The sequence below is a fragment of the Calothrix sp. FACHB-168 genome (assembly GCF_963889195.1).
Lineage (GTDB): Bacteria > Cyanobacteriota > Cyanobacteriia > Cyanobacteriales > Nostocaceae > Aulosira > Aulosira anomala_A.
On the sequence record NZ_CAWPNJ010000045.1, the window covers coordinates 1 to 57,671 of the forward strand.

At 39.9% G+C, this 57,671-nt stretch carries 45 protein-coding genes (1 of these 45 running past the window's edge); 27 read left to right on the forward strand and 18 right to left on the reverse strand.

The genetic code is table 11. The features are described from left to right. Positions 1-494: 494 nt before the first annotated feature. The 4 genes from AACW45_RS25595 to AACW45_RS25610 form a co-directional block, all read right to left on the reverse strand. Positions 495-2,402 carry an SdiA-regulated domain-containing protein gene (locus AACW45_RS25595; protein ID WP_190635629.1) on the reverse strand — a complete coding sequence of 636 codons (1,908 nt, stop codon included), beginning with the start codon at positions 2,400-2,402 and terminating at the stop codon, positions 495-497. A gap of 1,299 nt (positions 2,403-3,701) precedes the next feature. After that, on the reverse strand, positions 3,702-5,582 hold the full coding sequence (locus AACW45_RS25600; protein WP_190635632.1) for a PKD domain-containing protein: 1,881 nt from the start codon (positions 5,580-5,582) through the stop codon (positions 3,702-3,704). A gap of 1,365 nt (positions 5,583-6,947) precedes the next feature. Next, on the reverse strand, positions 6,948-7,724 hold the full coding sequence (locus tag AACW45_RS25605) for an AAA family ATPase (protein ID WP_190635635.1): 777 nt from the start codon (positions 7,722-7,724) through the stop codon (positions 6,948-6,950). Next, complete coding sequence (locus AACW45_RS25610; protein WP_190635637.1) at positions 7,709-9,226, reverse strand: hypothetical protein; 1,518 nt, start codon at positions 9,224-9,226, stop codon at positions 7,709-7,711. The genes AACW45_RS25605 and AACW45_RS25610 overlap by 16 nt, the downstream gene beginning before the upstream one ends. A gap of 1,341 nt (positions 9,227-10,567) precedes the next feature. On the opposite strand from AACW45_RS25610, the gene AACW45_RS25615 reads away from it, so the two are divergent. The 7 genes from AACW45_RS25615 to AACW45_RS25645 all read left to right on the forward strand — a co-directional run bounded on the left by AACW45_RS25615 (position 10,568) and on the right by AACW45_RS25645 (position 21,392). Next, positions 10,568-11,740 carry a glycosyltransferase family 4 protein gene (locus AACW45_RS25615; RefSeq protein ID WP_190635639.1) on the forward strand — a complete coding sequence of 391 codons (1,173 nt, stop codon included), beginning with the start codon at positions 10,568-10,570 and terminating at the stop codon, positions 11,738-11,740. Between the two features lie 30 nt (positions 11,741-11,770). After that, a complete protein-coding gene (locus tag AACW45_RS25620) occupies positions 11,771-12,997 on the forward strand; it encodes a glycosyltransferase (protein WP_190635641.1) in 1,227 nt (408 codons plus the stop codon). 190 nt (positions 12,998-13,187) lie between these two features. After that, the gene (locus tag AACW45_RS25625) at positions 13,188-13,853 is read left to right on the forward strand and encodes a sugar transferase (protein WP_277880438.1); all 666 of its coding nucleotides are present in this window, start codon (positions 13,188-13,190) and stop codon (positions 13,851-13,853) included. Between the two features lie 491 nt (positions 13,854-14,344). After that, the gene (locus tag AACW45_RS25630; protein ID WP_190692816.1) at positions 14,345-16,546 is read left to right on the forward strand and encodes a GumC family protein; all 2,202 of its coding nucleotides are present in this window, start codon (positions 14,345-14,347) and stop codon (positions 16,544-16,546) included. Between the two features lie 97 nt (positions 16,547-16,643). Next, positions 16,644-18,188, forward strand: a complete 1,545-nt coding sequence (locus AACW45_RS25635; RefSeq protein WP_190635647.1) for an O-antigen ligase family protein — start codon at positions 16,644-16,646, stop codon at positions 18,186-18,188. A gap of 90 nt (positions 18,189-18,278) precedes the next feature. Continuing rightward, positions 18,279-19,688, forward strand: coding sequence for an oligosaccharide flippase family protein (locus tag AACW45_RS25640; RefSeq protein WP_190635649.1), 1,410 nt, complete (start codon positions 18,279-18,281; stop codon positions 19,686-19,688). Between the two features lie 255 nt (positions 19,689-19,943). Next, positions 19,944-21,392 (forward strand): FAD-dependent oxidoreductase, encoded by a 1,449-nt coding sequence (locus AACW45_RS25645; protein ID WP_190635651.1) that lies wholly within the window; start codon positions 19,944-19,946, stop codon positions 21,390-21,392. 153 nt (positions 21,393-21,545) lie between these two features. Here AACW45_RS25645 and AACW45_RS25650 read toward each other — a convergent pair whose 3' ends face one another. The 3 genes from AACW45_RS25650 to mutL all read right to left on the reverse strand — a co-directional run bounded on the left by AACW45_RS25650 (position 21,546) and on the right by mutL (position 23,931). Further along, on the reverse strand, positions 21,546-21,896 hold the full coding sequence (locus AACW45_RS25650) for a DUF5615 family PIN-like protein (RefSeq protein ID WP_190635653.1): 351 nt from the start codon (positions 21,894-21,896) through the stop codon (positions 21,546-21,548). Positions 21,897-21,899: 3 nt separating this feature from the next. After that, positions 21,900-22,130 (reverse strand): DUF433 domain-containing protein, encoded by a 231-nt coding sequence (locus AACW45_RS25655; RefSeq protein ID WP_190635655.1) that lies wholly within the window; start codon positions 22,128-22,130, stop codon positions 21,900-21,902. A 118-nt stretch (positions 22,131-22,248) separates the two neighbouring features. Further along, positions 22,249-23,931, reverse strand: a complete 1,683-nt coding sequence (gene mutL, locus AACW45_RS25660; protein WP_190635656.1) for a DNA mismatch repair endonuclease MutL — start codon at positions 23,929-23,931, stop codon at positions 22,249-22,251. 157 nt (positions 23,932-24,088) lie between these two features. Between mutL and AACW45_RS25665 the strand changes: the two genes are divergently transcribed. Next, positions 24,089-24,424: a rhodanese-like domain-containing protein gene (locus tag AACW45_RS25665; RefSeq protein ID WP_190635658.1), complete on the forward strand. Its 336-nt coding sequence runs from the start codon at positions 24,089-24,091 to the stop codon at positions 24,422-24,424. Between the two features lie 343 nt (positions 24,425-24,767). On the opposite strand, the gene AACW45_RS25670 is transcribed toward AACW45_RS25665, so the two are convergent. Continuing rightward, a complete protein-coding gene (locus tag AACW45_RS25670; RefSeq protein WP_190635660.1) occupies positions 24,768-25,811 on the reverse strand; it encodes an adenosine deaminase in 1,044 nt (347 codons plus the stop codon). A gap of 171 nt (positions 25,812-25,982) precedes the next feature. Then, a complete protein-coding gene (locus AACW45_RS25675; RefSeq protein ID WP_190635663.1) occupies positions 25,983-28,517 on the reverse strand; it encodes a PAS domain S-box protein in 2,535 nt (844 codons plus the stop codon). Between the two features lie 684 nt (positions 28,518-29,201). On the opposite strand from AACW45_RS25675, the gene AACW45_RS25680 reads away from it, so the two are divergent. The 6 genes from AACW45_RS25680 (at position 29,202) to AACW45_RS25705 (ending at position 34,902) form a co-directional block, all read left to right on the forward strand. Then, complete coding sequence (locus AACW45_RS25680; RefSeq protein WP_190635665.1) at positions 29,202-30,545, forward strand: adenylosuccinate synthase; 1,344 nt, start codon at positions 29,202-29,204, stop codon at positions 30,543-30,545. Between the two features lie 240 nt (positions 30,546-30,785). Then, positions 30,786-31,082 (forward strand): 50S ribosomal protein L25, encoded by a 297-nt coding sequence (gene rplY, locus AACW45_RS25685; RefSeq protein WP_096642914.1) that lies wholly within the window; start codon positions 30,786-30,788, stop codon positions 31,080-31,082. Positions 31,083-31,617: 535 nt separating this feature from the next. Next, complete coding sequence (locus tag AACW45_RS25690; protein WP_190635667.1) at positions 31,618-33,159, forward strand: bifunctional aminoglycoside phosphotransferase/ATP-binding protein; 1,542 nt, start codon at positions 31,618-31,620, stop codon at positions 33,157-33,159. Between the two features lie 103 nt (positions 33,160-33,262). Next, on the forward strand, positions 33,263-33,679 hold the full coding sequence (locus tag AACW45_RS25695; RefSeq protein WP_373462084.1) for a hypothetical protein: 417 nt from the start codon (positions 33,263-33,265) through the stop codon (positions 33,677-33,679). 98 nt (positions 33,680-33,777) lie between these two features. Beyond that, on the forward strand, positions 33,778-34,569 hold the full coding sequence (locus AACW45_RS25700) for a YdcF family protein (protein WP_190635671.1): 792 nt from the start codon (positions 33,778-33,780) through the stop codon (positions 34,567-34,569). Positions 34,570-34,680: 111 nt separating this feature from the next. Beyond that, positions 34,681-34,902, forward strand: a complete 222-nt coding sequence (locus AACW45_RS25705; protein WP_096642910.1) for a hypothetical protein — start codon at positions 34,681-34,683, stop codon at positions 34,900-34,902. Between the two features lie 5 nt (positions 34,903-34,907). On the opposite strand, the gene AACW45_RS25710 is transcribed toward AACW45_RS25705, so the two are convergent. Continuing rightward, complete coding sequence (locus tag AACW45_RS25710) at positions 34,908-35,129, reverse strand: ferredoxin-thioredoxin reductase variable chain (protein ID WP_190635731.1); 222 nt, start codon at positions 35,127-35,129, stop codon at positions 34,908-34,910. A 646-nt stretch (positions 35,130-35,775) separates the two neighbouring features. Next, positions 35,776-37,692, reverse strand: a complete 1,917-nt coding sequence (locus AACW45_RS25715) for a 4-Cys prefix domain-containing protein (protein WP_190635673.1) — start codon at positions 37,690-37,692, stop codon at positions 35,776-35,778. A 223-nt stretch (positions 37,693-37,915) separates the two neighbouring features. Between AACW45_RS25715 and AACW45_RS25720 the strand changes: the two genes are divergently transcribed. Further along, complete coding sequence (locus AACW45_RS25720; RefSeq protein ID WP_190635674.1) at positions 37,916-38,350, forward strand: NfeD family protein; 435 nt, start codon at positions 37,916-37,918, stop codon at positions 38,348-38,350. 109 nt (positions 38,351-38,459) lie between these two features. Then, complete coding sequence (locus AACW45_RS25725; protein WP_190635676.1) at positions 38,460-39,437, forward strand: SPFH domain-containing protein; 978 nt, start codon at positions 38,460-38,462, stop codon at positions 39,435-39,437. Positions 39,438-39,518: 81 nt separating this feature from the next. Here the strand turns inward: AACW45_RS25725 and AACW45_RS25730 are convergent, their stop codons facing one another. Next, the gene (locus AACW45_RS25730; protein ID WP_190635678.1) at positions 39,519-41,330 is read right to left on the reverse strand and encodes a DUF5777 family beta-barrel protein; all 1,812 of its coding nucleotides are present in this window, start codon (positions 41,328-41,330) and stop codon (positions 39,519-39,521) included. Between the two features lie 232 nt (positions 41,331-41,562). Beyond that, a complete protein-coding gene (locus tag AACW45_RS25735; RefSeq protein ID WP_190635681.1) occupies positions 41,563-41,967 on the reverse strand; it encodes a Fur family transcriptional regulator in 405 nt (134 codons plus the stop codon). A gap of 144 nt (positions 41,968-42,111) precedes the next feature. Here AACW45_RS25735 and purS point away from each other — a divergent pair, with 144 nt between their 5' ends. The 7 genes from purS to AACW45_RS25770 all read left to right on the forward strand — a co-directional run bounded on the left by purS (position 42,112) and on the right by AACW45_RS25770 (position 48,023). Further along, complete coding sequence (gene purS / locus AACW45_RS25740; protein ID WP_096642903.1) at positions 42,112-42,390, forward strand: phosphoribosylformylglycinamidine synthase subunit PurS; 279 nt, start codon at positions 42,112-42,114, stop codon at positions 42,388-42,390. 139 nt (positions 42,391-42,529) lie between these two features. Further along, a complete protein-coding gene (gene purQ / locus AACW45_RS25745) occupies positions 42,530-43,225 on the forward strand; it encodes a phosphoribosylformylglycinamidine synthase subunit PurQ (RefSeq protein WP_190635682.1) in 696 nt (231 codons plus the stop codon). Positions 43,226-43,689: 464 nt separating this feature from the next. After that, positions 43,690-43,941, forward strand: coding sequence for a TIGR02450 family Trp-rich protein (locus AACW45_RS25750; protein ID WP_096642901.1), 252 nt, complete (start codon positions 43,690-43,692; stop codon positions 43,939-43,941). 56 nt (positions 43,942-43,997) lie between these two features. After that, entirely contained in the window at positions 43,998-44,123 is a 126-nt protein-coding gene (locus AACW45_RS25755; RefSeq protein WP_277880439.1) for a hypothetical protein, read from the forward strand. Positions 44,124-44,828: 705 nt separating this feature from the next. Continuing rightward, a complete protein-coding gene (gene bchL / locus AACW45_RS25760; protein WP_096642900.1) occupies positions 44,829-45,695 on the forward strand; it encodes a ferredoxin:protochlorophyllide reductase (ATP-dependent) iron-sulfur ATP-binding protein in 867 nt (288 codons plus the stop codon). Between the two features lie 31 nt (positions 45,696-45,726). Continuing rightward, positions 45,727-46,467 carry a DUF5331 domain-containing protein gene (locus AACW45_RS25765; RefSeq protein ID WP_190635683.1) on the forward strand — a complete coding sequence of 247 codons (741 nt, stop codon included), beginning with the start codon at positions 45,727-45,729 and terminating at the stop codon, positions 46,465-46,467. Between the two features lie 152 nt (positions 46,468-46,619). After that, entirely contained in the window at positions 46,620-48,023 is a 1,404-nt protein-coding gene (locus AACW45_RS25770; RefSeq protein ID WP_190635685.1) for a ferredoxin:protochlorophyllide reductase (ATP-dependent) subunit N, read from the forward strand. A 237-nt stretch (positions 48,024-48,260) separates the two neighbouring features. Here AACW45_RS25770 and AACW45_RS25775 read toward each other — a convergent pair whose 3' ends face one another. Continuing rightward, positions 48,261-48,503, reverse strand: coding sequence for a hypothetical protein (locus AACW45_RS25775; RefSeq protein ID WP_096642897.1), 243 nt, complete (start codon positions 48,501-48,503; stop codon positions 48,261-48,263). Positions 48,504-49,084: 581 nt separating this feature from the next. Here AACW45_RS25775 and AACW45_RS25780 point away from each other — a divergent pair. Beyond that, positions 49,085-50,074: a cyanophycin synthetase gene (locus AACW45_RS25780; protein ID WP_190635687.1), complete on the forward strand. Its 990-nt coding sequence runs from the start codon at positions 49,085-49,087 to the stop codon at positions 50,072-50,074. A gap of 500 nt (positions 50,075-50,574) precedes the next feature. Here AACW45_RS25780 and ylqF read toward each other — a convergent pair whose 3' ends face one another. Together ylqF and AACW45_RS25790 are read right to left on the reverse strand one after the other, a co-directional pair. Further along, positions 50,575-51,456, reverse strand: a complete 882-nt coding sequence (ylqF, locus tag AACW45_RS25785) for a ribosome biogenesis GTPase YlqF (protein ID WP_190635689.1) — start codon at positions 51,454-51,456, stop codon at positions 50,575-50,577. 56 nt (positions 51,457-51,512) lie between these two features. Further along, positions 51,513-51,917 (reverse strand): VOC family protein, encoded by a 405-nt coding sequence (locus tag AACW45_RS25790; RefSeq protein ID WP_190635691.1) that lies wholly within the window; start codon positions 51,915-51,917, stop codon positions 51,513-51,515. Between the two features lie 475 nt (positions 51,918-52,392). Here AACW45_RS25790 and lepB point away from each other — a divergent pair, with 475 nt between their 5' ends. Then, positions 52,393-52,965, forward strand: a complete 573-nt coding sequence (gene lepB, locus AACW45_RS25795) for a signal peptidase I (RefSeq protein WP_190635693.1) — start codon at positions 52,393-52,395, stop codon at positions 52,963-52,965. Positions 52,966-54,222: 1,257 nt separating this feature from the next. Here lepB and AACW45_RS25800 read toward each other — a convergent pair. After that, positions 54,223-54,933 carry a Uma2 family endonuclease gene (locus tag AACW45_RS25800; protein ID WP_190635694.1) on the reverse strand — a complete coding sequence of 237 codons (711 nt, stop codon included), beginning with the start codon at positions 54,931-54,933 and terminating at the stop codon, positions 54,223-54,225. A 536-nt stretch (positions 54,934-55,469) separates the two neighbouring features. Here AACW45_RS25800 and AACW45_RS25805 point away from each other — a divergent pair. Further along, positions 55,470-55,955, forward strand: coding sequence for a hypothetical protein (locus tag AACW45_RS25805; protein ID WP_190635696.1), 486 nt, complete (start codon positions 55,470-55,472; stop codon positions 55,953-55,955). A 212-nt stretch (positions 55,956-56,167) separates the two neighbouring features. Here AACW45_RS25805 and AACW45_RS25810 read toward each other — a convergent pair whose 3' ends face one another. Continuing rightward, a complete protein-coding gene (locus AACW45_RS25810; RefSeq protein ID WP_190635735.1) occupies positions 56,168-56,419 on the reverse strand; it encodes a hypothetical protein in 252 nt (83 codons plus the stop codon). A gap of 459 nt (positions 56,420-56,878) precedes the next feature. Here AACW45_RS25810 and ppsA point away from each other — a divergent pair, with 459 nt between their 5' ends. Continuing rightward, a protein-coding gene (gene ppsA / locus AACW45_RS25815) for a phosphoenolpyruvate synthase (RefSeq protein ID WP_190635699.1) crosses the window boundary here: on the forward strand, positions 56,879-57,671 show its 5' end (the start). The gene runs 1,664 nt beyond the window's last position; only the first 793 of its 2,457 coding nucleotides appear in the window; it begins with the start codon at positions 56,879-56,881; the stop codon falls past the right edge of the window.

A 57,671-nucleotide genomic window follows, 5' to 3' on the forward strand; every position in this document is an offset into this window, starting at 1 on the left:
AGTAGTGCGAGCATCTTGCTCGCGTTTGTCAGCGAGCAAGATGCTCGCACTACAATGGTATGCTCATTTCCGCCGACCTGTACTAGGGTATTGCGTCAAAATTGGGATGCGCGCAAATAATATCTAACGCAAACTTAATATAACGGGATGTTTTAAATAGTGAATAAAGCTAAAATTGCGATTTTTACCGTTTATTTAAAAATAATAAATTTCCAGTGAATAAATATTTATTGAAACCTGATTTTTCTCACAATCATTAATTCAATATATATTTGTAGTATTCGGTTACTTAATGCTTGATTAATTTATGATAGCAAAAATTTGGCTGGTAAATTACTAGATTTTAGCCTCGATTGTAGTCTCGATATTGTTTTCTTACTTATCTAACAGCTAAAGCACAAAACTCAACTAATTAGATAGAGAATTCTACATGTTTCATTCTTTTAAAGATTGGTAGATGCAAATAGGATATTTTTTTTGCTGAACTACTAAATTTAAGTTTGAGCAATACTAATACCCTCAACATTAACCCCTGCAGGTAGTCCATGAACTAATCCATCCCAGAATGATGTGAAAGTACCAACCGTATTAGCACCAAGAGATGTGGGGGTAAATTGAATGATGCTATTACCAGTGCCGCTAATAGTAGCACCATTCAGGCCAGGAACGCTATAAGCTCCTTCAATAGTCAAGAAAAGATTGTTATTAGTGTCGAACCAAACACCATTCACATCTTCTGTAGAGTCAGTTAAACCTACATCAGAGCCATCAAAAACCATTTCCCAAGTACCAGTGGTATTCTCTCCTAAACTAGTAGCCTTGAATCTGATTAGGTCTTCATCGGCTACTGTACCGGAAATTCCGGCGAGCTGGGCAGAACCTCTCAGACTAACGATCAAATTACCATTGTTATCAAGTGCGATCGCGTCTAATTCGTGAGAGTTTTCAGTTAATCCTACATCCGATCCGTCAAAATACATTTCAAATCTACCACTGGTAAAGTCACCTGTGGTAGTAGGCGTAAACTTAATGACATCCGAATCATCTACGGCTAACTCACCAGGTAAGACAGTGGGGTTATTGACAGTAAATAGAATCGAGCCATCTTGATTGATGTGAAAATCGCGTAAGTTGATGTTTGTATTGCCAGCACCTAAAACATCGGAGCCATCAAAATACATATACCACTTATTGTTAGAGGTATCGTATGCCAAGATGTCCTGCCGATTAAAAGCTACACCGCCAACAGTACCGTTACCAGCAAGCTTGACAAAGAGGGTGGATTGGGGATTTAAAACCTGGATATTTGTACGACTACTTCCAGTTAATAGCCCATCATTTGCACTTAACTCTAGAGTGTAAGCTCCTGGAGCCGTAAAGCTGACAGCAGTATCTGTGTTAGAGGCATTAGTAAAATTAACACTGCCAGATCCACTAATTAAATTCCACTGAGTGGTGACAGTGCTTCCTAATGGTAAACCATCGTCAAAAACAGAACCCTTGAGGTTTGTTCCGTACAAAACTACTTGACTTTGTCCTGCATCTACTGCTGGTGCTTGGTTAGGAACATCTCTACCTAACGCAAATTCGTATAATCTTCCGTCATTTTCGTTGGGGTCGGTATCATTATCAACGCCGCGATCGACAATATAAAGACTTAGCTTTGTCCGATCTGTACTGCTCGGCGCAATAGTAATACCTGCTGGCTTATCTGGTAAAGCCTCAGCAATATCATATTTTTTAACTAATTCACCTTTAGTTGTGAGTTCAAATAATGCAGGGGTAGCTGGCGAACTTTTGGATAGATATCCCACCATGAACAAGTTACCACTACTAGGATCGATCGCAATCCCTTCTGGATCGTGAAGTCCAATAATTTCGGTATCGAAAGTATTAAGTAAAGTCCCATTGGTAGTGACTTCATAAACTTGGGAACCAGCTCCATCAACAACAAACAAAGTATTTGTCTTCGCTGAATATGCTATGTCTTCTGGATCGTGGTCGTCACTATTGTCTGTTGCAGTACCCCAGGATGCAGTACTAAAAGAGGTAACTATATCATCCGCAGTGTTGTAGTTTCCATCTGCGCCAGGATTTACTTGATAAACCAGACGCTTATTATCATCTGTAATGTAGAGGAAGCGATTCGCTGGATTGTAGGCGATCCCTGTTGTCTCGTTGGAATAGTTGATAGCTGAGAGAGTCTTCTCAAGAGTACCTGTCAGGCTTGTTTGAAAGATGTTCCTACCAGTGAAGAGGGTAGGCATTTCATCTACTTCACCATCCACTATTAAAAATGAATTCAAATGGCTGATGTAAACAATACCTGAGGGATCGGGACTAGGTGGCCCAAATTCAGAGGTGTTAACAATCCGGATGAGCGAAAGCTTAGTATCTGTCATTATTCTTTAGTAGTTGAATCGTTGAAACTAAGTGTTTTTGCGGCTATGCTTTACGCAAAAAGTGTTAGTGTCCAGGAAAAATTAAGTACACTAACTGAATTGTAGAACCTGAGAAATCCTGATTCAGGAATTTCATAGATAATTCATCGTAATTTCATAAACCAATGTCATGAAAAATAATGAATATATAAAATTGATAACAAGTTAGTAATTTTACGGATCTCTCTGTTCAAACTTGTCTGCTAAAGTTGACAATTATCTTTAAATTAATATTTAAATTCGTTATCAAAATGCTGATGCCATATATTGACAAATTGCCGGATAATTTGGCTCTATAGTCTATTTTTTAGAAATGACTCAATTGCTTGTACAGACTACACATGAGCGTCATTACTTGAAGAAATTCTCTGCTTGTAGTTCATTTACCTGAAATAGACTATTTTGGAAAAAATTAATTGTTATTAGGGGATTTATTCTATTTTATTTAGCCTAGTTAGTTTACGATAAATATCTTTATTTTCAATCAACCTATAGTTAGAGATATGCCTTCATTTTTAATGATGTGTATAGAAGATTTATGCAACACTTTTTCGTAAATTTATAGAGATATGAAATATTTATTCAATCTAATTATGCAATCTAAAAATTCATAATGCAGTGATAAAAAAAATTATAAATTCTTCACATATAGGACTTACGCAACTGGCACAGAATTTCATCTTGTAGGGTGGGCAATGCCCAGCATATCCAGGTTTCGGTGGACATTGCCCATCCTACACTACTGACAATTTTTCACAAATCATTTAGGAGTGGTATATATATAGATGTTCAGAGGAGCTTGAGAGACTTTTGATTAGACAAACAAGCGATCGCGCTGGTGAATGTAGGAATTCAATTGTATCAATAAAGACCATTGGTCAGTCAAGGGTAATATTTTCTCGCTTAGAGTGAAATTAACGCTTTTTGCTAAGAATTTCTGATACAACCCTTGAATAACCAAAAGTATCTCGGCATCAAATAAACTACTACCGCAGTCAACAGTCAATCAATTTTGGATTTTGGATTTACGATTTTGGATTGACTGCACCGATTCCGGGATGCAGCTTGGGGATTTTAAATTGACGATTTTGGATTTGTTCCACCCACAAGGAGAGAAGTCAGAGCGCCGGCTTCCGGCGATCTGAACTTCGGAGGCGGGGCATGAACCGAAATAATCTAAAATCTAAAATCTAAAATCTAAAATTGGCGCGGTCAACAGTCAACAGTCAACAGACTTATATTCTCGGCTTGTGTGTGATTTTAAGCTACTTGAGTAAAACCATCTACGACAACACCAGCCAGCCCGATATCAGATCCATCCAAATATGAAACATAGTTCCCGGCTGTAGTCGCACCGAGACTAGTAGGCGTGAAAGTCACAATATCCGCACCATCACCTGTAACACCAGGTACTTGGAATGTGCCCTTAGTAGTTAAATACAGCTTGTTATTGCTGTCAATCCAAACACCATTTATATCTTCGCTACTTTCTGTCAACCCAACATCAGAACCTTGGAAAAATAAATTCCATGTCCCTGCTGTATTTACTCCTAAGCTAGTGGCATTAAAGGCCAGCAGGTCTTTATCATTACCTGTGATATTACCTGAAGTACCTGGAACATCATATTTACCCGTGGTACTGATAACTAACTTGCCATCTTTTGTAAAGGCAATACCATCAATTGCTTCATCACTCTTAGTTAAGCCAACATCCGAGCCATCAAAGTATAAGGAGAAGCTACCGGCTGTGTTATTTCCTGTAGAAGTGGGAGTGAACTTGACAATATCTTGTTTCTCAACTCTACCTACACCATTAAGGGTGAGAGAACTGTTCAAACTAAACAAAATCGAGCCATCTTGATTGATGTGGAAATCGCGGATATTGCGACTGGATAAACCCACATCAGAGCCATCAAAATACATCGACCAAGTGCGATTAGACCGGTCATAGGCCAAAATGTCTTCATCACTGTAAGCCACTCCGCCGACTGTACCGCTACCACCCAAGCTGAAAAATGAGGTTGTTTGTGGATTTAATACTAATACAGATACGCGATCGCTATTGGTTAATTTACTATCGCTGGCTTGTAGCTGTAGTACATAAGAGCCAGGAGCCGAGAAGGTAGCAGTGGTATCTTCTTTACCTGCATTAGCAAAAGACACATTACCAGGGCCGCTAACTTTACTCCAAGTAGTAGTTAAGGAACCAGGTGGATTAGGTAAGCCATCATCAATGACAGTACCATCCAAACTAGCCTGCTTAAAAATTACTAAATCCTCACCTGCATTTACAGATGGTGCTTGATTGGTAGGACTAGCACCACCACCACCACCGGATGTCCCTAGAGCAAATTCGTAGATACGACCGTCATTTTGTCGAGAATTTCCATCGTTATCAATACCGCGATCGACAATATAGAGACTTTGCTGAGTGCGATCGTTACTAGTAGGTGCGATCGTGATACCCGCAGGCTTAATGGCTTTGGCTGCTGAAATATCGTAAGTCCGAACTAGTTCACCCTTAGTTGTCAGTTCAAACACCCGGTTAGCTGGGAACCCGACCATAAACAAATGACCAGTACCAGGATCGATAAAAATACCTTCTGGATCTTTGAGTCCCAATCTCTCAGTATCAAATTGACTAACTAAAGCGCCTTTCGTCGTTACTTCATAGACTTGCGCTTTCACCCCATCAACAATAAATAAATTACCTGTTATGGGTGAATAGGTAACATCTTCCGGATCGCCGCTACCAAAGGCAGTAGTATTAAATGAGGTGACTACATCATCTTTTGTGTTGTATAGTCCATCTCCTCCAGGATTGACCTGGAAAATTTTCCGCTTATCATCATCAGAGATATAAAGAAACCGATTGGCTGGGTTATAGGCTACCCCTGTTGATTCATCAGAAAAGTCTTCGGTGGTGAAAGTATTCTGTAAGGAACCTGTAAGACTTACTTGAAACAGGTTTTTGCCCTTATATAATCTATCGTTCTCCTCGATTTCACCATCACCAACTAACAGTGCATCCAAATGCTGAATATAAGCAAGCCCTGAAGGGTCTGGACTAGCCGGTGAAAATTTAGAAGTTTCGGTTACTTTTACCAGTTTTAAAACCGATGGACTAGTTTGAGTTGCCATATATCTTATTTCCTAATTTTGGCGATTTCGATCTATTTTTTTAAGCTCAGTGGGATTTATGGTTATATATTGAGCAAAAATTCTTACTTGCCGATATAACCAGTACAAATAGTAGACCGATTGTATGGAAAACTACATTAACTAAGAAGAAAATTTATGGATACTTCATCATAAATTTATAAAATTAGTTACTTAATATGCATATACAAAAAGCCTAATTAGTACAGAAATTTCTGATAATTCCTGCACTTAATGAGTTAGGTAGCCAAGGAGAAAAAATTCTGCTTGACTCAGATTGATGAAAAAAAAGATGGGTAATTTGCTGACAAAATGCTTGTAATCTAGATTGTTGGCTGACTCATACTTGAGACAACCAAATCTACAAATTTGTCAATTTGTGTAAATATAAAATTCCTATTTAATTTTTGCCACAACTGTAGTTAAGGGAATATTATTTCTAGGCTTACCTAGTTACTAGGAGTGACAGCAATCTGTGACCAGCGTAGATTTTATTGCCCAAATTATGAAATTATGCCCAAAATTAAATCTGAATTTCTATTTAATGTTATTTACTTTTAAGAAAGTAATATATATCAAAATGTTTCCCCTCAGTAAATAATTTAAAAATAGTAATCTTAATTTGTAATTATTAATAATGTACTTATAGCTTTTAAATAGTGTAGGACTTACGCAAAATCATGAAAAAACGAACCGCGAAGCACGCAAAGAACACGAAGTAAAGAGGGTTTGGGAGAGTTATTGCGTAAGTCCTATAGTGTTTGCGGTACATCAATATATTATAGAGGGCATGGCAGTACCCATTGGTGTCAACTTAGCGTGAAACCAATTTACCGCAAGGAACTGAAGTTCCTTGCTAAGAGACAAAGTCATCTCAAGATGACTAAATATCCTCAAAGTCTTGAGTCTACTGAAGTAGGGGCGGGTTCACAGATATGCTCCAATAATTCACGAATATCTCGCTTAACCCGCCCCTAATTAGGCTATTAGGAGTCGAGTAAAAATAAGTTGAACAATTTAATATTTGTAGTGCGGGCAGCGTTCGACTGAGCGCTCACGCCGAAGTCTTGCCCGCGCGAGCGAGATGTTTGTCCTACGGACACGCTACGCGCTAAGCGAAGCTATGCCGAAGGCTTTACGCACTACTTATTTTTACTGGATGCCTTGGGACATCCAATTTTTTAAATACCCAATCAATTTATAGTGTGAGTGTCTCGCTCGCTGGTGTTCAAAAGCGAGCAAGATGCTCGCACTACTTATTTTTACTTGATGCCTTAGCCTTGAAATTAATTCCAAGGCGGGCGACAAAGCTAAGAAAGAGGCTATTTTTGCTTAAGTTATGAGAAATCACAACCTCGCAGGTTCAGGATGCTTGATTAAGCTGTTATCGATCCAAGACACAATCTGTTGTGTTTTTTCATCTACTGACAGCGTACTATCAATTTCCAGAACGGGAATATCAAATGTTTGAGCGCAGTTGATAATGTCCTGAAGATAAGGAGCATATTGAGAAAGCAATAGCTGTGCTGCTTCTTGGGACATGAGATCAAATCGGCTTTCTTCGGTGGGACGATTTTTAATTCTGTGAATTGCGGTTTCGATATTGATTTGGAAATCAACGATCGCAATTGATCTTTGGGAGAAAATTAGTGCTAATTCCTCTTTGATATCTGCTAAAGCCGGAGTCGTACCTGTAATTCCAATTGACCAAATTTCTTGTAACAATCCCTGATCGAGTAGGAGCAATTGCTCATTGTTAGTTTGCGCGATCGCATCAATGCGTTTCAAATTTGCATAAGTTTTGATCGCTTTAGAAAAACTTAGCCAGTTAGTTGGTTTTACTTGCGTCGCTAGTGACAGAGATTTGCGCAAAATCTGCCATTGATTTCGGCTTTGAGGAATGAGTTTCCACAACCTTTGCCAAATTGGTTGTCGCTTCCAATTGCGCAGAATTTCGTCTCCAGCAGCTACAGATACACCTTGCTGTTTTAATTGGGCAACTACTTGATGAAACACAGTAGTTTTACCTGCACCGGGTAAGCCGATAAACTCTAAGACTATTGGAGTCTTAACTGCGCTCTGTGGTAGATGAGTTGTACTGAAATTACTTAAAGATGTTGCCATACGGACTGTTTTGCCTGTAATAAAACTTGCTCAAGTGGTTGGGTAGCATCGATGTTGACTACTGTGGTTTGCGGTGGAAACTTCAAAGACTTCACCGCATCCACTTTTTGTTTAACAATATCCGTAGGCGTATCTGATTTACGCGCTAAAGCAATCTCTGGGGTAACGTTCAACTTAATTACTAAATCTGGGAGTAAAGTATTCACCATTTGTTCGTAATTTTGTAACTCCCATTCTTGCAGAAAGCCGGGGTATGAGGATGACTTACCATTACCATTTGTGAGTAGGGGGCCATCATTAAAGCCGAGAATTTGGGTTTGGGGATAGCGATCGGAAACGACAATCATTCCCCGTTGTCTAGCTACGGAACAATGCTGAAGTTTTTGGTGTTTTTCATAAACCAGAGTAATCGCCCATAATGCTTTAGCAATTCTTTTTAAGGGAGATTTCGGCTGGGAAGTTCCCACCAAGTCAGAAGAACTTTGTTTTTGATGGGATTGATTTGGCGATCGCTTAGGACGTAAAATTTTAGCGGCTCTACTGGCTAACACCAATGGTAGCCGATACCAAGAAGCAGGGCCATCGCCACTTCCTAGATAAACTGGCTGGACATCAAGTTTATGAGAAAAACATTTTCTGATTTCTTTGGTAACAGTAGATTTACCAGAGCCATCTGCACCTAAAACCGCAATCATTAAACCACCAGTGGTAGGTGTTCTGTGGGCTGCTACTGGAGCCTGGAAAAACTTTCTCAAGCTCTTGAAGAACAGGTACTGAATTTCTAGTTTCCAGCGCAAAACCTTAGATACCAATGGGTGATAGCGGCGATTTTGTTTTAAGGCGACTTGAATCGCATTCCCGGATTTTAATAATTGCTTGAGGTTGGATTCGCTATCAATGACATCTAAAACTAACTTAGTTGCCTTGCTACCCAAAAGCTGCTCGCTCAGTTCTTGCACCTTTTGGCGATCGAGTCTTTCTTTGAGCCAGCGAAATTCCCGGATAAAATCGCCTTTAAAATAGTCTTTACCCAAAAGGTTATTTAGGCGATCGCGAGTTCTCACTTTCAGCGCTGCTCGCACCACCAATAAAATTGTTTCAATATTCGGCTCGGCAATATAAATCTGATATTCTTCGCTAAAAATTCTTGTGGATAATAATAATTCTTCCCAAGGCAGACGGTAACCTTTAAGATATTTCTCTCCCAACTCTAAACGATAGTGAAGATGCAGGTGTACCAAGATTCCTGTCTCTTCATCCAGCGCCAAATAATCATCAATATCTCTATATCTCCGGCAAGGAATTGCCTCAAAATACTTGAAACCAACTTCATTTAATACTCTCTGTAAATTGTCTTTCTCGTTTTCATCTACTAAAACATCTAAATCTGTTTTACCTTCTACAGCTGCATCAACATGCTCGTTACTTTTCCAATGACAGTAGCGAATATTGTTTTGATCTAAGTAGTAGTTAAGCTTTTGAACAACCTGGAGTGCTGCCATTATTTCATCTGCTCCTTATTAAATTACCCTGAATTTACTCTGTTTTCTATATGTGTTATTGCTTACCCGTGCAAGTCACCGTAAATAGACTGCAATGAGGACTCTGTTAGCAGTTTTACTTGAATTCCCGACTATTCTCAACTCAAAATTAAGAATCTTTGAAAAGTTTTTACAGAAAAATTATGTATAACCATTGTTCTTACTTGTTTGCGCACCCAAAAACAAAAAATTAAATGAGCGATCGCTATATCTGTATATGTGCTGATTGCGGTAAGTTACTGGCTAACTACGCAAAATTACTATGTCGTTAATTTTTTCGGTTTCTTTTCGACCGCTTTCACACTCTAGATAGATGAAATCGATTTACTCCTATCCTTTGAGATCCAGTGAAAGCCCCGAATCGAAATTCCAAAATACTTTGAAATTAAACAACTTTTTTGATGCGTTTTTGTTTGCTCAGTAAATTCTCCTACACTGCACTAATAGCATATCAATATAATTTTGGCAATTATTCTTCAGCTACTTTGACTGCCCATATCCTTAATTACCCTAGTTGGTGAAAATCAGCAGCAAGTTGTCAAATCATGACAAAAACCGATCTAGAGATTTTATGCATAACAACCCGATAAAGGAGAATTTCTGGTAATTTAGAATCTTCATCTGTCCAAAATTTGATGTTGACCGCGTTCTTAATGAAGTAGAGATAAAGGCCGCTCTGGAATTAAGCGTAATTCTTTACGGAAAATTAATATAAACTATTGCCACATTAGGGTTTATACTGTCCATTTTTCTCTATTACTAGTCTTCACGGAAATTTTGAAAAATACAGTGTTCATTTAACATTTACTTCAAATAATTATCCGTAGATCCGATATACTGAGGTTAAGCAAGATTTAACCTAACAGCCAGCATTCGTTAACCTTCATTTAACTTAATGCTAAAACATCTGGTGAGATTTATGTTGGTTCCCGTACTTTTTGTATTCAGCATTACTCTTACCATTGGCAACAACACAGTCTTGTAACCCCTATTAATAAAGTGTCGGCAATTTCAGGAGGCGAGGTGGGTTTATCTGAGTGCATTTACCAAGTTTGTCAATCCAGGATTAAATCATCAATTGAGGATATTGCTGCTTCTTGTGCTCCGAAGATGATTCCTCTGCAACTTAAATAAGTAAGTGGCATGATTCAGGCAAGTTCAGACGCCCAGCATCCTCATCTGCAAAAAAGATCCAAAAGCGCGATCGCTAACTGGTAAAAATGCTAACAAATCGCTGTATTTGCCAGATGACCCGCTTCATCATTCTTGCTTAACAATCCATCATTCAATTCAGTAAAAACCATGAAAATAGCTGTCATAGGTGCAAAAGGTCTTCCTCCCAAACAAGGTGGTATTGAACATTACTGCGCAGAAGTATATCCACGCATAGTTGCCAAGGGTCATTCTGTTGATTTGTTTGCTCGTTCCTCAACTACAGATTCATCTCCCTTCTCAGAATACGACTATGAAGGCGTGCGCGTAATTTCTTTACCTTGTCCAAGCGGTAAAGGGTTAGATGCTTTCTTTAGTTCCATGTTGGGAGCCATGATGTCTGTTGGCAACCGCTATGACATCGTACATTTTCATGCGTTAGGCCCATCTTTATTTACCTGGATACCAAAGCTTTCCTTCTCTACTAAAGTTGTCGTTACCTGTCAGGGATTAGATTGGCAACGCAATAAATGGGGCAAATTATCTAGCAACTTAATTCTGCAAGGAGAGAAAGCTGCTGTTCGCTTTGCTGATGGACTGATTGTTGTTTCCGAAGAATTGCGTTCTTACTTCCGCCAAACCTACGGTAAGCAATCTGTATATATTCCCAACGCCGCAGCAACTTACGGCGCATCCGATCCCACCTTTGCTTATGGCAAATCTTTAGGCTTAACCGCAGGGCGCTACGCTTTATTCTTGGGCAGACTAGTTCCAGAAAAATGTCCCGACTTACTAATTGAAGCTTTCAAAAAACTCAAGCCAGCTGGCTGGAAACTGGTATTAGCTGGGGGAGTCAGCGATACCAAAGAATTTACCGCCCAAATGTTGCAGCAAGTAGCAGATGACCCCGATATCATCTTTGCTGGTGAATTAAGAGGCGCGCGTCTGTGGGAAATCGTCCGTGGAGCCGGATTGTTTACCTTACCATCCGATTTAGAAGGTCTACCTTTAGCGATGCTAGAAGCTATGTCACAAGGTATCCCAGTCCTTGCTAGCGATATTCCTCCACATCAACAATTGGTTAGTAACAATAGAGGGGTAATGTTCCGCGCTGGTAACATTGACTCTTTAGTACAACAAATGGATTGGGCAATTCAGCATCCCCAAGAAATGAAACAGATGGCTGAGAATGCTCAACGAAACGTGCAAGTTAACTATAGCTGGGAAAAAATTACAGCTGACAATCTGAGCCTTTACGAGAACTTATTAAGTTCTCCCGGTCAACGCGCAGGTGGCAAATTCGTGACGACGAAGCTTTCTTAAGATCACCCACTATAGTCAAGGAATTGAATCATGCATCAGCCAACTCTCACGATTTTCTATCAATTTAATCCCTGGAACCCAACCATTGGCGGTATTCAGACTTGCATTCGCTACATTCTCAAGTATGCACCTAAGGATATCAATATTCGCCTCGTAGGTACTGGTAATGGCGATCCAAAAATGCCTATAGGTGAATGGCATGAAGCCGAATTATTTGGCAGAAAATTTCTGTTCATGCCTTTGATTGAACTGAAGAATGACAACTTTCGCGGTATAGTGCCCACAACTGTTAAATATACAATGGCACTTTTGGGGCGTGATTTTTCTTCTGACTTTTTGCAATTCCATCGGATAGAAGCATCATTAGCTAGCTCTAGCTGGTCTGGTAAGCGGATCTTCTACATTCACAATGACATCGACCAGGAAATGAAGGGCACCAACCAAGGTGGTGGTATTCTCTGGCGGCATATTCCTTGGGCTTATTTTGCACTGGAACGCAGATTAGTCAGAAAGTTTGATCGCATTTTTTCCTGCAACACCAAAGCTGCCAAGCAATATAAAGAACGCTATCCCTATGTTGCAGATAAAGTATCTTACTTGGTGAATACAGTAGATAGCGATATCTTCTATTCTGTCTCTGCCGAAGAACAAGAACTAGGCAGAATCAAGCTAACACAAGACTTAGGACTGTCAACAGATACTCGTTTCATCTTGTTTGCTGGTCGTCTGCATCCACAAAAGCAGCCCTTACTCTTAGTCCGCACATTCGCAGAACTAAATGAGCCAAATACTCACTTATTGATTGTCGGACAAGGCGAATTAGAAGAAGAAGTACGTGCGGAAATTGCTCGGTTAGGTTTAACCGATCGCGTAACCATATTCCCACCACTAGCACAAACAGAGCTAGCGAACTTATATCGAGTTTCTCAGATGTTTGTGTTAACCAGTGCCTATGAAGGTTTATGTCGCGCCAGCATTGAAGCATTGGCTTGCGGCACCCCTGTAGTCACCACTCGCGCTGGAGAAACACCCAACTTTTTGAGTGCTGATAGCGGCATTGTCGTGGACGAACAAACCCCAGAAGCGATCGCCTCTGCCTGGAAACAAGTATTAATCAATCCCAGCAATTATCCTTCAGAAGCATGTGTGCGCGTTGTCAAACCCTATGACGCCCGTCACGTTGTTAATGGTATTTATACAGAGTTGCTGGAAAACTGGAAAGATGGACAGGGTGAGTTGTTAAACGCTTACGCATAAATCTAGAGCTAATCTCAGCCTTTTTGACATCATGGTAGCTTATTCAGTTTCAATAGTTCATTTAGGCTGATATCTGCAAAAAACGCCACATCAGGGTGCAAACTTATAAGTCAGGAGTTGACAAAGTTTTTTTACCTGTAGGAGAACTTCAGCCATTGCGCTCATATCTAACAAACCCTTAGTTACTGTCTTGCCGGAAAAATCAATGCAGATTAACTTTACAGATCTTCCTCATTTTCAACAACGGGTACATCCTTCAGCTAACTCTTCATTCAAGCGATTAATTGATATTGTTGGTGCTTTCATTGGGTTAGCAATTACAGCTGTTATTGCCATCCCAATTGCGATCGCCATTAAACTTGATAATCCCGGCCCGGTTTTTTACAGTCAAACTCGCTGTGGCTTAAACGGCAAAACCTTCCGTATTTGGAAGTTTCGCACTATGAAAGTGAATGCCGACCAAATGAAGCATTTAGTCCAAAATCAGGCTAAAGGTAACATTTTTAAGAATGACCAAGATCCGCGCATTACCCGTGTTGGTTCCTTTCTCAGACGTACCAGCTTGGACGAGTTACCGCAATTCTGGAATGTTTTGCAAGGTGATATGAGTCTGGTTGGTACCCGCCCACCCACAATAGATGAAGTAGAAAATTACGAGCCGCATCACTTCCGGCGGTTGTTGGTAAAACCGGGAATCACAGGTGAATGGCAAGTCAATGGACGTTCTAAGATAGAAGACTTTGAAGATATAGTCAAGCTAGATCTAGCTTATCAGTCTAAATGGTCTGTAGTTTACGACCTCCAATTAATTCTCAAGACGCTGCAAGTAGTATTAAATCGTGATGGAGCTTACTAATAACTGTAGTTCACCGTTTTTGAGAAACTAAACTAGATGATTCACCGTCATATAAGTATTGCTCAGACTGCAGAGCTAAAATTCTCAACAATCAACATTCTCTAAATCCACAATATGTCTTTACAGGATTTTGTTTAAAAAATCAACCCAAATGTTATACACTTTTCTTAAGTAAGATAATTACTTAACCTCAAATAGTCTTCAATAGCAATTTTGGCAAACTGTCAGGTTAGCCGATTACAACCCTCTCGTTGCAAGGCTGATTGGTTATCAGGGTGAAATCTAACAATAAATACAATTTGCAGACCTTGCCAAAGATGAGTCATAACTAGTCTAAATGTATCTCATCGGAAGATTGTCAAGAAGATTAATAGAAATAATTACCAAAACGCCATCGGACATCCAGTCTAGTATAAATAATTGGTAGTTAATAGTCATATATCTGTAATATTGAAAAGAGATAATCTAGTTAAGTTGGTGAATATAAAAAATTGGCAGGTAAATTAATGGGTAAAGCTGTTCTTCCGTTATCTTATATAACCGCACTGAAGCGACATGCTTGGTTAGCTTCATCAACGTTTGTATCTGTATTAATAGGTGTAACAGCAATTAGTTTAGCTATTTCACCTCGATTGTATGAAACCTCAGCCAGACTGATGGTTGGTCAAAAAGAAGTAGGGATCTCAGCTTTAGGTCAAGAACTATCAAATATTAATAACCAATCGCCTAGTAAAGCAGCCGATCCAGTAGCAACTCAAGCTGAACTAGTTAAATCTCAGCAAATTCTTCGGGGTGCTTTAAAAAGAGCTTTAAGTGAAGGTAAAATCCCCATTGAAAAGCTACCCACATTAGAAGAATTAAAGGCAGGTATTAAGGTAGAAATTGTACCTGCAACTAGCATTTTAGAAATTAGTTATACTAATTCCGATCCGAAAGTTACTGCTGTTATTCTCAATCAAATTGCTAAATTAGTTATTGCCGAAAACACAAAATTAATTAGAGCAGAAGCTACCAGCCTGCGCAACTTTTTAGAAGGGCAAATTCCCGAACAACAGAAAAGACTACAAAAAGCAGAACAAGCTGAAAGAAGATATCGTGAAGCCTATAGCTTTGTGGCTTCTAACACTCAAACTGAAAGTTTAATTGAAAGCTTATCATCCTTAGAAAATCAAGAAAGACAACTCCGCGCTCAATTGCAGCAATCGAGACAACAAGAGGTATCATTGCAACAAGTCGTGGGTGCAAACAACCCCACAGGGGCATACATAGTTAATAGAATTGGACAGGATGAACAGCTTAAAGAATTAAATAAACAAATTACTGCTACCGAAGTAGCAATTACTAGCGCCCGTACTCGCTGGACAGATGAACATCCAGAAGTATTAACACTCATCCAAAAGCGAGACGAACTGCGCGCTCTTTATAATCAACAAATATCACAAATAGTTCCCGCCAATCAAACTGTTAATTCTAACGAAGTAGCTGCTAACCAGTTAAGCCAAGATTTAATATCTCGCTATATCTTAGTTGAAAGCGAACGTAAAGGCTTAGAAGATAAACTCCAGGTAGTGCAGCGAGATGTAGAGAGTTTGCGATCGCGTGTTGCTAAAATCCCCGTGTCGCAACAGTCATTAGTGGCGCTGACTCGCGAACGAGAACAAGCTGAAAAAGCCTTGAAAACACTCGATGACAAACTAGAAGAAGCGCGGATTGCAGAAGGACAAATTCTCAGCAATATCCGGATTGTCGGCGAAGCAGAAACTCCTACAGATCACGTTTCACCAAAACCTTTGGTGATTGTTATTCTCAGTACAGTAGTTGGGATCATTGCTTCTGCTCTTTTAGTCTTACTCCTAGAACTATTGCAATCCAAGCTGCGCGATGCAGATGAGGTAGAAGCTTGGCTAGAGACTCCTGTACTTGGGGTATTACCCAAACTGAATCCCAAAACCTTCAATTTGGCAGCACTAGATTCTTTATTAGATAATGCTGAGTATGTAGAGCCATACCGTATGTTGCTCAAAACCTTAGAATCTTTAGGTAAAGAGCAATCAAAAATCATCGTTGTCAGTAGTGTTGGTTTTGGTGAAGGAAAATCTTCAGTAGCGTTGCATTTAGCGGCTGTTGCTGGCATTCTGTCAAGACGTACATTAATTGTCAGTGCAGACCTGCAGCATCCCATATATCATAATCTCTTAGATGTGCCTGCTTACCCAGGATTAACAGAGGTTGTGACTGATAATTTACCATTGTTAGATTTAGTTAAATCAACCTCAATTCCTAATTTATCAGTGCTACCTTCAGGGAGAATTCCTAGCCGTCCATCGACAATTATTGAAAAAATGTCGATGGATAGAATTTTAGAAGAAGCCGCACAACATTTTGATTATGTAATTGTTGATGCTTCACCTATAAGTAGTAATGCTGATGCTGCAACCTTAAGCCAGTCGGCAGATGGAGTGATTTTAGTTGTTAAACCCAACTCCACCTCCAAAAATGCAGCCCTTAGAGCTATCTCTGATTTACAAAAGAGTGGTTCAACTATTCTGGGTGTAGTGATCAACGAAACTGTATTACCCGTTGAAAAAGAACTAGCTGTACTCACACCAGTTGATCAACATCAGCAGTTACCACCAGCTGAAAGTTTCTTTTCTGGTTCCATAGTCAAAAACACTAGCAACAGTCTTCGCTAGTTAATTGCCAATTTTTTTAATCTCATTATCTGAGATCGCCAGATCGCCAAAGGTGCATTTACTTTTTCTTTGAAGAAAAACATCAAACTAACAGAAGATGGCAATAGATCGAGGCAATAATCTGATTTCTTTTCCTACAATTTTGCTGAGTATTGTAGGAATTTTGTTAAGTATTATTTTTGGTGTAGTCGCAAATCTCCAACCTTTATATATAGCTTTATTAGTTGTATTGATTGTTGCCGTTTCGGTTACTATTAACTTCTTTAAAAATTTTGAGCAAACCCTTTTAGGTTTATTAATTCTTCGTAGTGCTTTAGATGCATTTTCTGACCAACAAGTACCTGCAGTATTTGGTCTAGGTCTCAATATTTTGGCATTGCTTTATGTAGGAAATTGCTTAATCGCCAGAAAAAAGGTGCAAACCGATGGATTCTGGTGGTTTCTTGCTGGATGGATTGCATTGCAAGCCGTATGGGTGGTTTTACAGAAACTAGGCGGGCTAGGTCTTGGGCCTTCATACTTTCCAGGAGCATTACGGGAATGGGTGCGAATGTTTTCTGGATTAATGGTTTATCTGCTAGTTATGCAGATGAAGGAAAAAGTACCTCCCATCAAGGTAGTTTCTAGCTTATTTTGGAGCTTAGTAGCGCCATTAACAGCAGCAACCTTACAAATTACTGTTCCCCCATCCAAGTTACCCTCTTTTTTAGTATTTCAAAGTGGATATGCTATTGAAGCCGGATCGCGGATGAATGGAACTCTCGGACATCCAAATGCATTTGCGACATTTACCTTGTTTTTTCTAGGCCTGGGGCTATGGAAAATGGGAGAGGTCAAGCAACGTATACCTTGGATGATTTTAGTGACAGCGCTGGCTTTTTTCTTAGTTAGTAGTAAATCATTGACTGGGTTAACAATGCTGGTTGCTTTCATCCCAGCATTTTTGGCACCTAAACTAAATATAGCCAATATTATTAGTGCTGTTGTGCTATTTGGTATAGTTTTTTACTTATTTGCTGGCTCAGAAATGGGGCAAGAGCGGCTGCAATCCTTGTATGGCACACCACTCTTAAATCCACATATTGATACATCTAGAGCAATATTATTACAATGGACTGACGGTAATAGTTTTAATTGGCGTGTTGCTCAGTGGACGTTTTTAATCAACAGATGGCGAGATGCACCACTTTTAGGATATGGATTAGACACATCTCGGTTTTTAACTCCTCTGGCTAGCTATTCTCATAATGACTACATTCGCTTTTTAGCTGAAGAAGGAATTTTAGGATTTAGCCTATTTTTGATTTTTATTTTTGCAGTATTTTTCCGTCTAATTCAACTAGCTTACTCCGTTCCTTCTGGTTCTGCTAAACGCAATCTCTGCTTTGTCATGCTAGCGTTTTTCATCTCCATGCTAGTAGGGATGATAGCTGGAAATGTTTGGAGCCACACTACTATGTTCTTCTATTGGTGGACTTTATTAGCAGTTGCTGGCTGGGATTGGGATAAACCTGTAAATGTGGAAGATGATTCCAGTTCTGCTGCACAAAACCAGTCAAAATTCAATCATCCAAAGCCAAAAGATTTGACTGCTCAAAAAAATTCATTTCGTCGTCAATTACCACGCAGAAGATTAGGTTAAATCTTCAAAAAATTTATCAGTTTTTAGCTTTATATTTGTAACCATTAGCACTATGTTCCGTCTGTAAGTAAACAAAATTATCGATCATAAATGTCCCAATCAAAAGATATTAAAGGAAAAATTATTCGGGGTGGTGTCTCCATGACACTTAGGCAATTGCTAGTAGCAGCACTTTCAATGGTGAATGTGCTAGTAATTGCCCGAATGTTAGGCCCAGGATTATACGGTGTTGTCACTATTGTTTTAAGTATTTTTTATTTCTTAAACCAAGTCTGTCGCTTTGGATTGCAGGTTTATTTGGTACGCCAGCCAAATCTCACAGATGAAGAGCCGATACAAATCCAAGCATTTTATAACTTTCTTGGCATAGTTATTTGTGCGGTGTTGTTCTGTATTGCTCCGCTTATTGGCTGGTGGACGAAGGAGCAAGAAGTAACTTATGCATTACAAGCCATCTTACCTGCACTCTGGATGGATATGGTCAGTCGGGTGCCAACTAGTATGTTGGAGCGAGAACTGAGTTTTGACAAGGTGGGATTGCTAGAGGCAGTTTCTAAAGTTGTGTTGTATGTTTCGGCAATACCTTTAGTATTAATCGGCTGGGGTTATTGGGGCCCAATTATTGGCACTGTGTTGGGTTATTTAGTACAGCTGATAATGGCATATTATTACTATCCTGTGCCTTGGCGCTGGCGCTGGCAGTGGAAGGTGGTGAAACCTGCTGTAAATTATGGACTTACCTATTCTGGCTCGGATGCAATTTTAAATCTCCGCAGATTAAGGCTACCTTTGTTGGTAAGTCGTTTAGGCGGTACAGAAGTCGTTGGTTATATCAGTATTGCGATGCGATTGGCAGAACAGTTGGCAATCCTGCGGTTGGTGGTACGTCGGATGTCAATTAGCGTGATGGCAAAATTAGTAGATAAACCAGAACAAACACGCAATGCTATCAGCAAAGGTATGACATACCAAGCACTTTTGATTGGCCCGATTTGTGCTGCTTTTTCTTGTACTTCTGCCTGGTTAATTCCGTTGATGTTCTCCAAAGAATGGTTAATCAGTGCCCAAATCTTTCCTTTTATTGCGGTAGGAGTATTAGTAGGAGCAATTTTTGAATTGCATACATCTAGCTTGTATGCTGTGGGACGTAACTACGAAATTGCTCAACGCAATGCCTGGTATGTAGGTATTCTGTGGTTAGCAACTATAATTTTCCTACCTTGGATGGGTTTATGGGGATACGGTTTGTCAGAAATTCTGGCTTTACCTACTTTTTACTTGCTTCATACCTCAATTGTAAGGTTGTTCGGTTCTCCTAATTATTGGGATTCTTTTTGGATCACCTTAGTCTCAACAATTTGTATGTTCGCAGGGGTTTTCTTACCGCCAATTGCGGCTATAGGCTTACTAGTTGTCAGTTATGGAGCAATATTTATTTATTGTCCCGGTATTCGCAAGATTCCTGTGGATCTCTGGGCGGCGAGGAAAAAAGCCGCTTAAACAAGATTCTGTTAATTTTTGTCAAGCCTGCAGGTATTCAATCTGCGGGCTTTTTCGTGTGATATTGATAATTAGCGTAGACGCAAAGCGGCTTGTCGTTAGACATCGCTTGTGCTGATACCAATTTAGGTAGTGTTTGCAGCAGATAAATCATAGAGGGCATGGCAATACCATGCCCCTACCATCTGTCGCATTCTTTTTTCAATTTGGGATGACAACTAGCTACAATTAAGATTTGAGTGAAAATAAATTGCCATGACAATAGGTCACTCCTATAGAAAGAATGTTGTCATTATTGGCGGAGGCCCTGCAGGATTAGCGGCCGCTTTAATGCTAGCCAAAAGAGGCTGGAAAGATATTACAGTTATTGAAAAAAGACCATCAGCAGATTACTACGAACCAGATAAATCTTTTAGTTATCAAATTGATGGACGAGGGCAGAAATTAACCGATTTGTTAGACATAACGGAAAAAATTGCCGATTTGAGTGTGGCTAGTAATGACTTTTACTTGACTCTAATTCAAAAAGATGGCAAACGCAAAACAACAAAACTACCTATTGTTGATTCTAAACGTAAAACGGCTTATTGGTTGCCAAGAGCCGCTTTTGTGCAACTACTTTATCAAGAAATTCAACAACATTGGCAAGATGCAATTCAGGTTTTATTTAATATTGAATGTGTAGAAATTAAACATAATTTAGAGCGTTTAGAAATTATTACTCAATCTAAAAATCAGGATGAACAAATATTTATTCCTAATCTGTTACTAGGTTGTGATGGATTAAATTCTATTGTGCGTGAAACTCTGCATCGAATGGAGGAGCGATCGCATTTATTTGCTATGCAGAAATATCCTTCTCCTAGCTCTGGTTTAAAATATAAAGTTCTCAGTTTACCGCCGCAATTTCCTTTATCAGAACAAGCTGGGGATATATCGCAATCTACAATGGCTTATGCCATTAGGTCTAATTTTCAAGGGCGTAATAAAGCAATTTCTCTGGGTTTATTACCCTTAAAAAATCAGGATTTCCCCAGAACGGCAAATATTATTGCTTATCCAGAGCATCAAATATGGCAGTTAAAAACTAAGGAAGAAATTGCAGAATTTCTTAAACAAGCATTTCCTCAAATACCTATAGAAAAAATTATTTCTCCTGAAGAAATAGCTAGATTCACATCTAGTGATGGAGGTAAGTTTCCTGTTCCTCAATATTGTGAGGGCTTGTATAAAATTTTGGGTAATCCTGATAACAATGAAGGTACAGCCGTAATTTTATTTGGTGATGCGGTTCATTGTTTTCCCCCTGATATTGGACAAGGAGTAAATTCTGCTTTAGAAGATATTTATGTTTTTCAGGAAATATTAGCTGAGACTCAAGATGATTTATCTCAAGCCCTTCCTCAATATCAAAAAATACGTCAGCCAGATGTGCAAGCTTTAATTCGGTTAGTACAAATTAGTTATCCTTGGCAATATAATCAAGACCCTTTACAAAAACGTTTATGGAGTCTGAATTTATTTTTGCGTTTAGTTTTGAGTAGGTTGTTACCTTTTGTATTTCATCCTCATTCTTTTGTCATGATTCAAAATCATGAACTATCTTACTCAGAAATTTTGGCTAAAAGTAATCGTACTACGCGAATTTTGTTAATTTTGGCAGTACTGACGATATTAATTTTAATAGGGAATTTACTAACTTGAAATGGGCATGGGGCATTGGGCATAGGCAAGAGAGATTTTCTTGTTTGGTTGTGGGATTTTACTGTGAGGGGCTGATTTAAAAATCAATTTCTTAGTATTGTGCGATCGCTTATTAATTCCCAAAAATAGGATAAGAAATCAATAGCAGTACTTTCATAAAAGTCTCATCCGGATGCGATCGTCTTCAATTACGCTGAAATGACCTGCCCAATCATTTCGGGATGCGATCGCAATCCTAACTTTTTGCGCGACAACTGCGCCAGAAGGAGCTTTAATCCTAAATAGGATAATTCCACTGGTTGCAGGTAACTGTGAACGGAAAGCAAGTTCACCAAAGTCTTTGTCGAAGGTAAGGAGAATGCGATCGTCAGTTTGGGCGCGACTCAACACCTCAAAATCGCTAATCCCAGGCGCATCGGTGCGAATCCAAACAACATCATGCCCTTGCTGTCGTAGGACTTCTACAGCATCAGCAGGAAAGTTCTCGTTGGCAAGAAAACGCATAGACTAAGTAGGAAAAGCGTAGACTTTTTCGGCTTTGAGGGTAGCGCTGGCATAGCTAAGACAGGCTTGAATATCCTCAAGAGTGATACCTGGGTAATTGCGGATAATTTCGTCGGTTGTCCAGCCTTGGGCAAGTAGGTCTATAATAAACTCTACAGCCAGCCGAGTACCTTTGATAATGGGTTTACCAACAAGGATATTAGGATCAATTGTGATTTTAGATTGCCATTCCATAGGATGAGGTTGAGTGCGTTGTCTTAAGTTTACAATTGCTCATACCTGATATATCAACTTTAGTCTGCTGATTTTGCGATCGCTCTCTATATAAACCAAAAATATTTGGTTCTAAAAATCAAATTCCGTGACTCTTGCCAATCACCCAATTGCGCCGGAAAAATCTTGCTAAGGCAGATTCTTCTAATGATAAATAAATTGGTCTGCCATGAGGACAAGTACGAGGGTTACGAGTACGTTGCCATTGATCTAAAAGTGTTTGCATTTCTGGCAAACTCATCGGTGTACCATTACGAATAGCGCTGCGACAAGCAACTGCTACTTGGGCTGTTTGTAAATCGCCGCCTAAACTTAGTTCTAAAATTGCATCAGCACAATCTTCTCTTTGTTGCAACATTGCAGGTATATTTCGGACTGCCCAAAGTTGTTCGCCAAAGGGTTCTATATCTAAATTTATACGTTGTAATTGTGCTACTTGTTTTGGGGATAATTGATAAAGAATAATTGCCGGTTCAACAGGAATTAGTTGCCAATCATCACATAATTGTTCATATAAAACTCTTTCATGGGCAATGTGTTGTTCTACTAACCAAAGTCCTTGAGGATGTTCTACAACAATATATGTATTGCTAACTTGAGCAACAGCTTTTAAAGAGTAAAGATTACTGCTTTCTGCGTTCTGATTGTTATCACCTTCAGGGGGATTTTTGGGATTAAAATTGTAACCACCTTTGGCTTCTGCGGCTTTGAGTAATTTACTCACTCTTGATATATGAACCGACTCTTTAATATTAGCTGAACTGAGGCGGAGGGCTTGTTCAATTGCTTGGTTGACTTGTTCTTGCCAATAACTGACTTCGTTGAGATAAATTTCTGTTTTTGCGGGGTTGCGATTCCAGTTAATTTGATCGGGAGCAATGAGCAGATGTAATAAACAGACTGGATAGCGATCGCGTGGTAATGTGCGATGAAAAGCTGTTAAAATCGTTTGCTCTAGTTCTGGAGACTTCACCATTCGCCCGTTAAAGGCTACACGTACCCAATCTGGACGATGGCGATGACAGCGATCTGGCAATCCTACCACTAATAAAAGTTCGGAATTCTCCGGTTGAGGTATGGCTAATTTCACCTCTTGCAAATCGGCTGCTTTAACTTGGGGGATAAACTGGGGCAATAATTGTTTGAGCGATGTCGCCGGATAGATAGCGAACCATTCACGGTCATTTTGGCGAATCTGCCAGTTAACATGGGGATGACATAGGGCGATTTGCTGAATTGTGGCTTGCACGGCTTTCATTTGCTGGGCTAGGGCTGGTAAACCCTGACGCCGAGCTGGACAATTAGCAAATAAATTGGAGACTGTGACTACTGTACCAGGAGCGATCGCGGCAATTTCTACTCGTTGGGCTTTCCCGGCTTCACTATAAGTTACCCGCCAGCCAAAATTCTCATTTGCGGGACGACTTAATATTTCTAAACTTGCTAAATTGGTCAAACTATGCAGTGCTTCCCCACGGAAACCTAAGCTGCTAATTTTCCATAAGTCTGCACTACTATAAATCTTACTGGTGCTATGTGTAGTAGCGGCTTTTTCCAAGTCTTCTAAGTTCATTCCGCAACCATTATCGGCTACGGTAACTCGCCACTGTTGCGGCCATAAAGAAACGACAATTCGCGTTGCGCCTGCATCTAAGGAATTTTCTACCAATTCGCGCACGACAGCAGCCAAAGAGTCAATTACCTCTCCGGCGGTAATTAGATATACTACTTCTGTTGGTAAAGCGTGAATAGTAGATGTCATAAATTACAGTGTAGGCGAATAGCCAACCACTGAATAGAATATGCAATTTTGATTACTACTTTCAAAGAATTTTTATTAATTGTAAAGAAATGTCGATTGAAATTAGATTTTTGATAGATTGCTTTTAAGGTTATAAGCTTATAAGCGGAAAATGCCGATGAGTAACACTTTAGCCACGGATGCCCACGATTTAAAGCTGCGTCTAGAATGGGGACACCCAGCTTTAACCATTATTGATGTACGCGATCGCCTAACTTACAATCAAGGCCATATTAGCGGCGCAATACCCATCCCTTTGAGTGAACTAGCGCAAAGAGCTAAAACTTCTTTGCATACAGAACGTCATATCTATGTTTATGGATCTGACGATCAACAATCAGCTAATGCTACTCAAGCACTCAAAGCGGCTGGGTTTGCAGAAGTTTCTGCTATTCTAGGTGGTCTTGCTGGCTGGAAAGCTGCTGGCGGCGCTACAGAAGGCCCGGCAGCTTAATTATTATTTGTTAATATTGTTTGGTTTCTGTGTACTGTACATTGTACAGTACAATTTTTTTTCGATATTAAATCACAAAATTATTCGATCCCTCTAAGTAATACCAATTTAAATAATGTTTGCGGCACATCAATATATTCTAAAGGGCATGGCAATGCCATGCCCCTAACATCTGTCGCCTTCTTTTTTCAAATTAAAGGTTTGTAGTGAGGAATTTAGTTCGCAAATAAGGAATTCAGTCCTAATAACGTTTCTGGATGAAGATACGCTTAATTAGCCTACGAAGGTAGGCTTTGTTTATGTAGCCCCACCCTTATAGGGTGAGGGCGAATATAACGCAACTTTACTCTCTCATTGCTAAAACTTTGGGTAATTCAGGCTTTAACAATCCATTTAATAATGATGCAGGACGTTCGCTATGAGGCCATGCAAAAGCATGACGAAACGCCGCATCTTGACAAGCTTGCAACTGTTTAAAGTTAATAATGTCGTATGTCAAAAGATTCTCATACTCAAATGGCAGACGTACATTATGCAACCCGGCGTTATCAGTACAGATGGCAATATCTACCCCAGTTTCAAAACAACGGTCAAAAACTAACTTTAGTTGACGTATATCTTGTAAAGTTCCAGTTTTGAGGTAAGTTGTGGGACAAACTTCTAAACATTGTCCCCTTTGAGCGACAGATGGTAGCAACTCAGGATGCAGTAAAGGTATTTGGATTCCGTGACCAATCCGTTTGAGATATGGTAAAAGTTCTGTGTAACAACCGGCTGTGGTTTCGTAAAGATGTCCTGTAGTGTTAATCCCTAGAGAACAAGCATATTCATACAGGCTAATCCATTCTTCCATGCGCTCGGCATAGTAGCTATCACCGCCAGCAATATCTACACCACAGACATACTGTTTGTTTTGCGCCGCTAAGTCAACAATTGCTTTATTGACTTCATAGGGTAGGCGCGAGTGCATACAAAGAATTTGGCTAGTGACAATGGGATATTCTTCTATCTGACTAGCACGCCCTACAACCGCAACAATTTCTGCCATCTTATCAATTCTGGCGGATTGATTTAGATGTTCTGGCGTGCGGAGATAGGGAGTGTAGCGCAGTTCTAAATAAGCCAAATTCTCAAATATATAAGCACCCCGTAACAGGCGATAAATAAAGTAAGGTAATGTTTCTACAGTCTGTACGCTTTCTACTAGGGTATGCAATTCTAAATACTCATCTAGGGTGTTGCGCGGTCTAGTATAAAAGTCTTCAAATTCTGGATAATCAGCAAATCGGGAAATTAACTCTGATGCATGTCTCTCGAAATATCGCCATAACACACGAGGTACTACCGAACCGCCCAAATGCCGATGCAATTCAGCGTATAAAGCCATAGTGGTGTTTTCCGGAGAAATTTTAATAATCTTAACAATAGGATAGCGAAAAAAAATCTTTGTCTGTAGGAATATTCGTAAAGGTATTGTTAATTTATGACATTGGGCATTAGAGACGCGATTAATCGCGTCTCTACAATTTATTGAGGGTGGCGATGAGTATTTTTATGCTCAATGAGGAATGTTAATGGCATTAATGGCTTGTAATAATTCGTTGACGGTGCAGGGTTTGGATAGAAATGCTCTGACACCCATCTTAGCTATTTCTCTTTTATTGTGATTTGATAATAGTCCGCTCATAACAATGATTTTGATGTGGGGATTTATTGCTTTGAGTTGGCGGATTGCGATCGCACCATCCATTGCTGGCATCATCATATCTAGCAATACTATATCTATTTGCTGCTGGTACTGAGCGTAAATTGCTACAGCTTCTTCACCGTTACTGGCAGTTAAAACTCGATAATTATATGTTTCTAAGGATGATTTGGTAATTTCCCGAATTCCGGCTTCATCATCTACTAGCAAGATTAATTCGCCATTACCCGCAGTTGTATCCAATTCTTTTATCTGGACTTGAGGAGTGCGTTCCTCTTTGAGGTTGCCGTAGGCATCGCCTACCGCAGGTAAGTAAACTTTAAATGTAGTACCTTTGCCAATTTCACTATCTACATGCACAAAGCCACCGTGATTTTTAATAATACCTAATGCGGTGGAAAGTCCTAAGCCTGTACCTTTACCTAAATCTTTGGTAGTAAAAAAGGGTTCAAAAATTCGCTCTCGGATTTCTGGCGATATCCCTACGCCTGTATCCATGACAGAAATAACTACGTAGGAACCTGTTTGAAGGTGACTATTATCTGTAATTACGACATTTTCTAGTAAAATTTTTAATATTCCGCCCTTGGGCATAGCATCGCGAGCATTAACTACCAAGTTCATGAAAACCTGATGCAGTTGGGTGATATTTCCCGATACATACCAGAGGTTTTCTGATATCTCTACATTGCAAGTAATAGATTTAGGAAAGGTTTGATTGACAATTTGCTCAATTTCTGATATTAAATGCCTAATTTGCACAATGGTGCGCTTACCTTCAATACCTCGTGCAAAAGATAAAACTTGCTTGAGCAAATTAGCACCGCGCTTGACATTATTTTCCAGAGTTTGCAGTACCCTTTGACTCTGTTGGTCGTGCAATTTCATCTGTAATAACTCAACTGACATTAACACGGGCGCGAGGACATTATTCAAGTCGTGAGCAATTCCTCCAGCGAGAGTCCCGATACTTTCTAAACGTTGCGATCGCAAAAGCTGCGCTTCTAGTTGTTTTTTCTCTGTGATTTCTGTACTAACACTAAGGATGGATTTTGGCTGATTTTTCTCATCCCGCATCAATGTCCAACGGCTTTCTACGATAACTTCTGCACCATTTTTTGTCAGTTGCTGTAATTCACCCCGCCATTCACCTTTGTGGATAACTTGAAAAAATGCATCTTGTAGCTGTGGCGAAGTATTTCTATACAAAATATCAACTACATTTTGACCTAGAACTTCCTCTTGTTTCCAACCGTAGAGCCTTTCTGCACCTTGATTCCAAAATAATATTTGATTGTGGATATTTCTCACTAAAATTGCATCTGTAGCCACATCTAAAAGTGCGGCTTGTTCGCTAATTTTTTGCTGTGCTTGCTGGCGCTGAGTAATATCTCGCGTCACCGCCAGATGTAAAAATGTCCCGTCAATTTCATTCAATAGGGGAACTGCATGAGTTTCCAACCAGCGACGAGTACCTTTAAACCCGACAATTTCATACTCTAAAGTTCCCTTTTCTCCTTGACAAACACGTTTATGTAAATCAGTAAAAGCTTCTCTGTATTCAGGTGCGATCGCGCTATCAATTGCTTTGCCAATCAAGCTTTCAGCCGTTTCCACCTCCAGCATCGCCAATCCGCAAGCATTAATTTCTAGCAATTTACCATCTCTAGCAATTAACTTGATACATTCCGGTTCTGCATCTATAATTGCTCGCAGCCGATTTTTACTTTGGCGTAAATCTAGTTCTGTATGCTGCAATTTGTTGACGTAGCGCCACAACAAATCATATAGCAAAGCAACTATAATTAAATCGATAAAAGTTGCTAATAAAAATATCGTAATCGACTTGTTGGTAGTAGCTTGTAATTTTTGACTATGCTGTTGTAATTGATTTTTTTCGGTCGCTATATGTTTGTCAATTAGCTGTTGAATCTCTAAATTCAGATTTTGCTTTTCATCAGATAAAACTAAAGTTTTTACAGCATTCCCACCTTGATTTTGAGCAATAGAAATTTCTCTTTGGAGAATGTTGAGTTTTTGGGTGATTTTTTCGGTTAGTAAGGAAATTAACTGCTGATTTCTCCCAGGCTGGTTTAACTGCTGGAGAATTTCCAGATTTTTCGCAATTTTTTGTCTGGCTTGCAGATAAATAGCTAAATCATCAGGATTTGCAGTGAGTAGGTATTTACGCTGTGTAATTTCCGCATTTTGAAAGCTGGAATTGAGAGTTGAAAATTGTGTAATAACTTCCTGAGATGATATGGCCCATTGCTGATTCTGTATCAGACTCATAGTGGTGCTATAGGAAACTACAGCATTAGTAAATAAAACTGCCAAAACTAAAATAAATAATGCTCTCAGCTTTTGAATAACAGACCATTTCATCATGCGATCGCTCTTTATGTGGCAGATATCACCTATTAGTTAAAATTCAAGAAGACCAAATAATTACCATAAGTCAACCTTACAGGCAACAGTAGTAATACAGGAGAATCTCTTGTATCACCAAGAAATACACTCATATAGTTAATATTCAGAGAAATTCTTAACTATAACAATTTAAGGTAATTTGGAGACCCAAAATTTACTCAAAAAGTTCCTTTTCCAAGCTAAGAATAATTTACATAGCAACTTTATGTCTCTAAAAAATGACATTTTAGCTACATTTATGCACAAAAAGATGTTTATTTAACAAAAATTACTCTTTACCAAAGATTACTTTGCAATAACTATATTTAGCTTGTAAAAATTGCTATACACAATATTTGAGTCGCTGAATTGTTACCAATAAAAATTTAAAAAATATGCAATAAATACAGTTGTCAACAATTTGAGTTAAAAATTACACTAACCAAGCAATAATTTACTGCCATGTGCTTAATTTTGGCAAAAAAATAATTCAACTCCGATTTCGAGTACAAGTAGTTAACAAAATCTCTATTCCCAATCAACCATCAACAACTAAGTCACCTATTAATAGGTATTTATAAAAATTCTTGCATCTGCTTGACATGAATTACATATCATGTTGATAATGATTGTTTGTGAAAACTTTACCTATAATATAAAAGCTTGGCTAACGTCATTGTCATAGGTGCCCAGTGGGGCGATGAAGGAAAAGGTAAAATAACAGACTTACTCAGCCGCTCCGCAGATGTTGTTGTCCGTTATCAAGGGGGCGTCAATGCTGGGCATACAATTGTAGTCAAAGAGCAGACCTTTAAACTACATTTGATTCCTTCTGGTATTTTGTATCCAGATACCGAATGTATTATCGGCTGTGGTACAGTTATCGACCCGAAGGTTTTGATAGCAGAACTCGATCAGCTAGAAAGCTTAAATGTTTCTACGAAAAATCTGCTAATTTCTGAGACAGCCCACGTGACCATGCCTTATCATCGATTGATCGATCAGGCATCGGAAGAGCGGCGAGGAAGCCATAAAATCGGCACTACTGGCAGAGGCATTGGCCCCACCTATGCTGACAAATCTGAGCGCACGGGTATTCGGGTTTTAGACTTGATGAACCCGCAAGAGCTACGCGATCAGTTAGAGTGGACGATTAATTATAAAAACGCAATATTAGAAAAGCTTTATAACCTGCCACCCCTGAACCCAGAAGAAGTAATTCAAGAATATCTGGGGTATGCAGAACGCTTACGTCCTTACGTTGTTGACAGTTCGCTCAAAATTTATGATGCGATTCAACGGCGGCGAAATATTTTGTTTGAAGGCGCACAAGGAACACTCCTAGACTTAGATCACGGTACTTATCCTTACGTTACCTCCTCCAATCCAGTAGCCGGGGGGGCTTGCGTTGGTACGGGATTAGGGCCGACAATGATTGACCGGGTAATTGGGGTGTCGAAAGCCTACACAACGCGAGTTGGAGAAGGGCCTTTTCCAACCGAACTACAAGGTGAATTAGGCGAATTGTTGTGCGATCGCGGTGCCGAATTTGGTACAACTACCGGCAGAAAGCGTCGCTGCGGTTGGTTTGATGCTGTAATTGGGCGCTACGCTGTCCGTATTAACGGTATGGACTGTATCGCCATTACCAAACTAGATGTCCTCGATGAACTAGAGGAAATCAACGTTTGTGTCGCCTATGAAATTGACGGCGAACGCTGCGAACACTTCCCCACCAGTTCCCGTCAATTCGCGCGCTGTCGTCCCATCTACAAAACCTTACCAGGCTGGCAAGTATCCACTAGTCATTGCCGCACCTTGGAAGACTTGCCCAAGCAAGCATTGGACTATCTGAAATTCTTAGCCGAATTGATGGAAGTCCCGATCGCGATCGTCTCCTTAGGAGCTAGCCGCGATCAAACCATAATTGTTGAAGACCCAATTCACGGGCCTAAGCGTGCTTTGTTACATCCTGACGGCACACCTGTATCCTTAATTAGCGCCTAGCGCTAGTTATTAGGCGATTTCACAGAAAAAGATATATCAGGCGTTTGGCTTCGGCTTTGTTTAGCTAAAACAGCACCTTTCGACTCCGCTCAGGGTGCTAAATCAAAGGCTGCTAAGTCTAAGTGTACAATCACGATTGGTAGAATTATTTTCTGGGAAATCTCCAGAGTCATCAGTCATTGACAAATGACAAATGACAAATGACCAATGACCAATGACAACTAACAATTTGTATTTTGTATGGCTATCACACTCGAATCGAAAAAGCGCCCAGAAGGTAGCAAACCCAACGCTTTGCGCCGTTCTGGATTAATCCCCGCCAATTTGTACGGACACAATGGTGCTGAATCAATTTCTCTCGTACTTGATGCTAAAGCAGTTGAGCGTCTGCTCAAGCAAGCTGCTGTCAACAAAACACAAGTTGAACTCAGCATTCCCGAAATTGAATGGACTGGTAAAACCGTAATCAGAGAAGTTCAGTCTCATCCAGCAAAAGGCACAACTTACCACATCAGCTTTTTTGCTGCTAAAGCTTAATTCCACTGAATTAAAACTCAAGTTGGAAATAATTAGCGATCGCGCCAGGGGTAACACCCTGGTTTTTTGTTAAGCTATCAACGGTCACTAATTTACAAATACAAAAAATCTTATACCAATTAAAAAAAAGAATCCGACAGATGCGTAGGGACTTACAAAAAATAAATTACCCATATTCCGTAGTGCGAGCATCTTGCTCGCTGTTGTTCTAAAGCGAGCAAGATGCTCGCACTACAAATTGATTGGGGATTTAAAAAATTGGATGTCCCGTAGGTTGGGTTGAACGAAGTGAAACCCAACAGATACAAGGCTTTGGGTTGTTGGGTTTCGTTCCTCAACCCAACCTACATTTGTAGCGATCATTCTTTAAATTGGTATTATTTCTACATTTGCCAATTGTAGGGGTATATTTATTTTTTGGTATTCCCCAATATCGAGAGTCAAAATTATCCATGCCGATCAATGCTCATGATTTGAGATAATTATCAGCATTTATTTGTATTCATCAACGGTTATTCCATCTAAATCAGAAATTATGACAGAAGCGACTATTCCCGCCTTGATTCAGCAAATGTTGCAGCCTGGGTTTTATCCCCATGCAGTCGTAGAACCAATTGAACTGATTCAAACTCATGGTTCTTATGTACTTCTGACAGGCGATTATGTTTATAAAGTGAAAAAACCTGTAAATTTTGGCTTTTTAGACTATTCCACCTTAGAAAAGCGGCAACATTTTTGTAATGAAGAATTGCGGTTAAATCAGCGCGGTGCTGGAGAACTGTATTTAGAAGTTTTACCCATAACTCAAATTGGCGAACAATACCATCTTGGCGGAACTGGGGAAGCTGTAGAATATGTGCTGAAAATGCGCCAATTTCCTCAAGAAGCTTTATTAAGCAGTTTATTTGCCCAAGGTAAGTTAAATGAAGCAGATTTTGAGGAATTAGGCAAAGTTGTCGCCCAATATCATGCCAAAACTGAAACCAATGATTATATCCGCAGTTTTGGGGAAGTACCAAAAGTTCGCGAGGCTTTTGACGAAAATTATGAGCAAACCGACAAATATATCGGCGGGCCTCAGACTCAGCTACAATTTGACGAAACTAAAGCATATACTGAGCGTTTTTTTGCAGAACGCGGCGAATTATTTGCCAATAGAATCCAAAATAACTATATCCGCGAATGTCATGGAGATTTACATTTAAGAAATATTGCTCTATGGCATGACAAAATCATGCTATTCGATTGCATTGAATTTAATGAATCGTTTCGCTTTGTCGATGTCATGTTTGATATCGCTTATGCGGTGATGGATTTAGAAGCACAACAGCGTCCAGACTTGAGTAACGCTTATTTAAATACTTATGTAGAGCAAACTGGCGATTGGGAAGGGTTACAAATTTTACCTATATATTTAATCCGTCAGTCATACGTCAGAGCAAAAGTAACTTCATTTTTATTAGACGATCCTGGTGTACCCGCAGCCGTTAAGGAAGAAGCCGCAAAAACCGCAGCTAAATATTATACCCTTGCTTGGAATTACACTAAACCCAAACAAGGACAACTAATTTTAATGTCTGGTTTATCTGGTTCTGGTAAAAGTACGACAGCGCGATATTTAGCTCGTCAACTAGGTGCAATTCATATTCGTTCCGACGCAGCGCGTAAACACTTAGCCGGAATTCCCTTATTAGAACGGGGTGGAGATGAAATCTATACACCAGAAATGACCCAAAAAACTTATGCTCGACTGTTGGAATTAGGAATTATACTGGCTAATCAAGGTTTTTCCGTAATTTTGGATGCTAAGTATGACCGACAAGATTTACGCCAAGCCGCAATTGAGCAAGCTAATAACCATCAAATACCCCTACAAATCGTACAATGTACAGCGCCTCTAGAAGTTGTACAAGAGCGTTTGCATAACCGGACTGGGGATATTGCTGATGCTACTGTTGATTTATTGGCTTCTCAGCTTAAACAATTTGAACAATTCACGGATGCGGAAAAACCCTACGTTAAGATTTGGGATACAACTCAGCCACTAGAGGCACAATTAACACTAATCACTAGCTAATAGGCTTGTTGATGTCATGGCACAGAAAAAAGAATTTTTGAATCTTTCGTCTAGTTTCTTATCGCAGCTGATATTTGGGGTAATTTTAACCATTGTATTATCCATGACAGGGTCTTCATTAGCCCTGAGCATCTTTTTAGGAATTATCGGCGCTTTCACCTTAGGTTGGATTACAGCCGCAGGTAAAAATAGTGCCCAAACTCAGTCTGTAGACTCTTCCGAAGGTATTGATGCAGCCTTGAAATATTGGTTGTTGTTCTTAATCGGCTTTAGCTGGTTAGGATATCCAGCACACATGAGTATTATCTTGGGTGCTTTAGGTGCCATTGGTGGGGGCTGGATGATTGCTTGGTGGAAAAGTACAGAAGAATCTCGAACTCAACTACCAATTGATTCAACTGAAGAGGAGGATGAGGAACAAACAAGCACTAGAGGTACTGTTAAGCGCAGACGGAAAGCTACTCGGCGGTTCCGTCGCACACCTGGCGGGGGTATCAATTTGAGATTTTGGCAAAGGTAAGATTGCTCAGAGACGCGATGAATCGCGTGATTGGTCAGAGACGCGATGAATCGCGTCTGTACAATTGTTATCCTAGCCCCTAGCCTCTAGCCTCTATTATGTTTTTATATCTTTCTAAGTTACTACCGCTATTTTTCTATCCTTTGGGATTGGCTGCGATTAGTTTGGTGGTAGCTTTGATTACCTTATGGAAACGACCACGCACCGCAGCTGTTGCTATAGCTGTGGCTTTAATTTTATTGTTATTTTGCAGTAATGCTTGGGTTTCTCAATGGTTGGTGCGATCGCTCGAATGGCAAAATACTGCAACTAGCCAAATACCTCAGGCACAAGCAATTGTAGTCTTGGGTGGTGCGACTAAATCGGCTTTTTGGCCGCGTCCTGGTGCGGATTTAAGCGAACAAGGCGATCGCGTAATTTATGCTGCTCAACTCTATCGTCAGCAAAAAGCACCTTTAATCATCCTCAGTGGCGGGAGAATCGATTGGCGTGGTAGCGGTGATTCTGAATCAGCAGATATGTCCAATATTCTCACCTCCCTGGGTATACCTGCTGAGGCGATCGTTCAAGAACCTGATTCGCTGAATACATATCAAAATGCTGTAAATGTCAAGCAGATTTTACAATCTCGCAATATTAATCAAGTATTATTAATCACTTCGGCAATGCACATGCCGCGATCGCTGAAAATTTTCCAGCGTCAAGGAATTGCAGCGATTCCTGCACCTACCGATTTTCTCGTCACTCGTGGCGAAATGCAAGAATTGGGAAGTAGCCCCAAAGCCGCTATCCTCAATTTATTACCTGATAGCGACAATTTAGACAAATTTACCAGGGCTTTAAAAGAATACGTTGGTCTTTTTATCTATAGCTTGCGCGGTTGGCTGTAACCTGAGTAAATACTATAGGTATTTTGAGAAGTTCAATTTGCAATCGCTATAATTTCAGTAGTTACAGAGTTTTAATTTTAAATTTCTCAGGACTCAGCACTTCCTGACATTATGTCTAAAAATTTACCTTATATTGTCCCCGCAACGCCCAGCGAAGTTGACGAAACTTTTGCCACTTATCAGACAACTCACCAGTTTTACCATGAAGTTAGGGAGCGCTCGGAATTTCGGCAGCATTGTGATTGGTATTACACAACAGCAATCCGTCATCGACAAGAACTAGAAAAAATGCGCGGCGAACTAAATATTCTACGCTGGTTTCGCCGCTCTTAAAGAAATTAGATGATTTCTAATTCATTGTCACGGAGATGGGCTTTAAACTTTTTACTAAACTGAACTAACAATGGCAAATTAGCACTTACAGGTCTACCTTGCCATTCGGTAACAATAGCTGAAATTTCGCCTTCTGAGCCTTTGAGGTCAAAAGCCTGACCGCGATGTTCAGGATGATGGTAAACTACTACCGACTCTTTAACACGAACGCGATCGCCAACTTTCATAACAACGTTTACACCTAGCTTTTCCTTGTCCACAACTATCTCCACAGCCGTCCCTCACTGAACTTGCTTTTTTGAAAAATAGACTGCTGTTAACAGTCACGCTGCGCATCTCATCCGCACAGACTGGCTGTTGAGTGCATTCGTAACTGCTATACGAACAAAGCCTGCCCGTGCAGGCTTTGTAGCTAATCGATTCATAACACTAGATTTACCTAGCGTTTTAGCAACAGGTCTAATCCTTTGACTGTCAATTAACTTTTTATCTTCCCATAGTTAAACAAACTCTTACAATGAGTTTGTTTAAGATAGGGTTTACCAATATGGCTGGCTGATGGTTAGAAAAACCCCTACCATCATTGATTCCTCACTGCACTTGTCCACTTTTAGAGGTGTCTCAGAGGCGCTTTGTTTGAGGATGAGCGGCCTCACGGGCTAGAAAAACCCGTTTTAGCTCTGATAGCGCGGTTTCACGCCAAGTTCAATTTTACAACAAGATGACACTTTCCCCGCAAGCCGCGTTGTTGTTGCATTAGGGACGCGGGAGGGGAAGGGGGACAAGGAATTTTAGATTTTAGATTTTAGATTTTAGATTCAAACCCAATCCAAAATCGCAAATCCAAAATCCAAAATTGAATTGCCCAATGCCCTATTCATTATTTGAAGAACATAGAGACTGCAATCCTGGGGGAAGTTGGCGACACATTTGTTGGAAGGATTGGGGCTGAAGTTGCCACCACAGTAATAATCCTAATGTGGCACTACCCAAAACTATCAATAATGCCCCAATGATGACTAAAGATTTACGTCGCCTTGGTTGTTGAACTGGGGTTAGTTCTGGTTCTGGGGTAATATCCAAATCTATGAGTACGGGCGAACTTTCCTCTAAAGAGTAGTCTTCTGGCGTTTCTATTTCAATAATTTCTACTTGAGGCTGTGCGTAAGTTAAAGAAACGTAGTATTCGCGCGATACATTGCACAGAGTCATAACTATTGATGTATTATCATAGCCATTTTTCTGATTGGCAAATTTAATCCAACGCTGTACAGCATCTTCGATATCTAATTGCTTGTTCAGCACTTTTAAGGCGAAATTTCGCCATGATTGTTCAACCCAGTCATGGTCACTTAAGCCATCAGAACACAACAATAATATGCCATCTTCTTCTAAGATAAACCGCTTGATTTGCACCCGCAGAGCGTCTGCATCTCTGGTTCCCAAGGCTTGAGTTAGGGCGGTTGCATCCGATCGCATTAAGGCTTGACGATAAAAATTGCGGGCGTGACGCACTTCTCGCGCGGCAACATCATCATCTACTGTGAGTAGTTGACAGTAATTTGGTGTAATCCAATAAGCACGGCTATTGCCCACACTAGCTAAGTAAAGTTCATGGGTAGTCGCCGATCCCTTAGTCGATTTGGCGGGGATTCTTTGGGGTATTTGTAACGCCATTACTAAGGTTGTCGCCATGCGTTCTCTACCTTGGCGATTTTCGGAGTCGTTACTGGCACAAATGACGTTATTCACTACCCGCAGGCTAGCTTCTAATTGATCTATCCACAAATCGGGGGTAGTGAGTTCAGTTTGTGTGGTTAACTCAGAAAATAAGGCACGAACCTGCAATTTTATTGACTGTACTGCTAATTGACTAGCTACTTCACCGCCTTGATGTCCGCCAATACCATCACAAACAATTGATAAATGGGGGATTAATGGATCTTTGAGATCGTCAGAATTCGCTGGGAAGCAAGCATCTTCATTGCGCGTCATGACGATTCCCGCATCGGTTGCGCCTGCTAGTTCCAAATTTAATGGTAAATCTGCTGCAGATGAGAGTAACAAGGTGTTGAGTTGATTGGCAATTGTTTCAAACTCAACTTCTGGGGTAAACATCTGCTTGATGATATTTTGTAAACCTGACGCGATCGCAGTTTTAGCAGAATTGAGTAAAGGCTGCCAAGATTCACCCAAATCTTTTAAACTCAAGCTTTGTGTAGTCTGGTGCAGTTCCAAAAGCCGCACGCACCAACCTTGTACCCGCAGGTTGTTAGACATGAGTAAACTGCTGGCTACACCTTGTTCTAATAAAGGTTGCCAAAGTTGGAGAATTTGCCATAACCAGTAAACTTGTCTAACCGCCGTGGATTGTTCCCAAACATTTGCGATCGCTGGGTAAAGTTTACCATTCTCAGCTATGGGAACATTTTCTAGCAAGAGAATCTCATCACCGCTACCCTCAGCCGCGCGTACATAACCGTAAGCTTGGGGCAAGTGCGATCGCTCATAATATAATCGAAGATAAGGAATCACAGCCTGTGGTAATTCTGTGGGAATCTCTGGTAGTAGCCCTGGTTGTGTATCTAACCAAATTTGATGAGTAATTACCTCATATCGATTTGCTACAGTTGTACCAGGGGCAATTTTTGCGGCTGATGCACCAGTAGCCCACAGATAGCGATGCACTAAGGCCGTTTGGCAATTGGCACAAACACGATTATTCAAAGGATTAACCGGGTTTGTACAGTCTGGATTGATGCAATAAACGATCCGTTCGGTAGTAATCATAAACTCATTAATTTCATCACATTAATTTCGATTAAATATACCTGGCAAATACTCGAAGGCTAGAATAGACTGTTTTTGTGTACCCTTGGCTACAACTTGTTACTGAAATTCATCAAAATTGATGGTTAAAATACCATATTTAGCTTTCCGTAAACACTAAGCCAGAGGGTGGATCTAGTTAGGAGAAAGAGATTTACATAAATGTAGTGTCTAGGATGGCGCTATGCCAAGTTATACCGTAATCTGGCTCCTGGCGGGAGCAGTTTTATGTTTAATGGAACTGTTTTTACCGTCTGCTTTTGTCGCTTTCATGATGGGAATTAGCGCCTTTATCGTGGCGCTACTATCTCGGTTTGTTTTAAGTAGTGTGTGGCTGCAAGTTATAGCTTGGCTGTTTTTGTCTACATTACTAGTTTTCGGTTCCCGCCGATTTGTGCAACCGCGACGACGCAACACAAAAATTCAAAATGCAATTACAGCTGAAACTTTAACAGAAATTCCGGCAGGAAAAACAGGGCGAGTATTATACGAAGGAAATTCTTGGCAAGCAAGATGTGATGATGACAAACTCAGCATCTCATCCCATCAAAGAGTTTATATCGTTCGTAGAGAAGGCACAACCTTAATTGTGATGCCGGAAAATTTGTTGCATTCTTAGTCAATGGTCAATGGTCAATAGTCCATAGTTATTTTACTTGGTCTTCTTGCTTCGCCCTTTTTATCTCTGAATTAATTATTTTCAATAATAAAAATTTAGGAGAATTACAATGGAACAGTTCTTTTTGCTAGTATTTTTAGCGCTTGGTGGTTCTGCTTTAGCAGGGTCTGTGAGGGTAATTAATCAAGGCGATGAGGCTTTGGTGGAACGATTGGGTAGCTATAACAAAAAGCTAGAACCAGGGCTGAATATAGTAACCCCTTTTCTAGATAAAATTGTCTATAAACAAACGATTCGGGAAAAAGTTTTAGATATTCCGCCACAACAATGTATTACCCGTGATAACGTTTCTATCACTGTAGATGCTGTAGTTTACTGGCGGATCATGGATATGGAGAAAGCTTATTACAAAGTAGAAAATCTCCAATCAGCAATGGTGAATTTAGTACTAACTCAAATTCGTTCGGAAATGGGACAATTAGAGTTAGATGAAACCTTTACTGCTCGTGCGCAAATTAATGAACTTCTCTTGCGGGATTTGGATATTGCTACCGATCCTTGGGGTGTGAAAGTAACGCGGGTAGAACTGCGAGATTTGATTCCATCAAAAGCAGTGCAGGAATCGATGGAATTACAGATGTCAGCAGAACGGAAAAAACGAGCATCTATTTTAACCTCAGAAGGCGATCGCGAATCAGCAGTAAATAGTGCCAGAGGTAAAGCCGAAGCCCAAGTTCTCGACGCAGAAGCCCGTCAAAAATCGGTGATTTTGCAAGCTGAAGCTGAACAAAAAGCAATTGTTTTGAAAGCACAAGCCGAACGTCAGCAGCAAGTTCTCAAAGCCCAAGCGATCGCTGAATCCGCAGACATTATTGCCCAAAAAATCAAAACCAACCCCGAAGCCCAAAAAGCCCTGGAAGTTCTATTTGCCTTAGGTTATTTAGATATGGGGACAACAATCGGTAAAAGCGATAGCAGCAAAGTTATGTTTATCGATCCCCGCACTATTCCTGCCACTTTAGAAGGCATCAAATCTATTGTTGCAGATGGACAGGAGATACCAGGGGTAAATAATCATCGCGGTTAGTTGGAAACAATTGTAGAGACGCGATTAATCGCGTCTCTGCCTCTGCCCAATGCCCCATGCCCAATGCCCCATGCCCAATTATTAAATCCCCCAATTAATACTGAAACCAAAATTAGTACCGTCAGGTTCTGCCGTTAAGGTACCTAAGCCACTTTGCCCGATTGCATTACCTGCAAATAAATCTAAGCCAAAGCCAGAACTAGGTAAAAAGCGCAAGCCTGTACTCCAAGTACTTCTTTTGCCATCTAAAACGGGGGTATATTCGCCAATCAATTGCAAATTATCCCCAATTGCTTGGTTAACTCCTATACCTAAGCCTATACGCTCCGTGTCTCCAAAAAGTGCTGCTTTAGGATTAATCGATAAAGCTGTTTGGGAATTAATTTGATAAGCTATCGGTAACTCTACGTACAAAGTTCCGTTGATACCACCTCCTTGCAACTCTGTCTCACTAATTCCAGCCAGTTTCAGACTGAGGGTAAGCCCATCGCCCCGGATTTGATCTAAAAACTTGAGTTTCATTGCACCGCCAATTTTCACTCCCGGCCCGGATATATCTTGTTCAGAAAAGCGATCGCTTGACGCAAATTGATCTACAGTCAGTTCTAGTTGTGAATCATCGGTTAAACCAAAAGCTAGAGCAAAACTAGAACTACCACCTGTACCCAACCCTCCTCTAAATTGGAAATGTCCGCTTGGTAGGGTGTTAGCGCTGGAAAGTGTCAACCCATCAAATAGTAAAGAGCGGTTGCGATAAGAGAGCGATATTGGGGGACTATTAGTAAAATTAGCTGCATACCCTTGTCCAAAATCAATGGCGTGTTTGAAGCGAACTCCTAATAATAAATCTTCGCCATCAGGAATAAAGCTTAACAAGCCTGTAGTCGGTGTTGCGCCATAACTGTTAGTAGCATAAACCTCTGCTCCCATTCTGGGATTGAGAGCGTAATCTATCCCGACAGTCCAGAGTAATTTGCTAGTAATTGAACGATTTTTAGCAATAAAAGTATTACCACCAGGCCCCAAAGGAGTTTGAATATTTGCAAATAAATTTACTCGTTGGGATGTTTGCCAACTAAACCCCGTACCAATATTAAAAAATGTCCCAAAAAAATCTCCTCCCGCAACTTTATCTGGAAAGAAAACGACTCCAGGTGTGAGGTGTAATTGCAAATTAGGTGAAGCTTTATAAGTGATTGGTAACTGCAAAGCACCAACTGGTCTGGCAACAAAAAATGCTTGTTTGGGACTATTATTAAAAACTCCAGTATTTGACGATATATGTAATAACTGAACTGTACCTGCAACACCTACAGCCCAGCGATTATTTCTCACAATTTGATATTTTACCTTAGTGCCATAACTGACAGTAGTAAAGTAAGGGCATTCACTTCTAACTGGACATTTCAGATAATCATCAAAAATATCGCCTGTAAAACCTAGTTGTAAGTTATCAGTAATTCCCCAATCAATATTTAGCTGATAGGTTTGTAAACCTGTACCTGAAATAGAATCATCTGTTGGTAGAACTTGTAAAAAACCGCCTTCTATCTGAACATCACCCTGTCGCAATTGGTTACCAGTTTCCAAGTTATGCAATTGAGTTGGCGGTGCTTGTAATGGGGAAAGTCTCACTTTTGTTGGTAATATTTCGCTAAAATCGCCATCAAGTGCCCGCTTTTGTAGAAGTTCCTCTAATGTTTTTTCTGGAATAGAAAGTAGTAATTCAGGCTGCAAATCTTTTGCTTTATTACTAACAGGAGATCGCGTTTGCGGAATTTCTTCTGTAGTAATTTCTCTTGAAGAAACAGAATATACCACCTCAGAGGCATAACTTAAACTACCAAAAGATAGATAAAGTAAACCACAAGCAAGAATTTTAATTTTATGCATATTTATTCTGAGGCGATCGCTCTAATTCCAGATGAACAATAGTATAAAAAAAATCCCATGTTATTGCTTTCACCATCAAAAAAGCTGACAGCGAAATTTATCGTCGTCAGCATATAAATTAATACAATCAAGTTATTACTAGGCTTGTTATTTTTCTAATTTCTCCTGTCCCATTTCCATTTATAAAACAGGAATACAAATAACAATTGTACAGACGCGATTCATCGCGTCTCTAATGACCAATCTGCGACGCTTGCTCGCTTTGACACTGGTTACACAATCCGAAAAACTCCAGAGTATGATAAAAAATTTTAAACTTATGATTGGCTTCTAACTTATCTTCTAAGTCATGTACTGGACATTGATTAATCGGAATTGAGATACCACATTGCAAGCAGGTGAGGTGATGTTTATCTTGCTGCGCTAGACTATATAAGGCTTCACCATTGGCTAAAGTCCGTACTTGTACCATTCCTTCTAGTTTTAAAGCTTCTAAGGAGCGGTAAACTGTTGCTAATCCCATACTTTGATTAAGATTACGTAATTCCACGTATATATCTTGTGCGGAAATTCCTTGTTTGATGGTTTTCAAAAGATTTAGAATTCTCTCCTGACTGCGGGTGCGTATAGCTCTCATAAATAATTTTTTTAATTTAGCGCTTGGTTGAAGCTCTCATACAGGCTCGCTGAATGAATTAACTATAATCGCTTCATAATCTTATTTTTACTCAGTTGGAACAGAAAGTTATAGTATAGCGATCGCAGCATTTAGCGATCGCCCATGCAAAGGAAGTATTTAGCCAAAATTTTCGTGACACTCCGTCCTTCTGTTTTAGACCCAGCCGGTGTGGCTGTGCAATCTGGTCTAAAGCAACTAGGATACGACAACGTAGAACAGGTGAGGATTGGAAAGTACATTGAATTGACCATTACCTCAACCCAAGAAGCCAAAGCCCGTCAAGACTTGGATCGCATCTGCGACCAAATGCTAGCCAATCCAGTAATCGAAAATTATCGTTTTGAACTAATTGAAGTCGAAACACAGACAGGCGTGTTTTAGGGGCTAGGGGCTAGGGGCTAGGGGCTAGGGGCTAGGGGCTAGGGGCTAGAGGGATGAATGAAAATTGTACAGACGCGATTAATCGCGTCTCTAACAAATGACCAATGACTAATGACTAATGACCATTGACCATTGACAAATGACAAAATTTGGTGTAATCGTTTTTCCCGGTTCTAATTGCGATCGCGATGTTGCCTATGTAACTAGAGATGTACTTGGGCAACCAACTCGCATGGTATGGCATCAAGAGACTGATATTGCTGATTTAGATGTAATTGTTATCCCTGGTGGTTTTAGTTACGGGGATTATTTACGTTGTGGTGCGATCGCCCGTTTTTCGCCAGTTATGCAGCAAGTTGTAGAACATGCTCAAAAGGGTAAGTTTGTTTTGGGGATTTGCAATGGTTTTCAAGTCTTAACAGAAGCAGGCTTGTTACCAGGAATTCTGACGAGAAATCAGGATTTACATTTTATTTGCGATCGCTTGCCGTTAAAAGTTGAGCGTACCGATTTACCTTGGACGCAAGGCTACGCACCTGGTGAAATGATTACCATACCAGTTGCTCACGGCGAAGGTCGATATTATGCAGATAAAGCCACCCTGGCAGAATTAGAAGATAACGGGCAAGTAGTATTCCGTTACGCAGGTGAAAATCCCAACGGTTCCTTAAATAGCATCGCGGGGATTTGCAACCGCCAAGGCAACGTTTTAGGCATGATGCCCCATCCTGAGAGAGCATCTGACCCAATTTTAGGTGGTGAAGATGGTTTGCGGATGTTTCAAGGCTTATTAGTTGACATACCTCCTCGTCCTGAAGGAGCGAGGATTCCTTGACGCTTCACAGCAATGCGCTACCGAAGTAGTCTTACCTTCGCTCTACGTCCGTTTAGAGTCTCCCAATGCCCTATGGCGACTGTTTTCCATTTTGTATGCAAGCAAAATACTTGTTTGCCTCCAAGGTCGGACAACGCCGTTGCCTTTTTGCTTCCCCTATTTCTGATCGCAACTCTGACAGGACTTTCAACCTTGCTGTTTGTTTTGGAGTATCTTAAATCCGGGCGGGTCAGTGACCATCTACAATTTAGCATACTGCCAAGCCGTCGTAGAACGACGGGGTTTTAAACCCATTTTTCTGATAAAGTCGCTGCGATCGCCTAGTCATTTTTCTATAAACTTTTGTTAAGTTCGTAGTAAGCACTTTAGTGCCTCAAAATCGAGGATTAAAGTCCTGACTACGGACTTATTTTGTTACATAAATAACAAATGACCATTGACCATTGACTATTGACTCATAAAAAATGCCTAAAAAACAGAAATTTCCTTACCTCCTGGGTTCTAAATGGACAGCCCAGCAAAAAGTAGATGGTTGGCGACATTTCCAAGTCGTCAATCGCAAAAATCAAGGTAATTGGGTTTACGCCGAAATGGTTGCAGCTTGCGATCCAAAAGTTCGCTTCTGGCTCAACGCCAAATTATTACAAGATAACTCCCAATGGCAAGCAGGCTGGCAACCACTCAAAGAAATTGCACAACTCGAAGACTTCGCGTAGGGGCTAGGGGACAAGGGAGACAATTGTACAGACGCGATTCATCGCGTCTCTGCCCAATGCCCACTCGCCTTGAGCGAAGTCGAAAGGATGCCCAATGCCCAATGCCCACTCACTCAAAATTTAATAATTTGTTGCATATAAAAAGCACTTTAACCAAAAATTCCGCGATCGCGATCGCATAACTTGAAAGATTTTTCTCAATAAATCAAGCCCGTCTGCTTATGCTGTAAGTATTTCAGCCTAAATAGGTGGGTGTTTTATCTCTATTTTCAGGTTTCTTCTCTTGCCGAGGTTGCTGGCGAAAATCTCACCTACTATATATATATCTAGGCTTAAGCGCTCTCAAAGCAGAATTGAGAACTATCAAAATAAATGTAATCTGGGAAAAATATCGTATTTTATAGCCCTAGTCATCATAAATACCTAAATAAGCTCGCTTTAATATTAATTGCATCTTCAGATGCTTCTTAGCGCCAATAGATAATCTTTCTGACTTGTATGTCTACCAGCACAACTGAAACTGGGATCTCTTGATATTGACTTTGAGATAGTCCGATGAGCATCATCCAAACTTATTTAAAGTATTGACAAAAATGAATTTAATATTTTTGTCTATTGTAACTCTTTTTATTTTAAAAATTTACAAAAAAAATAATTTGATGTTTTTAAGACTTTTGGGAATTTTTTAATGTTTTTTAAAGATAAATATGTATCTTTAAACTCTTATAATTCCATTATCGCCATTTTGCATATTTACAGACCCTTTATTTTCCGTTGAATTTGGACAATAATGACAAACACAAGACCTCACGCATCGCCATCTCCGGCTAGGTGAAGGTAAATGTTTCAGCTAAAAGTTTGACAATAAACTATAAGAGGCAAAAGCAGTGAAACTAGCAGTTTATGGAAAAGGTGGAATCGGCAAATCCACAACAAGCTGTAACATCTCAGTCGCCCTAGCAAAACGCGGCAAGAAAGTGTTGCAAATTGGCTGCGATCCTAAACATGACAGTACCTTTACCCTCACAGGCTTTTTAATTCCTACAATTATTGATACCCTACAAGAAAAGGATTACCACTACGAAGACGTTTGGCCAGAAGACGTAATATACAAAGGATATGGTGGCGTTGATTGCGTTGAGGCAGGCGGGCCGCCGGCTGGTGCAGGATGTGGTGGTTACGTAGTTGGCGAGACCGTGAAATTACTGAAAGAACTCAACGCCTTTGATGAGTACGATGTAATTCTGTTTGATGTATTAGGTGACGTTGTTTGCGGTGGTTTTGCAGCACCACTCAACTATGCTGATTACTGCATGATTGTCACAGATAACGGCTTTGATGCTTTATTTGCTGCCAATCGCATTGCTGCATCAGTCAGAGAAAAAGCCAGAACTCACCCATTACGCCTAGCAGGTTTAATTGGTAATCGCACCTCCAAGCGCGATTTGATTGAGAAATATGTAGAAGCAGTGCCAATGCCAGTTTTGGAAGTTCTGCCTTTAATTGAAGATATTCGGGTGTCGCGAGTTAAGGGTAAGACTTTATTTGAAATGGCAGAATCTGACCCATCCTTAAACTACGTTTGCGATTATTATCTCAATATTGCCGACCAAATTTTGGCGCGACCAGAGGGCGTTGTGCCTAACGATGCTCAAGATAGAGAATTGTTCTCTTTGTTATCCGATTTTTATTTAAATCCGAGTAAACCCCAGGTACGTAATCCGGAAGAGGAATTAGACTTGATGATTGTATAAATCATCAAAATCTCAGGATGGGGAAAATCTCATGACTTTCTTTCATAGCTTTACAGAATCGTTAAAGCAAAAATGGTTACTTTTTTTCCAGACAAATCGTGACTGGATTGCTCTCCACATGCAGGTGGAATCAGTATATACCCCTGATGGAGGGAAACGACCGCCTTCTTACCTCATCCTGGGAGTTGTTAACGTGCTAGAGCCAAAATTAGCGCAGTTAATGCTACCTTTTTCTAAACTGAATCCTGACGCTGATACCCTAATTGAAGTACTGGATTTACATTTTGACCCAGACATGGCTCTTGGTAACAGCTTTATTCCTAAAGCAGAGCCAGAGAATTACCATAATGATGTAGTGTCCATCATTGATGAAAATCTCCCAGAAGAAACATCAATGAATGCTCATTTTAATAGCTTTGCTGATGCAGCGATCGCACAAGAATTTACCATTGTTGATTCAACTTCAACCAAAAATGCACTGAACGGACAAAACCCAAAAAATGAGTTCCAAAATACATCTAGTGCAGATTTAGAAGATTTTGGGGAAATTTCTTTCGATACAACCGTTGCATCAGAAATCAAGTTAGATGCCGAAGTACTCGAAGAGTTGAACTCAACAGAAGATAACGCTTTTAGCGATGTTTTATCTGATGTCTGGGGTGATGAAACATCACTAAATAAGGGTGATGATAACAACGAATTTTTAGGGGAAGAACTGCCAGCTGGCGTTTTTGATGACTCCGAAATTGCCCGTCTCTTCCCCAACGCTTAAATTATTAGCGTTCCTGTTGAATTTAGGGATTGCTGGCTGGTGCTATGTGCCATATCACTGGAATTTGGGGGAAGAATAATTCTTTCCCCACATACCTACCCTATGTTCACCTGCCTTGTTCGCTTTAAAATTCAAGGGGAGAAACAACCAAAATGACTATCGCTCAACAACCAGAAGCTTTAAACTTTGAGTGTGAAACTGGAAATTACCACACTTTCTGCCCAATTAGCTGCGTAGCATGGTTATACCAAAAAATTGAAGATAGTTTCTTTTTGGTGATTGGAACTAAAACTTGTGGGTACTTCCTACAAAACGCGATGGGGGTAATGATTTTTGCCGAACCCCGTTATGCAATGGCAGAGTTGGAAGAGGGAGACATTTCGGCACAGCTGAACGATTATGAAGAATTAAAGCGATTGTGCTTGCAAATAAAACGCGATCGCAATCCTAGTGTAATTGTCTGGATTGGCACTTGCACCACAGAAATTATCAAAATGGACTTGGAAGGTTTAGCACCCAAGTTAGAAGGTGAAATTGGTATTCCCATTGTTGTAGCGCGTGCCAATGGGCTAGATTATGCCTTTACCCAAGGCGAAGATACTGTCTTAGCTGCAATGGCTAATCGCTGTCCCGATAAAGCCCCTGTAGCCGAAACAGACAAAAACGAACGCAACGCTATTTCTAAACTGCTTAACTTTGGTAAAAAGAAAGAAGAAGTAGTTCAAGAAGAAGCTGAGTATGTCAATCATCCACCCTTGGTACTGTTCGGTTCCCTTCCCGATCCCGTGGTAACTCAGTTAACCCTAGAATTAAAAAAACAAGGTATTAAAGTTTCTGGCTGGTTACCCGCAAAACGCTTCACTGAATTACCAGTTCTAGAAGAAGGCTATTACGTTTCTGGAGTTAACCCCTTCCTTAGCCGAACTGCGACAACTTTAATGCGCCGTCGTAAATGTAAACTAATTGGCGCACCCTTCCCTATCGGCCCTGATGGTACTCGCGCTTGGGTAGAAAAAATTTGCTCTGTGTTTGGTATTACCCCTAAAGGCTTAGATGAACGAGAAGCGCAAATCTGGGCTGGTTTAGAAGAATACGTCAAACTAATTCGCGGCAAATCGGTATTCTTCATGGGTGATAACTTATTAGAAATTTCTTTAGCACGCTTCTTGGTGCGCTGTGGGATGACAGTTCCCGAAATCGGCATTCCTTACATGGATAAGCGCTATCAAGCTGCTGAGTTAGCCCTATTAGAACAAACCTGTCATGAAATGGGCGCACCTCTGCCTAAGATTGTTGAAAAGCCAGATAATTACAATCAAGTTCAACGAATTTATGATTTGAAGCCAGATTTAGTCATTACTGGGATGGCTCATGCTAACCCACTGGAAGCTAGGGGAATTAACACTAAATGGTCTGTAGAGTTCACTTTTGCCCAAATTCATGGCTTTGGCAATGCCCGTGACATTCTCGAATTAGTAACTCGTCCCCTCCGTCGCAATAACAGCTTAAAAGATTTAGGTTGGGATAAGTTGGTGAAAGAAGAAGCAAAAATTTAGGATTTCCAATGAATTAAGCAACACCATAACATTATTGGAGAAGAGGCGAACATTAAGTTCGCCTTTTTCATTGCCAAATGCTAGTGAAAAATCCTTGAGGATGTTTCTTACCGAGTTCAATGATTTTAGATTTTAGTTGCAATAATTATTTGAGCCAAAATCCAAAATATTAAAAATAACATTCAGTCAGATAAATCCTTACTTAAGGTAAAACATAATCGCTAAAATCTGATATTTTTAGCTGCTAGCAACTGCTTCATCGCGTTGATAATCAACAATAATCTCGAAGGTAGTATTTGACATTACCTGGCGTAAGTGCCGCAGATACCCGTCTGCATCAGAACGAGTGCGGAATCTAGCCACAATCACTGGTTTTGCATCAGGACTAATACGAGTGATTGCCCAAGCATTTAAGCGGTTTCTGTAAGCTTTTGCTTGATTGTCTGCTGCGGAAGCATCGTAATCGGTATTTTGTAGCATCGTCTAGATATCCCTACGAGTTAAAGCCAAGGGCGTTAGTAATTCTCTTGGTGGGGATGTTTCACTAACGCCTTTTAAATCTTGATGCAACCTTATTAATACATTATTTTTAGGTTGTCAACACTTAGTGTTAAATGTTTGGGAAAAACTGAATAGTTTCATGTTTACTACTTGCTAAACTACTGGTAGCAAATAAAGGGTAAGACCCCTCATCAGATTGTCAAAAAAATGTCTGTGCTTGACTTGGCATTTTTAGGGGTAATCATTGTCAGATAACTACTACAATGGGTGTGACCCCCTAGTAGTCAGAGGTATCATTCATGCTTAATTAAGCAGGAATCAATCAAGATTTTGAGTCAATTACTGAATAAATTTGAGACTAAGACCAGGATTGACAATTTAGTACATAACACTTGAAGATATATGTGTCCGTTTTTCATGCCTTATTAATAAAACTACAAATAAACCTCAACGTATCAGAGTACGTTTAGCGAGGATGACCTCTCTGGAATTATTTGTCATGAGCAAAGGTTATCTAAATTTGTAGATTACCTGCAGTTTCAATTTAATAATTTATAAAAATGAAACCACCATTTGTTGTCTCAATACTGCAAAAAGTTGTTGAACAGATAGGAGCGGTATTATTAATCGATCCTGAATGTAAATTTGCTGGTCACATTACTTTTAAAAACGGCAAAACTACTGTCTTTCGGTCAACACAATTCAACATTAATGGTTTTGGTGCGGCTGAAATTGCTAAAGATAAAGGTTGTTCTAGCTTCTTTCTCAGGCATTTGGGGTATAGAGTTCCTGAAGGTAAAACATTTTTTAATAAGGAATTGTGTCAAAGAATTAATACTTTAAGAAATATTGATGAAGGCTTTGAATATGCTAAATATTTAGGATTTCCTGTAATTGTCAAGCCGCTTAATTTGAGTCAAGGTACTTTGGTAACTAAGGTTTATAATAAACGCGAATATTATCAAGTAGCTAAGAAAATTTTTCAAGTTACATCAGGTTTGATTGTTGAAAGATTTCATGGGGGTAATGATTACAGAGTTGTAGTGCTAGATGATGAAGTATTTATTACCTATCAAAGAATACCTTTATTTATAATTGGTGATGGACAAGCTACTATTAGTGAACTTTTGCAAAAAAAACAGTTTGAATTAAATCAAAGTGGGAGAAGATTGATTGATTTAGAAGATTTTAGAATCCAAAAAAAGTTAACTAGACAAAAGCTCGGTTTTGATACTGTAATGCCAAAAAATAATATTGTTTATCTTTTAGATAATGCAAATTTATCAAGTGGCGGTGAAGCAGTTGATTTAACTGAAAAAATTCATCCAGATTTTCAAGAATTGGCTATTAATATTACTAAGGATATGAGTTTACGTTTAGCGGGTGTAGATATTATTACTAGTGATATTACTCAGCCAATGGAAGATTATACTTTAATTGAGGTGAATGGTTCTCCTGGTTTGCTTAATTATGCTTCGTTTGGTGAGTTACAGATTCAGAGAGTAGAAAATTTATATCTCAAGGTGTTGCAAACTATGGAGAATGAGTAATTGCTGATTTTGAGTTATATTAATTTACAAAAAATGAATGGGAACAGGGAACAGGGAAATAAGCTAACCACTAGGGGCGATAGTTTCAGTATTTAAGTCTTGATTAATAAGAGATTTTTATAAAGTTTCTGTAATAAATCTAATTCTTCCCGATTCTACAAAATTGTGATGGATATAGAGATGGTAGATGCACCTTAATTTTAAGTTGAGTCCTCAGCTTTATGTTGGGGACTTTTTTTATTTGTGAGGTGTACAAAGATTTGCTTTTTTTAACGCAAAGGTACGCTAAGGTTAACGCAAAGGTACGCAGAGGTTTTTCGGTTTTATGTCTTTGAGAAGAATTAGGTGAAATTTCATAGAAAGTTGGTATAAGTCTCAATGTTTGCGAAAAATAGACAGCAAAATATATCAGCAACCGTAAGGGATGAGTAGATAGGTTAATTACTAGAAAGGTACTAGAAATTACTAATTTTTACTGAGTTAAGTCGCAGTATTGCGAATTAGTTTGGCGGAATTTCTAAGGGGATTTCGCCGAGTAAACCTTTACGATAATCTGTTAATAATTGTCTGGCGGCTCTTTCTACATCTCCTTTGTAACGATGTTCGGCTAAAAGGTGCAAATATACATCGCCTATATGGGGTGAAGAATCAAGTTCATAGCGAGATTCTAAGGGTTTTTTTGGTAATAATTCTGTAGCGACATCTTGCAGGTAATTCAACACGTTAACGAGTTCTGCGGCTACGAGTTGATTATCATAAGATGCTTCGCCAATATCATCACAAATGGCTAATTTTAATGCGGCTTCTTGGTCTTCTAATTTTAGGGGAATGACACCAGGCGCATCTAATAATTCTAATTGATCGGAAATACGTACCCAGCGTAATTGACGAGTTACACCCGGACGCGCTGCGCTTTCTACTACCCGTTTTCCTAATAGGCGGTTAATTAAGGCTGATTTCCCTACATTGGGAAAACCAATGACTACCGCACGTACTGGACGGGGTAACATTCCGCGATCGCGTCTTCTTTGATTTAATTCTACACCAGCTGCTTGTGCTGCTTTTAACACAGCCGACACACCTTGACCATGTTGAGCATTGGTAGAATAGACTACTTCTCCCTGGCGTTTAAAGTAGTCTACCCATAGCGATCGCACTTGGGGTGAAATCATATCTAGGCGATTCAATATTAACAATCGCGTTTTACTCCCCACCCATTCATCAATTTGCGGATGGTGTGTCGCTAAGGGAATCCGCGCATCTCTGACTTCTAGCACCACATCTACCCGCTTTAGCTGTTCTTTGAGATTCTTTTCCGCTTTGGCAATGTGGCCGGGATACCATTGGATAACGTTTAATTTATAGTTTTGTGTTAGTGACATTATGTTATTTGTCCTTGGTCAATAGTCAATGGTCAATGGTCAATGGTCAATAGTCATTAGTCATTAGTCGTTTGTTCGGAATAACTTTGTTTAGTGGCTTGATGTAAAATTAAACGATTGCCATCAGGATCGTAAGCATAGATTTCTCTACCGTGGGATGCGATCGCAATTTTTCCCGGTGGAGCATAACCTAAAGATGTGAGATGAGCGATCGCTGTTTCTAAGTTACTCACCTCTAAACACAAACTTATCTTACTTTTGGTTGCACTTTCAAATTCTGCCTCATTTGTGCTTTTGGGTTTAAAAATACCTAGCCGCAATCCAGATAACTGAAACTCAGCATACACTTTAGGTATCACAGATATAGGATTTTGCCCTAAAAGCTTTGTATAGAAGCTCACTACAGCATCCAAGTTAACAGTTGCTATCGTGACAATTGCATCACTATATTGAAAAGTCATATTTTTATTTTATTGATAAAAATGCCGCAAGCAAAAAAAATAATAAATAATAAATAACAAATGACCATTGACCATTGACCATTGACCATTGACCATTGACCATTGACCATTGACCATTGACCATTGACCAAAGAAAAAACCGACTGGCTGTATCGCGCCACCAGTCGGCAACTAGTTTACTTTTCTGAATCAGACAATTAAACGCAGAATGTTATAAAACCTTGCCTTATAATTGCAACAGTTAGGTAACAGTATTTTAATTACCTTTTTACTATACCTAATAATTGCCTTGTATCGAGATATACAGGCTATAGGTTAATATCAGCGCTTTTGCCTATAATTGGTAGATGCGATAGCCCTATATATTAATAATTGTCGGGGTTATTGCTTAAAACCCAGCTTGATTACAAGTATACCTTGAGCATCAAAATAATCAAGGTATTTGTTCCACTTTTTTAACTGGCTGAAAAATTCTATGACTACTCACGAAAGTGATGTGAAAGATACTGCGGCGGCGTCAAAAATATGGCGTAGTTGGCAAGAAAATTTGATTTTGATGGCGATCGCGTTGGTGTTAGCATTTGCGATTCGCACGTTTATTGCCGAACCGCGCTATATCCCTTCTGATTCTATGTTACCCACATTACATACAGGCGATCGCTTGGTGGTAGAAAAAATCTCTTACCGTTTTCACCCTCCCCAAACTGGAGATATTGTTGTTTTTCAGCCACCAGAAGAACTACAACGGCGCGGATATCCTCAAGATCAAGCTTTTATCAAGCGTGTCATTGGTCAACCAGGAGAAACAGTCAGCGTTGCCCGTGGTAAGGTTTACTTAGATGGTAAAGCTTTGGCAGAAGATTACATTGCGGAACCAGCAAATAGTCCTTATTCACCCCACACAGTTCCCGAAGGCGAGTTTTTTGTCATGGGAGATAATCGCAATGATAGTAATGACTCTCGCTACTGGGGTTTTTTACCGCAAAAATATATCATTGGTAGAGCGACATTTCGCTTTTGGCCAATTAACCGAATTGGCTTTATTTAAGTAAAAGCGCGATCGCTATCTCTGCGATAACCTACTAGGATTTTCGCAAACAATATTGAATGGTTACTCAGTCAGTACTTTAATGCTCTGTTGTGCAATCAAGTACTGACGGATAATCCTAGTTTATAGCTGTTGACTGTTGACTGTTGACTATTGACTATTGACTGTTGACTGTTGACTAGTTTTTGCCGCACATCAATATTTAGATGACTTTGGCTATTAGCAAGGAACTTGATTTTCTTGCGGGGAAAAGGCTAAAGTCAATTTTTTTGCGCAAAATGTGCCAGCTTTCTCATTTACACATATTTAGGACTCATTTTTAAATTTTTAGTAAACAAAAAAGGCGATCGCTTTCTCATTTATCAAAATCAAGTACTCATTTTCCTATTTTCAGTAAGCAAAAAGTCATTTCACCTTCTCGTTAAGGCTTAACGAGTTCTCATTATTGTGTTTTCCGCAAATAAAATACCATTCCACCTACTTAAAAAGCCTTATCGCTTACTCGTTTCGGTAAATCGCGCACTCATTTTAGTGTTTTCCGCAGGTAAAATACTATTTCATCTACTTATTTAGGTAAATCACGCACTCATTTTAGTGTTTTCCGCAGATAAAAAAGTATATTGCTTGCTCAAAAATGGCTATGTTTGACAATCAGCTGCTGTGTAGCTAGGCTTGATTGTTTTTGGCGATCGCATTTGTTTTGATAACAAATTGTGTAAATGAAAAACACTAAAACATCATAGATTTCGCTTCGGGGTATGGCATTGCTCATACGTGTCAACTTAACGTGAAAGTCTTGCCAATACGTGATGAGTGAATTGTCTCACTTACCATCAAGATCCGCGTCACCCCACCCCGGCTTTGCTGACGCAAAACCTCCCCTCCCCGTTTACGGGGAGGGGAAAAAGGGGAGGGGTAAAAAGCTGGTGGGGTAGGCGTTTGAACTTAAGTTGACACGTATGGGCATTGCTATACCCCTACCATGTGTCCCATTCTTTTTTTTAAATTGGTATTAGGCGATAGTAATCCTAAATTAATCACAAATACTTATCTTCCTTGTGCCGTTTGTTCACATATTAAATAGGATTGCGATATCAAACTCAAGTTAGGGACTTCCAGAAAATAAATTATCCAATTTCCGAAAGAAGATATTTTTATTTTTCCCCCTGCTCCCGTTCGGCTGACGCTCACGGCGGAAGCCTGCTCCCTGCCCCTCTGCCTACACAGTGATAGTATATTTTTTTAGTTGGAAGTCCCTTACTCTGGTAGCTCCCCAAATCTTTCTTTATATCGAGCTAGCATCGCTTCCATTTCTGCAAGCTGCTGTTGTGCTTGTTGGCGCTGTTGCTGTTCCTGCTGTGCTACTTCTTCCGGTGTGGGTACAAGTTGTCCATCAGCAGTGAAAAAGCGCAATTTCGATTGATGAACGCCTAAATATAGCTCTAATTGCTGACTCCACAGCAAACCTGCTTCATTTGCTTGCAGTGGTTGATAACGACCATCTAATAAATGAAATCCCTTAAATTCTAAACTGTCTGGGTCAAACCAAAAATAATCAGGAGTCCGCCAAATATCTTGATAAATTTCCTTTTTCAAGCCTCTATCGGTGCTTGCGGTTTTATCAGACAGAATTTCGACAATGACATTTGGGTATTTACCATCTTCTTCCCAGACTACCCAACTTTTGCGCGTTTTGCGATCGCTATTTAAAACTACAAAAAAATCAGGGCCTCTAAACTGCTCAGATTTACGCTGACGGGGACTGTAATATACTGTCATATTACCGCAAGCGTAGAAATCTTGACGCTCTTTCCAGCACCATTCTAAACACTGAATCAACAGCAATATTTGCCGCAAGTGCAATTCTGTTTCCAAAGGCGGTTCATCACTGTATAAGTCACCAGGAGGAAATATAACATCTTCTGGTGCATCTTCTGATATCAGTGCTAAATCTTGAGCAGAAGACATAATGATTTCTGATATGCAACTATTTGAATAAAATATAGCGTTTCCCGACCTTTTAGGGGCTAGGGGCTAGTAGTCTGTCAATTTTGTTTTGAGGAATTTTTGGTAGTGCGGGCAGCGTTCGACTGAGCGCTCACGCCGAAGTCTTGCCCGCGTGAGCGAGACGCTCACACTACTGTCCCTCATTTCAACCCTGACAGACTACTAGGGACTAGGGGATTTACAAAAAATAAATTACCCATATTTCCGTAGTGCGAGTATCTTGCTCGCTGTTGTTCTAAAGCGAGCGAGACGTTTGTCCTTCCCTGCGGGAGGCTGCGCCAACGGACACGCTACGCGAACGAGACGCTACGCGAACGGCATAGCTTCGCTTAACGCGTAGCGTCTCCCCTTGGGAGAAGAGAAGGCTTTACGCACTACAAATTGATTGGGTATTTAAAATCGCAATTTTTCATCGAGACTGCCTTTTATTTGCATAGCTACTAGGTCATTCGCTAGGCTATTGATTAATATTCTAGTGACTCTCAGGCTTACTATGTATGGATTTTGAAGGTAAAACTACTGCTACCACTGCTACAGATAACATGGAATTGCCATCTACTGATGCTCGCAAGCCTTTGGAACTGCTGCGAGATACAGAAGCTTTACTACGCCGTCCCACAGTAGCAAAACTCCTGCCAATTTTACCACCAAAGTTAAGTAACAAATTAGAAACAGCCTCATCTTTAGCTGACGAATCTTTAAAAGAGTTAGCAGAAATTAACCTAGAGGAAATCGGTGATTTTGATTTACGTCCTGCGAGGATGCGTGTAGGTTTAAGCTTTGTCGGTTTTGGTGCGTTGATGTTAGTTATATTATTACTGCATTTGAAAACCTTAAATTTTCAAGTAAATTCAATTGAACAAATGCAGAAGTTTTGGTATCAATATGTGTGGTTTGTTTGCTTAGGTGTCGCAGGACTATTTATATTAGGTAGAGAAACCATGCGTCCTATTCGCAAAATCCGCAAATTTCCCAAACGCTAATATTCTCGGCAATATGGTCAATGGTCAATGGTCATTTGTCATTTGTCAATGGTTAAGAATTATCAATTTTTACTTATCAACTATTGACTTCAGAATATTGATTATAAGTAAGTCGATAAAAATAGCCTAAACTATTGTTAAAAACCGTCAATACTCCGAAAATTCTTACCAATGACAAATGACCATTGACAAATGACTAATGACTTTATTTATTAAGCGGGGATATCTTGGATACCTATCCACCCGCTATGTCGGATACGTGTATTCGTAGCCAACTCAGCATGATTATTTCTGCGGTGTGCTAAAACTTTGGGTAAATCCTCTGCTACATCTGCCAATAATGGATTGGATTTGATTTCCCCTAATACTGGCATTTCTTGCCAACAACGGCGGCAAAACCAGTATAGCTCTGAACCGCGTACATGTTGTAATAGTAAATCTGAACAACAAGGACAGTAACTCATATTTTTGAAATCCTTTTTATAAAATCGATTGAAAAATTTAGATCGGGAAATAAATGGTGGGAATAAAAAAACACTCTTTATGAATTCACGATAATTTTCAATTGTGAGGAACTTGTGAGGAAAGTTATTTTTTTTACTTATTATTCATATTTATATACATTGCTTAACACATTACTCAAGTGTGTGAACAATAGCTAAATAGACTACAACAAAACAGCAGAGTCTGCTTGTAGTCAAGTCTTTCATCTCCTGGATGAGAGGAAATGCGATCGCCTATTTCCTCACAAGATCCTCAAATTATCCGCGTATAAACATAAGTGTGGGGTTGAGGAGCAGAACAATTTGCTACATCCCTTTACTACCAATTGCGGATATAAGATTTTAAATCAAAAATCCTGAGCATTAATACTAGTTTTATCCAATTGGTACTAAGTATCTCTATTCAAGGAATTTTTAATCATGCTAGAAATACTGCACAATCAAAACGCCGAACGCCATCTATCCAGAGACGAAGCTTTAGTATTATCTTTGGGTGAAGTTGGGATTGCAGATATTCCTTTAGTAGGTGGTAAAAACGCTTCTTTGGGAGAAATGATTCAGCAATTGCGGCGCAAAGGCGTGAAAGTTCCCACAGGATTTGCGACTACTGCTTACGCTTATAGATACTTTATTTCGGCGGCGGGAATAGAAACAAAACTTAGAGAAATTTTTGCGGATTTAAATGTAGAAGATGTAGATAATTTGCGCCGTTGTGGGAAACAAGCGAGATTGTTGATGCTGCAAACTCCGTTTCCGTTAGCATTACAAGAAGCGATCGCGCGCGCTTATCAAAGTCTGTGTCAGCAATATGAACCGGATACCGATGTCGCCGTTCGTTCCAGCGCCACAGCAGAAGATTTACCCGACGCCAGTTTTGCGGGACAACAAGAAACATATTTAAACGTCCACGGATTAGAAGCTGTCTTACAAGCTTGTCACAAATGCTTTGCTTCTATCTTTACCGATCGCGCTATTTCCTATCGCCAAATTAAAGGCTTTGACCACTTTAATATTGCCCTATCAGTTGGCGTGCAAAAAATGGTGCGTTCTGACTTGGCTTGTTCTGGCGTCATGTTCTCCATCGACACAGAAACCGGTTTTAAAGACGCAGCTTTAATTACAGCTGCTTACGGTTTGGGTGAAAACGTCGTTCAAGGCGCAGTTAACCCAGATGAATATTTAGTATTTAAACCCACATTAAAACAGGGATATC

Excerpts from the sequence above, each read along its gene's own strand:
- AACW45_RS25770 (WP_190635685.1), top strand. The coding sequence starts at position 46,620 with ATGACTATCGCTCAACAACCAGAAGCTTTAAACTTTGAGTGTGAAACT.
- AACW45_RS25725 (WP_190635676.1), top strand. The coding sequence starts at position 38,460 with ATGGAACAGTTCTTTTTGCTAGTATTTTTAGCGCTTGGTGGTTCTGCT.
- AACW45_RS25720 (WP_190635674.1), top strand. The coding sequence starts at position 37,916 with ATGCCAAGTTATACCGTAATCTGGCTCCTGGCGGGAGCAGTTTTATGT.
- AACW45_RS25705 (WP_096642910.1), top strand. The coding sequence starts at position 34,681 with ATGTCTAAAAATTTACCTTATATTGTCCCCGCAACGCCCAGCGAAGTT.
- AACW45_RS25805 (WP_190635696.1), top strand. The coding sequence starts at position 55,470 with ATGGATTTTGAAGGTAAAACTACTGCTACCACTGCTACAGATAACATG.
- AACW45_RS25790 (WP_190635691.1), bottom strand. The coding sequence starts at position 51,917 with ATGACTTTTCAATATAGTGATGCAATTGTCACGATAGCAACTGTTAAC.
- AACW45_RS25665 (WP_190635658.1), top strand. The coding sequence starts at position 24,089 with ATGAGTAACACTTTAGCCACGGATGCCCACGATTTAAAGCTGCGTCTA.
- rplY (WP_096642914.1), top strand. The coding sequence starts at position 30,786 with ATGGCTATCACACTCGAATCGAAAAAGCGCCCAGAAGGTAGCAAACCC.
- lepB (WP_190635693.1), top strand. The coding sequence starts at position 52,393 with ATGACTACTCACGAAAGTGATGTGAAAGATACTGCGGCGGCGTCAAAA.
- purS (WP_096642903.1), top strand. The coding sequence starts at position 42,112 with ATGCAAAGGAAGTATTTAGCCAAAATTTTCGTGACACTCCGTCCTTCT.
- AACW45_RS25610 (WP_190635637.1), bottom strand. The coding sequence starts at position 9,226 with ATGGCAGCACTCCAGGTTGTTCAAAAGCTTAACTACTACTTAGATCAA.
- purQ (WP_190635682.1), top strand. The coding sequence starts at position 42,530 with ATGACAAAATTTGGTGTAATCGTTTTTCCCGGTTCTAATTGCGATCGC.
- AACW45_RS25675 (WP_190635663.1), bottom strand. The coding sequence starts at position 28,517 with ATGATGAAATGGTCTGTTATTCAAAAGCTGAGAGCATTATTTATTTTA.
- AACW45_RS25670 (WP_190635660.1), bottom strand. The coding sequence starts at position 25,811 with ATGGCTTTATACGCTGAATTGCATCGGCATTTGGGCGGTTCGGTAGTA.
- AACW45_RS25605 (WP_190635635.1), bottom strand. The coding sequence starts at position 7,724 with ATGGCAACATCTTTAAGTAATTTCAGTACAACTCATCTACCACAGAGC.
- AACW45_RS25730 (WP_190635678.1), bottom strand. The coding sequence starts at position 41,330 with ATGCATAAAATTAAAATTCTTGCTTGTGGTTTACTTTATCTATCTTTT.
- AACW45_RS25600 (WP_190635632.1), bottom strand. The coding sequence starts at position 5,582 with ATGGCAACTCAAACTAGTCCATCGGTTTTAAAACTGGTAAAAGTAACC.
- AACW45_RS25715 (WP_190635673.1), bottom strand. The coding sequence starts at position 37,692 with ATGATTACTACCGAACGGATCGTTTATTGCATCAATCCAGACTGTACA.
- AACW45_RS25655 (WP_190635655.1), bottom strand. The coding sequence starts at position 22,130 with ATGGAATGGCAATCTAAAATCACAATTGATCCTAATATCCTTGTTGGT.
- AACW45_RS25775 (WP_096642897.1), bottom strand. The coding sequence starts at position 48,503 with ATGCTACAAAATACCGATTACGATGCTTCCGCAGCAGACAATCAAGCA.
- ylqF (WP_190635689.1), bottom strand. The coding sequence starts at position 51,456 with ATGTCACTAACACAAAACTATAAATTAAACGTTATCCAATGGTATCCC.
- AACW45_RS25735 (WP_190635681.1), bottom strand. The coding sequence starts at position 41,967 with ATGAGAGCTATACGCACCCGCAGTCAGGAGAGAATTCTAAATCTTTTG.
- AACW45_RS25755 (WP_277880439.1), top strand. The coding sequence starts at position 43,998 with ATGCCCACTCGCCTTGAGCGAAGTCGAAAGGATGCCCAATGCCCAATG.
- AACW45_RS25620 (WP_190635641.1), top strand. The coding sequence starts at position 11,771 with ATGCATCAGCCAACTCTCACGATTTTCTATCAATTTAATCCCTGGAAC.
- AACW45_RS25695 (WP_373462084.1), top strand. The coding sequence starts at position 33,263 with ATGACAGGGTCTTCATTAGCCCTGAGCATCTTTTTAGGAATTATCGGC.
- AACW45_RS25810 (WP_190635735.1), bottom strand. The coding sequence starts at position 56,419 with ATGAGTTACTGTCCTTGTTGTTCAGATTTACTATTACAACATGTACGC.
- AACW45_RS25780 (WP_190635687.1), top strand. The coding sequence starts at position 49,085 with ATGAAACCACCATTTGTTGTCTCAATACTGCAAAAAGTTGTTGAACAG.
- AACW45_RS25700 (WP_190635671.1), top strand. The coding sequence starts at position 33,778 with ATGTTTTTATATCTTTCTAAGTTACTACCGCTATTTTTCTATCCTTTG.
- AACW45_RS25800 (WP_190635694.1), bottom strand. The coding sequence starts at position 54,933 with ATGTCTTCTGCTCAAGATTTAGCACTGATATCAGAAGATGCACCAGAA.
- AACW45_RS25710 (WP_190635731.1), bottom strand. The coding sequence starts at position 35,129 with ATGAAAGTTGGCGATCGCGTTCGTGTTAAAGAGTCGGTAGTAGTTTAC.
- AACW45_RS25645 (WP_190635651.1), top strand. The coding sequence starts at position 19,944 with ATGACAATAGGTCACTCCTATAGAAAGAATGTTGTCATTATTGGCGGA.
- AACW45_RS25650 (WP_190635653.1), bottom strand. The coding sequence starts at position 21,896 with ATGCGTTTTCTTGCCAACGAGAACTTTCCTGCTGATGCTGTAGAAGTC.
- AACW45_RS25635 (WP_190635647.1), top strand. The coding sequence starts at position 16,644 with ATGGCAATAGATCGAGGCAATAATCTGATTTCTTTTCCTACAATTTTG.
- AACW45_RS25690 (WP_190635667.1), top strand. The coding sequence starts at position 31,618 with ATGACAGAAGCGACTATTCCCGCCTTGATTCAGCAAATGTTGCAGCCT.
- mutL (WP_190635656.1), bottom strand. The coding sequence starts at position 23,931 with ATGACATCTACTATTCACGCTTTACCAACAGAAGTAGTATATCTAATT.
- AACW45_RS25615 (WP_190635639.1), top strand. The coding sequence starts at position 10,568 with ATGAAAATAGCTGTCATAGGTGCAAAAGGTCTTCCTCCCAAACAAGGT.
- AACW45_RS25640 (WP_190635649.1), top strand. The coding sequence starts at position 18,279 with ATGTCCCAATCAAAAGATATTAAAGGAAAAATTATTCGGGGTGGTGTC.
- AACW45_RS25750 (WP_096642901.1), top strand. The coding sequence starts at position 43,690 with ATGCCTAAAAAACAGAAATTTCCTTACCTCCTGGGTTCTAAATGGACA.
- AACW45_RS25595 (WP_190635629.1), bottom strand. The coding sequence starts at position 2,402 with ATGACAGATACTAAGCTTTCGCTCATCCGGATTGTTAACACCTCTGAA.
- AACW45_RS25765 (WP_190635683.1), top strand. The coding sequence starts at position 45,727 with ATGACTTTCTTTCATAGCTTTACAGAATCGTTAAAGCAAAAATGGTTA.